A 57671-nucleotide genomic window follows, 5' to 3' on the forward strand; every position below is an offset into this window, starting at 1 on the left:
GTACTTATTCTGGTAACCCACTTGCCTGTGTGGCCGCACTTGCTGTTATGGAAGTGATCGAAGAAGAAAACTTACTTGAGCGTAGTGTGGTGATTGGTGATACCATCGCCGCGTTCTTAAAAGGCTTGAACCTAAGCAGTATCGGTCATATCCGTCATAAGGGCGCGATGTTAGCGTTTGAATTGATTGATAGCGAAGGCAAGCCTGATGCCGCCGCCGCAGCCAATCTAAAAGCAAAATCATTTGAGCAAGGCTTGCTACTAGCGTCTTGTGGTATGTATGGCAATGCCATTCGTGTGATGGTGCCATTGACAGTTGAAGATGAAGTGTTACAAGAAGGCCTTGATATCATCAAAGGTATTCTAACGGCATAAGCAATACTGAGTGTCATTTACTTTAGCGATGGATCGTTTTTAACCAAGTACATCTAGTTCAAGTACCGATATTGGTTAAAAGATTGTATGAAAGATAACGGCAAGGTTGCCCTTATGACACTCGCTTTGAGTGAGTTTTTTAACGGCGCCTTGCAAGTCAAGACGCCGTTTTTGTATTTGCTGTTTGAATACTATACCGACGGCAAATGCAAAATTTTCGGCGACGCGACAGACACAACAAACATGATGGGTATGATCCCATGAAACAAAAATAGTGTAACTGTAACAGGTTCACACGGATGAAACACAGACAAGGAGTAGGTTATGTCTGAATTAAAAAAGTCGCTAGGGGTGTTCGATATCATTGCACTGGCATTCGGTGCAATGGTCGGTTGGGGCTGGGTTGTACTGGCAGGTAGTTGGATCATCTCGGCAGGTATATGGGGCGCAATTAGCGCCTTTTTGATAGGCGGTCTGGTAGTTGTATTGATTGGTGTGACGTATGCTGAACTTGCGGCCTCTATGCCAATTACTGGTGGTGAGCATACTTATACCCACCGAGCACTAGGGGTTAATGTCTCATTTATTTGTTCATGGAGTATTTTGTTCGGTTACTTCTCAGTCGTCGCGTTTGAGGCCGTGGCGCTGCCCACCGTCGTCGAATATATTATTCCCAATTATAGCCAAGGGTATCTTTGGAATGTTGCTGGCTGGGATGTTTACGCCACTTGGGTAGGCGTCGGGATGCTTGGCTCAGTGATTGTTACTTGGCTGAACATACGCGGTATGGAAGTCAGCGCGTGGTTCCAAAAAACAGCAGTCGTCGGTATCTTTCTAGTTGGTATATTACTATTCGTGGGGGCGTTACTGTTCAGTCCTGAAACTTCTAATACCGTACAAGCGCCTAACTTTATTGGTGGTATGGGTGGCATCATGACGGTGATGGTGATGGTACCGTTCTTATTCGTTGGCTTCGATGTCATTCCTCAAGCTGCAGAAGAAATCAATCTATCTCGTCCGAACATCGGTAAGTTTTTGATCGTTTCTATTATTATCGCGGTGCTGTGGTATGTAGCAGTCGCTTGGAGTGTGGGTAAGACTTTACCGCTATTACAAGCACAAGACTCAACATTGGCAACGGCTGATGCGATGACCAATGCTTGGAATGGTAAGTGGGCAGGCACCTTGCTAGTTATTGGCGGCGTGCTAGGTATTTTATCGAGCTGGAACGCGTTTCTTATTGGTGGTAGTCGTCTGCTATATGCTATGGGCAAAACGCACATGTTGCCGCAGTTTTTATGCAAGCTGCATCCGAAATATAATACGCCCGTCAATGCGATTTTATTGATCGGTGGTCTCGCGACACTTGCCCCATTATTTGGTCGCAAAATGCTGGTATGGATTGTAGATGCAGGCGGGTTCGGTATTGTTATTGCTTATACTTGTGTGGCTCTTTCATTCTTAGTGCTGCGCTACCGTGAGCCCGATATGGTACGTCCGTTTAGAGTACCAGCAGGTAAGTTGGTTGGTATCATCACTATTATCTTAAGTCTTGGCATGTTGGCGCTATATCTACCAGGTATGCCATCAGCACTTGTCGCTATTGAGTGGTGGATTTTCCTTGGCTGGATTGTACTTGGTGGGGTATTGTACGGTTATGCTACGATGAAGAATCCTGGTAAGAGTAAAGACATTATGGATCACGAGCTGCGCGAGCTGAAAACGGCTAACCAGCAATGGTTAAAAGAGAATCCATATAAAAAATAGAAGTACTTTAATTAGCTTTCATAAAAAAGCCTAACGTCAAACGTTAGGCTTTTTTATTGTCTTTGTTCTGTTCAAAAATGAGTTGATATATTTAGGACAGTAGAAATTAGCTTGAAGTCATTTTCTATCCCTTATTGATTAGATAAGAGTCTTAGTTTTTTTTGATAAATAATTAACTAGCATAATATTCGTATATTGACATTTAATGATAAAAAAGTAAAATAGCTTACTCTTGTTTACTATTATCGTTGTCGTGGAGGTTAGCTATATGATCAGAAGTGGAGATAAACTAAAATGTATCTGTGGCAACGATTTTTTTGTAGAAGGTTCGATTTACATTGTCGGTAATATTATAAACAATAAGTTTTTCCAAATAAATATTGGCGCAAATGAAGAATATTGGTATGCAACAAAAGATAGTGAAGGGATATATGTTCGTTTTAATGAAGAAGACCACTTAGTCAAAGACGCCTTTTTTGCTTTAGAAAAATAATAGTATTACCATTTCATTGAGAAAGCTGCGAGATTCCAGTGTCAAACGATTGATAGAGGTACTTCTACTAGCCGATACCCTGCTCAATAAGCAGAAAGAGACTTTATGGTTTTTGGCAGTGTACTCGACATCATATCATCTAGCTATGTAGAGACAATTTAGCGTAAAAGTAATAAACCTGAGTTAAATAAAAAAAGCCTAACGTCAAACGTTAGGCTTTTTTTATTTAACTCAGGTTTTAATCTATTAAGACTTATCACGAATCAGTTTATAGTTTAAGAACTCGGTGATGCCAAGAGTGCCAAGCTCACGGCCAAAGCCTGAACGTTTAACACCGCCAAAGGGCGTATTGGCCTCAGAACCAGAAGGCGCATTGATAGTGACCATACCCACTTCTAATTTGTCAGCGATTTCAGCAGCCAGTGCCGCATCTTGCGTTTGGATAGACGCACCCAGACCGAAAGGCACGTCGTTGGCAATCTTGATAGCATGGTCGATATCATTTGCTTTATAGACGACTGCTACAGGACCAAACAGCTCCTCACGATATACATCCATGGATTCAGTCACATCTGTCAGTACCGCAGGCTTAAACCAAGCGCCAGGCTTGTCTTTGTCCATGCCGCCTTCTACCAATACTTTCGCCCCTGCTTGGATAGCGCTGTCTAGCTGCGCTTGCAAGTTGACCGCAGCGGCTTTTGATGACATTGGGCCAATAAACGTATCTTCTTTAAGCGGGTCGGCCAAAGTCATGTTGCTGACCGCATTGGTAAAACCTTCGACGAATTTATCATAGACGGATTCGATGACGATCAAACGCTTGGCTGCGTTACAGGCTTGTCCAGTATTACCAAAACGACCAGAGATAGCGCCTTGTATCGCTTGCTCGATATCGGCATCGGCTGCGACGATAAAGGCATCTGAACCACCCAATTCTAAAACGACTTTTTTGAGTGCGCCGCCAGCTTCTTTTGCCACGGCTTGTCCAGCGCGTTCAGAACCTGTTAGCGAGACACCTTGTACGCGTGTGTCATTGATAATGGTCGCTGATTGCTCATTGGTCGCAAAAATATTGTTATAAACACCTTCAGGTACGCCTGCATCTTTAAAGATATCGACGATAACTTCTGCGGTGTTTGGACACTGCGGTGCGTGTTTTAGAATAATCGTGTTACCCGCCATAAAGTTTGGCGCGACAAAACGGGCTACTTGGTAATGTGGATAGTTCCACGGCATGATACCTAGTAGCGCGCCTACAGGGTGTTTTTCTACCGACGCTGATCCTGAGTCTACATCAATGGTGCTTGGCGCTAGTAGCTGCTCAGCGTTGTCTGCATAGTAGCGGTAGATATCAGCCACCAGACCGATCTCGCCTTTTGCTTGGGCAACAGGTTTGCCCATTTCGTTGGCAACGATACGTGATAGCTCGTCTTGACGCTCAAGATAGATATCAGCGATTTTATGCAGTAATGCACTGCGCTCGTTTAATGGCACTTTACGCCAGTCTTGATAAGCAGTGTCTGCTTGTTCAATGACGTGTTGGATATCTTGTTCAGTGGCGGTAGGGTAAGTGGCTTCTATTTCGCCAGTGGCTGGGTTATTAACTTGATAATCACTCATATTATGTCCTTTATTTTAAAATATTATTGGGTTCAAAATCCATTTGGGTCTATATTTTTATGCTGCTACTTTTAATGAAAACTTTTGATTAATGCTTTTAGTTATTGCCTTTGATCGATGATTTTGGTTGCTGCTGTGTAATACAGTGAATATTACCGCCACCAAAAACAATCTCTCTTGTTCGTACTCCCACTACCTGATGCTGAGGAAAGACTTTTTCAAGCTGCTCAATGGCGAGTGCATCATTTATATCATCATATTGGGGTACGATGACCGCATCATTACAAATCAAAAAATTGGCATATGAGGCGATACAAACATCACCCGTTAGGCGAGGTTTGGCATCGTCAGACTGTACAATGTCATAATCATCAGGCAAGGTCACTGGCTGCTGGGTACAGCACAGCTTATGGACTGTTAGTCGTCTGCCTTTTGCATCAGTCATATTTGAGAGCTGCTTATAGGCTTTTTGCGTTGCTTCATAAAACGGATTCTCAGGATCATCAGTGAATAAGCAAACCACTTCACCAGGTCGCGCAAAGCAGGCGATATCATCGATATGACCTGTAGTTTCATCAGGATCGATACCATCATCGACCCAGAGCACTTTTTGGACATTGAGATAGGCTTTTAGCTTATCCTCGATTTGCTGCTCATTCAGATGTGGATTGCGCCCCGGGCTTAGCAGGCACATACGCGTGGTCAAAACCGTGCCTTCACCATCGACATGAAACGCGCCGCCTTCCATGACAAAGTCATCCGTTCGATAGCGCGGAATATCTAGCTGCTCACACAGTCGTTCTGCGAGTTTATCATCGTCATCCCATGGCGAGTAGAGGCCATCATAGTCTCCGCCCCACGCATTGAATGTCCAATCACAAGAGCGTAGTTCGCCTGCGTCATTGATTAAAAATGTCGGCACGGTATCACGCGCCCACGCATCGTTGCTAGGCATAGAGATAACGTCAATATCATCAGGCAAGCTATCGCGGCACTGCTGATAATCGTCAGGATTGACCAGTACGCCAACGTCACAAAACTTGTTAATTGCCAATGCAACATCAGCATAAGCCTTCTTGGCAGGGACAGCTTGTTGTCGCCAGTTATCAGCACGGTATGGCCAGACCATCCATACCTTTTGTATTGGCTCAAACTCTGCTGGCATATAAAAGCCATCTTGCTGCGGGGTTGAGTCTGTCAGTAATATAGACATAAAATCACCTTATCGTACACGAGCGACCATAAAAATAGTGAGAGTAAACTAAATAGACGGAAATCAGGTTAACCATGAGTGAGCAGTGTGCCATACATCGATGGACGACGGTCACGGAACACACCCCATTGCTGACGATCGATAGCCAGTTGGTCTAAGTCAAAGGTAGTACTAATCACTTCACTAGTATCTGCTGACGCTTCTTTTATGATGTCGCCGCGGCCATCAGTAATGAACGAGCTACCATAAAACTGCATCGTGCTGTCATTGCCATTTTGGCTGATGGTTTCTGTGCCAATGCGATTGGCTGCAATAACTGGCATCAGGTTGGCGGCAGAATGGCCTTGCATACAGCGCTGCCAATGGCCTTTTGAGTCGATACCGAGTGTTGGCTCATCACCAATGGCAGTCGGGTAAAATAGCAACTCGGCACCCATCAATGCCATACTACGGGCGCATTCAGGGAACCACTGATCCCAGCAGATACCGACACCAATCTTAGCGTATTTGGTTTGCCAAACCTTAAATCCTGTATCACCAGGGGTAAAGTAAAACTTTTCGGCATAAGGAATACCGTCTGGTATATGCGTTTTGCGATAAGTGCCTAATATCTCGCCATCTGCATCAATCACAGTGATGCTATTAAAGAATGTATTGCCTGATTTTTCATAAAAACTAATCGGTAGTACCACTTCTAATTCTTTTGCCAGCTTTTTGAAGTGATTGATAGCTGCATTGTCTTCGACTGAAGTTGCCAGTTTAAAATAATCAAAGTCATGAACTTGGCAGAAGTAGGGCGTCTCAAACAGTTCTTGAAGTAAGATAATATTGGCACCATCATTGGCCGCTTTTTTGACCAAGTCAGTCGCGGTCGCAATGTTTTGCTGGATGTCCCAGCCGCATGTCATTTGCGTAGTCGCCACAGTAACGTTTCGCATGATCTCAATCCTTTTATTGATAGATAATTAATACTATAGGTAAGTAATGACTCGTATTTGCTAACGAACAATTTCTCATCATTCGTTAGTGTATAGCGACAATAGCTAAGTCCATATTGGTTAAGTTTTATCGGCTTAAGCCATCATATAGCCCAATCCTAAGAAGGTCACGACGGACAGTCCTGCACCTAACATCGCATACGGGAACTGGGTAAAGGCATGCTGCATGGGTGAGCAGCCAGCACCTTGCGCGGCAAGTAATGATGAATCACTAAAGAAACACGCATGACTACCGAATGATGAGGCTGATAACAATGCGCCAATCATAAGTGGTGTGCTCACGCCAAGAGCGAGCGATATTGGGAACACGATAGGCATCGCCAACACGTATAGACCCCAGCTTGATGAAGTCGCAAAGGTCAAGAATGCCATGACCGCAAAGATAACCGCAGGGAAGATGATAATGGTCATATAAGGCGTGATAGCCTCAATCACATACATGGTCATACCAAGCTCATCGTTGATTGCTTTTAAGAAAAAGCCACCAATAACGGTCGAGAGTGGATAGAGCATGACTTTAAAGCCTTTAAAGATAGCTTCAACTTGTGTCTCAAAGCTCAAGATACCTTGCATCCAGTAGACAACGACAGTCACAAAACAGGTCAATAGGGCCCCGCGTAACAGGTCGATTTCAAAGTAAACGGTTGAGACAATGAGTAAGATCATTGGGAAGGCAAAGTTGGCAATGTTGGCTTTGAATGACAGCTTGCGTTTGGCTTTGACGTTTGAAATCAGTTGTTCTTCGACAAATGCTTCAGGAACAGGGTTACCAGCCTTGGCGCGTTTCTCTGCTTTTTTCATCGGACCCCAATCGCCCAATATGCCATAAGCAACCAAAAATACAATAAGTAAGGCAAACCAAGCATAGGCCATATAAGGGATAGCGCTGATATAAAGCCCAATGCCTTCGCCATCTGCTGCCACGCCATTTTCTTCTAGTAGACCCGCAAAGTAAACGGCCCAAGTAGAGATAGGCACGATGATACACATAGGGGCAGCGGTCGAATCGACTATATAGGCGAGCTTTTCACGAGAGACGTTATAGACGTCAGTGAGTTTTTTGACGGAGGTGGATACGGCCAAGCAGTTTAAATAATCATCGATAAAGACCACAACGCCCAAAGCAAAAGTGGCCAACAATGACTGACGACGCGACTTGATGATTTTCTGTAGCCATTCACTAAAACCATCTAGGCAGCCACTGATTTCAAGAAGCTGGATTAACCCGCCCATCAGACCACAGACGAGGACAATCCAAATGATGGTCTCGTTGCCCAAGACCATCGACATATTGTCTGCAAAGGGGGAAACCAAATCAAAGGGGTTGAGCATTACAAGGCCAGCGACGCAGCCTGCGATCATAGACTCAAACGGTCGCCTAGAGACAATGGCGGTGACTAATACTAATAATGTGGGTAATAAAGATAAAGCACCCCAAGATTCATCTGGACCACGGCTCATGGATAGCCAAGCAAAGGCCAGATAGATGACGACGGCTACTATTACGGTGAGAAAGACTCGCTTGTTATGATAGTGCCCTTCGACAGCATCATTGAGTTTCATGTTCATACTTGCGCTCCCTGTAGAACCTCATTTTTTAAAACAAACTCTATTCGGTGGTTGATGCTCGACAGACAGTAGCGAATCAACTTTCTATCGAGCGTCCTATTACAGCAATCCATTACTGTGATAGGTCAAGGCAACAGTAGTTTTTATTATAAAAGCGTTGTCTATGTCGACCGCTTTTATGCATGGTTGGTCATGTATTTACATGCCAGTGGTGTCTTTTAGTGCATACCACCATGAGCCCATGACCGAGTAGGGCACGCGTAGAGCCCTGCCACCTGGGAACGGAATCCAAGGTATCTGTGCAAAGGTGTCAAATTCTTTGGTTTTGCCATTGATAGCATCAGCCAAGATTTGCCCGAACAGATGAGAGCCTGTTACGCCGTGTCCACTATAGCCGTGGGCGAAATATACGCGCTCATGTAGTTTGCCCATTTGCGGTACACGAGAGAAAGACAGAGCAAAGTTACCACTCCACGCGTAGTCGATTTTCACATCGCGCAGCTCTGGGAAAATCTTATTCATATTGGGTCTGATTTTGGCCGTGATATCAGCAGGATCTTGACCGCCGTAAACCGTACCGCCGCCAAACAACATACGTTTGTCTGCTGAGAGGCGATAGTAATCAAGAATGTAGCGCACATCTTCGACACAGACATCAGTAGGGAGCAGTTGATCGGCCAAATCGCCTAATGGCTCGGTCGCGATAATCTGCGTCGATACTGGCATTACGCGATCAGTCAGTTTAGGAATGACTTTATTGAGATAAGCGTTACCGCATAGAACGGCTTGCTTACAAGTCACCGTGCCAAACTCAGTAATGACTTTGATAGAGTCGTCAGCGTATTCAATATCTACGACTAAGGTGTTTTCATAAATCGTGCCGCCATTTTTTTCGATAGCTGCTGCTTCACCCAATGCAAGGTTCAATGGATGGAAATGTCCACCTGAATGGTCGATGACGCCGCCCACATAAGCATCTGACTTGATATGCTCTTGAATGCCGTTTTTGTCTAGCATCTCTCGGTCATGCATACCGTGGCTTTCCCACAGTGCATGTGTCTCTTGCAAGTCTTTTAGCTGTCCGTTATTCAATGCTGCAAAGATGTTTTTTTCTTTCAGATCGCAGCTGATATCGTAGTCACTGACAAACCGGCGAATAATTTTGCCACCGCGAGTCACTAGCTGACCGACGAAGTCTGCACTTTGTTGACCATAAGATTTTTTAATTTTTTGCAGGCTAGCATTTAGACCATTGACGATTTGACCGCCGTTACGACCTGATGCGCCCCAACCAATCTGTGCGCCTTCAAGCACGACGACCTCATGATCTGTTTCGATAAGATGTAGGGCAGTTGATAAGCCGCTATAACCACCACCGACCACGCAGATTTCTACTTGAATATCGTTTTTAAGCGTTGGTCTGTCAGGCTTAGGGTTGCGACTGGCTGCATAATAGCTATCAGGGTATTGACCCTTATCTGAGTAATGCGGGATATTGCGCGTGTTGTTAGAAGGTGGGTTTTGGTTCGTTGCCATATTGCTACTTTGATTGCTATTTGGGCTACTATTTGACATATCAAACATCCTGTAAATAGGTGAGGTATTCAAGGTTGGTCACTTGCTGAGCAAAACGTTTGGCCTCTTGCTTTTTGACTGCAATCAATAGCTCAATCATCTCGCTTGGGAATAGTGAGTCAACCACATCGCTGCTCTCAAATTGACGAATGGCTGAGAGCCAGTCTAACGGTAAGGTTTTTAGTTCTGCTGCATCATAAGTAATGCTGTTAATCGGCTCAGGTGCTTCAAGCTTGTTTTCGATACCATACAGCATACCCGCCAGTACTGCGCTACAAACTAGATAAGGGTTGGCATCTGCGCCAGACACCCGATGTTCGATACGGCGTGCTCTAGTGTCACCGCCGGGGATACGTACAGCTGCGGTGCGGTTTTCATAACCCCATGACACGTTGTTTGGGGCCAATGTACCGGGGGTAAAGCGGCGGTAAGAGTTGACATGCGGTGCAAACAATAAAGTGCAATCTGACATGGTCTTAAGTAGGCCAGCCACTGCATGACGCAACATATCTGAGCCTTCATCTGACCCATCATCGAATACGTTATTGCCATCTTTATCTAATAAGCTGCAATGTACATGAAAGCCATTGCCAGACTGTAAGCCAAAAGGTTTTGCCATAAAGGTGGCGGTAAGCTTACGACGAGCTGCCACGGCTTTGACCACTTGTTTAAACAAAATAGCGTCATCAGCAGCTTTTAATGGGTCGTCGACGTGTAATAAGTTGATCTCAAACTGACCACAACCATTTTCCGCTAGAGCCGCATCGACAGGAATATCGAGCTTTTCACACTGCTCGTAGACTTCATCTAAAAATTCATCGAATTGTAATAGGTCATTGATACTCAAGATGGATGTTTTATTCAGTCTTAGGCCGCTCTTGGGGCGGATAGGCGGCTTGGGTGTCTCTCCCTCAGTATAGTCAACCAAATAAAACTCTAGTTCGGTTGCCATCACTGGTGTCAATCCCAGTGCTCTGAACTTTTTACTGATGTAGTCCAAAACATGGCGGGCATCACCGTAGTAAGGTTTATTGTCTTCGGTATATAGCCAAATCGGTAGTAGCGATGAAGGGGCACTGGTATTGAGAAGCGGATAAGCAGCACGGCCAGTTGGACGGGCAATGGCATCGATATCACCATTGCACTGCGAAGACTCGATGACATCAGCGCCCCATATATCGACACCTAAGATTGACAGAGGTAATCGGATTGCACCGTTTTCTGCTTTTTCCATTTGATCAAAAGGGATGCGCTTACCACGAAGTAAGCCATTGATATCTCCTGCGGCAACATAGACGTACTCTGTGCTGTTTGCAGATTTGACCATTCCATTGGTTGTCATCATGTCTGTTCTTCCTATGAATTTGTAGAATTACTGGGTTTGTTACTGCTACTACGTTTTGGCTGTGGTGTCTAAATTCTCTGCTAGTGGCATTTATAACGAACACTTAATCAATAAGTATTTGATAAATTATTGGTTAAGTACGAGGTTTTTGTACTACTGCTAAATTTTTATCAATGATATTAGTGACTTATAGATTGTGCCCTCAGGCGTTTTTATCCAGTCTAAAAGTTAAACTATGTTGGTTATCATTGTTGCTGACTTTTAATATATGGATGAAAACTATAATTGTCAATTTTTATTTAAAATTATCCTAAAATAACTCAAATACGGGTTTTTAGTACAAATACCAGTATTAATGAAGTTTATAGTTTACATTTTACGAGGCGTTGTGTTAAATTTTAGCTAAATAAGGGATTAGACAACATAGACAGCCTAGGTCTAGTTGTTATAACGAGGGAAAATGATATGAAAAATTCCAGACCTATTATTGCTATTGTGTCTTGTCATAAGATGGTTGACGGACAGCCAGCACAGGCGGTATATCAAAAATACATCGATGCAGTAAACTTTTATGGTGGCAATCCTATATTGCTGCCAAATACAGCTGCTGACAGCGAAAACTTCGATGCGCTGCTCGAAATAGCAGATGGTATTTTATTGACCGGTAGTTATAGCAATGTCGCCCCAACTCGTTATGGTGCGACGCATACCGAAGCCAAAGAAGATCTAGGCCGTGATGAGCTGAGCTTCAAGTTATTGGCTTATGCAGACGAAAAAAACATTCCGCTGTTCGCAGTTTGCCGAGGCTTGCAAGAGATGAATGTTCATTTTGGTGGCACGCTATATCCTGATTGGCGTGATATCGATGGATTTTATGAGCAGCATTTAGAAGACAATACCCAACCGCTTGAGGTGCAGTATCAGCCCATACATGACGTTATCATTCAACCTCAAGGAAGGCTGGCAGCATTTGGTGAAAAGTGGCACGTCAACTCATTGCACAAACAAGCCATCAATAAAGTAGGCGAGCGTTTATTCGTCGAAGCGTTAGCGCCTGATGGCCTGGTAGAGGCTATCAGCTTGTTACAACATCCATTTATGATTGGTGTACAATGGCATCCTGAGTTAAATTATGCGCAAGATAGCTTGTCCAAATTTCTATTCACGGAATTTATTCACCATGCCAGAGAACCACAAACCGAATAGCACAACTAAAAGTAAGGCAGAAACTGCTGTCACTGATAGTGATAACATTGAAAACGATGTTGATAGTGTCGATGACAAAGATGTAGCTGATGTTGATATTGAAATAGATGATATCGATGATGATGAACTGAATGATTCTGAAGCAGATGAATCGTTGAAGGAAGACATTGGCAAAAAGATTAACCAGCTGCGTCTAGCAAAAGGTTATTCGCAACGTAAATTGGCAAAACTGTCAGGGTTGACGAACACGTCTATCAGCTCGATTGAACGCAATAAGGTCAGTCCAGCGGTAAATACGTTAAAGGCGATTTTGACAGTGTTGGGTTCTGATCTGACTACGTTTTTTAGTGACGAGTGGAAAGAGCCAAAGGCTAGAGTGATTGTAACGCCAAAGGATCTATTAGAGCTTAATGAACCCAATAGCAAAGTGTCACTAAAGCAGGTTTATAACTGTAGCAGGACAAGAAACTTAGGGTTCTTGATAGAGACCTATCAGCCAAATAGCTCAACAGAAGAAAAAATCGCTCACGAAGGTGAGGAGATTGGTACGGTCATCGAGGGTAAGATTATTATTCGTATCGAAGACAGTACCTATTTACTAAATCAAGGTGATAGCTATGTGATTGATACCATTCAGCCGCATACTTTTATTAATCCTACCGATAGCGTTACCCGTATTGTAAGTGCCCATACACCGACGACTTATTAAACCTATAGTCAGCGAACCACTAAACCGCTACGGTGTTACCCTCCCTAGAGGTACTACAAGTACAATCTGCGGTCGGCTGCCTTGTAGCTGTTTTAGATTTCTTTGACTATAAGCAAAATTTTGTCAGTTTTAATATTGCCCAGTGATGATTGAACAACAAAAAAGGCTACTTCCATTTTAGAAGTAGCCTTTTTTTGATTATAAAATTACCTATCGAATAAAATGCTTAGCTTATAGTTGATGATTGTCGTCTGCTGTTTCTGTCGTATCTACCGTATCGACATTATCCGTTGTCTTAGACTTTTCTTTGGTCAGCTTTATTTTTGGATTTTTAGCAACAGGTTCGATATTTTTTACAGCGACATTTAGGGCGGGTTTAGATGCTTTCTTCAGACTGCGTTTGATGCGTCGAACTGCGATAGCATCTGCTTCGGCTTGTTCTTCGGCAAGCGCCGTATCATGTAAGCTTTGATATACTTCAAGCGTTTTTTCAATCATCTCACGCATGGTGAATTTGTTGGTCATTTCAGGACGCGTCACACTCTCTAGCTGATTTCTAACTGCTTTACAAAGCGCATTGGCATTGTACTTTTTTACCAGTCCTTGTGGGTAGAGCGGTTGTAAAATCTCGCTAAAGGCGGCTTGATCCCAACCAATGACTGGCGTACCTAGATGTATGGCTTGTAGGGCATTGATACCGATTGACTCGGGCTCATTGGCAAGTGCCATGACAATATTGGCCGCCGATAGCCATTCTCGCATATCATTACGTTTGCTGCCCACATAGGTAATACGTTCAGCCAATTCCAAGCTGTTAGTACGTTGGCGAAAATCTTCATGAGCGACATCGCCGTCTTTATAGTCTTCATCCATAATAATGACGTGAATATTTGGGAACTGTTCTTGCAAGTTACCCAAGATATCTATCAGCCACTCTTGTCCGTACTCATTACCGATGACGGTTGGGAATACGAGCCATTTTTTGTGCTCAAGCTCAGGGTATTCAGCAAAGGTATGACGTAACCAATAGACCGACGGATTATGACGATAAGGGTAGCGCCGAGTGTCGATACCACGATAGATACGCGTGATGACTTTAGGATCTACGTCTTCGATGCGCAGTCCTTTTTTTAAGTATTGAGTGACGCTATCAGATACGGTGATTATCGTATCAACATTGAGTAGAGCCTGAGAGTACTTATTGATTGGATAAAACCCATACATGGTCGAGACCAGTTTGGGGAAACGCCTGACGCGTGCGCGGCGCAGTGCCAAATGTAATATCCATGCAGGGGTACGCGAGTGCACATGAATGACATCGGGTTCGTACTTTTCTATCAAATGCCGCAGTGCAGAGACTTGCAATAGCGATAGCCAAGACTTTTTATTTACGTGCAGCTGATGGTAAATATTGCCATCACGTTTGAGACGTCTAACTAAATCATTGTCTTCATCGGCACTCGAGACAATGATAGAGGTATGCTCATTTTTGACCAATGCCCGCCCAAGATGAAAAATGCCGCGCTCGGATTCATCATGCTTTAGAGACGACAGTAAGCGCATAACTTTCATAATAGCGTTGGTCACCGGTTAGTAATATCAATTTGCTATTGTCAGTTAAAAGCGATTAAAACTCAACCATCAAGATAAAAAGATGAGGTCAGATAGGCGGTTTTTAGACTATATAAGCGTAAGGCATGGATTAATAAACAACAAAAGCCATTAACGTCGTTTTTGTAAATGTTCAGCATTGGGCAGTACTTGTTTTTCACTCAAGTATTTCCAGTAGCGCTGCGGGAGATATTGCTTATGCAGCTTAGGGTTTTTGCGCTCTTTGATATTAACGTTGGTAAAATAACCTTGCCAAAATTTTTGATAGCGCTGCTCATCAGGACTATGAATGCTAGCAGGATTGCGTAATACCGCATCATCGAGATCAGTAATGGTTTGCAGCTTTGCTGGACGTGATGGCGTGCTATTACTTTTATCATAATAGATACCGTAGCCCCGAGTCAGATCATAGATTGCCCAATGTTGATCCTGATAACGCTGCCGAAAGTGCTCTCCGATGAGTGGTAGTACATTAAAATCAGGATCTACACGTGCAAAATAAATATCATCAGTCGTATGCTCAAAACGTACAAATGCTTCCATACGACGTTTTTCACGGCCAACCGATTTGACTGTTTGGACTAATTCGAGAACGTCTAAATTACCCAAATCCTGCATGATCTGACGGTTAGGGTAGTCGATGGCGTATTTGACCACGCGGAACAATGTCGTACCGATATCATCTTTCTCTGATAAAAATCCCCACAAGATATTTCGCATGCCTGAGCGACCCAATAAGGTATTTAATTTGACCAACACACGCTCGGCTTTGTCCTCATCAGTTGCCACGCTAGTCGCCTGAGCGATGAGTGAGGGCACATAGCAATCTTGCGCGGTTAGTTTCAGTGACATATCGTTTTGTAGACGATTGGCATAGACATAAAACACCGCACTCAGCCAACCTTCAAAGCTAGGCTGATACAGTACAATGCTAGGCGTCAATTGACCGACAGCGTAAGAGTCGTTTTGCATAAGTGCTGACATGTTTTATCCTACATTTCTATCATGAATACAGTAGCGAGATAGCAGGTTTTTTAACACATGGTATCTAGAGCCATTCTAAAATAAAGCTAACTGCCCAGTACGCTGATCGTTAAACTTGGTCTGCGTTTGAGCTAGTACATACTGACGGAAATTATCGCGCGTTAAATGAGCAAGGTGTTCATTCTTGCCAGTGGTTGCGATAAAGTATTTAGCACGGTTGACCGCAGCGCCCATCTTTTTTAGATGGTATAGCGTCAATTGATTGAATTTACGTGCTTTGACGATTTTTTTAGCAGTTTTTGTACCGATACCTGGGATACGCACGATCATCTCATAAGTCGCTGTTTGAATATTGACTGGGAAATGCTCGCGATGGCGTATTGCCCAAGCCAGTTTTGGATCGCAGTCCAAATCTAAAAATGGCGACTCCGGCTCCACAATCTCATGCGCGCCAAAACCATAAAAGCGCATTAACCAATCTGCTTGATACAGACGATTCTCCCGCACCATCGGCACAGGCGTTCCAATCGCAGGCAAGCGATTGTCAGAGAGCATAGGTACATAACCTGAGTAATAGACCCGCTTGAGATCATACGTTTTGTAAAAGTGACTCGATAGCTGAATCACCTGCAAGTCAGTCTCGTTACTCGCACCAACGATCATTTGGCTGGTCTGACCTGCTGGCGTGAACTTAGGCACTTTTTTATGAGTTTTACGGCTCTCACGAATGGTGATGATTTCTTCTTTTACCGTTTCCATCGGTGCTTTTAATTGGTCGTGTGATTTTTCTGGTGCAAGCAAAGCCAATCCTGATTTGGTCGGAATCTCGATATTGACGCTCAAACGATCCGCATATAATCCTGCTTCTAGCAGCAGTTCTTTTGACGCACCTGGGATGGTCTTTAGATGGATATAGCCATTGAACCGCTCGCGGGTACGCAAAAGTTTGGCGACTTCGACCAGTCGTTCCATCGTATAGTCGCCACTTTTAAAGATACCAGAGCTAAGAAATAACCCTTCTATATAGTTACGGCGATAAAACTGCATGGTTAAGTCGACGACTTCTTCGACACTGAACGCAGCACGCGGCGTGTCATTGCTTTTACGTGAGGTGCAATAAGCACAGTCGTAAATGCAGTGATTGGTCAAAAGAATCTTTAATAGGCTGACGCAGCGACCATCTTCGGTATAGCTGTGACAGATACCCGTTGCTGAGGCATCGCCTAGACCACCGCCTTGGTTTTTACGCGTACCAGCGGAGGATGAGCAGGAAACATCATACTTGGCAGCATCAGCCAAAATATTGAGTTTGCCCTGTAATCTTTCATAATTGATGTTTGCCATAAGTCGCGTTTTACCAATTAATTGATGAAAGACTATTTTACCAAAATTATCGCTAAGTCATTGTATTTATAGGTGAAGTTAGAATGATATGCGACAACGGTTGTCGTCACGAAAATCTGAATTTTTGGCTATGATTTGAATTTACACAAAGATTTTTTCAGCTAAGAATCCAACCACCAATCCGCCAACGATACCTGCAATACCAAGCAATAGGAGAGGAATGGCTAGTATCGTGAGTATCTGTGCTTGGCTATTTTCCAAAAAAAAGGTCTTGTGGACTAGATAGCTAGTCCACAAGACCTTTTACATATACCGATAACCGTTAAATAATAATACGCGACAGTTTAATGTTTATTGAACCTTGGCACGTATGATGACGGTTTTGGCCGCATTGGCATCAAAGTTCACCAAGTTCCATTTTAGACCAGAGTAGTTTTCTTGGACAACCACAGTATTGCCAACCTGCTGAATGGTTTGATAGCTGTCTCCGCCAGTGGTAGCAAGCGTCGGCAGAGGACTATTCAACGAGACTAACTGGACGCCACTTGGCAATGAGATCATTGCGTTGATGTCATTAACTGGCTGTGCTGTGGTGTTTGTATAAGTGGTGTGATACTCGATCACATCGCCTGGGGCAATATGATTGGCAGGAACGGCAACTTCACGTCCATCAGCATTTTTTAGAATTTTCATGACTTTGGTGTTGGCATTGACCACGCCAGGCGTACTAAAGGTAGGGGTCAGTTGCAACGTATCCAAAGTTGCCGTCGTTGTCGTTACTTGATTGGTCACTGGCTGCTGCATAATCACTGGCGGGGTGACATTGGTTGCGACAGGTAGTACTTGCGTCACGCTGCTAGCAGGCGTGGTAATCACATCTACTTTAGTGACTTTATTGGTAATAGAGTTAGTCACTGGTACGCTAGTAACGGTCGTCATACCTTGGACAATAGGAGACTGACGCACGACATAGCGTGGCACAGTGGTCACCTGAGTTACCGCGTACGGCATGCCGTCTTGCATGGTGATACCGTTTGGCGTCGCCGTAATAGTAGCAGTTTTGCCATCAGAGTATTGCTCGACCACAGTGGTGCTACCGCTCGCAGATGAGCTAATAGCGATCTCAGGGGCAGCATTGGCCGATGATGCGGCCAACATGATGCCTGCTAGCAATGCAGACATAGCTGCATTTTTTGCCATAGTCGTTTTAGCAGTTGGTGTTTGAAAATCATCGTTCATAATCATAAAAGACTCCTCAAAAATAATAGTAAGTAATACAACAATAGATAATGCTTAGATAAACAAAACCCCCGCTAAATGACACTGAAAAATATGCCAAATAACGAGGGTAGTAGTGCTGATATTAGCCTATGTATGCGATCAGACCATCATTATTTTTAGTAAAAGCGCCGCAATACTAACTTGTATAAAAGCTATTCAATCTTAACTATTTCTTATTGAATAAACTGAATATTGAAGCTGTTGTGCACTCAAACTCAAATAATTATGCGCCAAAACAAATCATGGATAAAAGCAGCATTGTGTAACCGAAATGGTATAAATGCTATCTATGTGTAGTACAGCTTTCATCTATGGAATTGCATAACTAAGTAGTCAGGCGCAATCATTGTCATAAAAACTATTATTTAAAAGTCATTTCTCGAACTGTCTATCTTTGAGAACATCAAATTTATAGACTAGAACGCAGTGTAGCTATTAAGTGTAGCTATTAGTCGTATATAACTTTCATGACTTCATATTCAACCACGCCCTTTGGCGTTTCGATGCGTACTTCGTCGCCTTCGAACTTACCAATCAAACCACGAGCGATTGGTGAGTTAACTGAGATTTTACCAGCTTTAAAATCAGCTTCATCATCGCCAACGATTTTGTACTGTTTTTCTTCTTCGGTGTCCATGTTTTCGATCACGACGCTGACACCAAACACGATACGGCCTTCTTTTGGTAGTGTCGAAGGATCGATGACTTGAGCGCCACCAAGTTTGGCTTCGATATCACGGATACGTGCTTCACAAAAACCTTGTTGCTCGCGGGCAGCATGGTATTCAGCATTTTCTTTCAAATCGCCGTGTTCGCGTGCTTCAGCAATCGATGCTGTGATGCGTGGACGGTCGACACTTTTTAGCTGTTTTAATTCGGCTTCTAGAGCCGCGTGTCCTTGCGGAGTCATTGGGTAACGTTGCATGTTTTTTCCTTAAACCAATAACACCACACCACCTCATAATGAGATGGTGTCAGTGTTGTTGCAATGGATATAAAATATAAAAGAGTGATAATTAAGACGATGTAATGAATAAGTTGGCCATCATTTATGAGTGTATTTCACCTCAGTTCAAGCATAGGCGCACTTAAGCTTACGTAATAAAAAGCATAGTCGCAATTTAGCCACTATGCTTTTTAGGTCTATCACGGTAAAGGTATCGTTCCTCAAGCATGGTTGGCTATATTTAAAGCAAACAACGATACTTGAGTGAGCTTTTAGGCAAGCCTAACGGTTATGCTTAATCTACTGAAATTATTCAGCCACGTCAATAGACTTTGCTTGCTCATGCAAATCTTGTAACTTATAGACATCAAACGGTAAGTCAATCGCGTAAGATTTGCAGACGGCATCAGCGGCACCTAACGTGGTGACGTAGAATACTTTGCCTTGTAGTGCACTACGGCGAATAGAGAACGAATCCTCTTGAGCTTGCTTACCTTCAGTGGTATTGATGATAAGGTCGATTTTGCCGTTTTTCAAGGCATCAACGATATGCGGGCGACCTTCAGTAACTTTGTTGATTTGCTGACTTTCGATACCAGCGTCGCTCAGTACCTTTTGCGTGCCAGTGGTCGAGACAATCTTAAAGCCAAAGTCTGCAAGCTGACGAGCAATCGGAGCGATTTGGGCTTTGTCACTGTCACGAACTGAGATAAAGACCGTTTTTGTCTCGCCTTCAGTCGGTAGACCTGGCAGACGCTCGTTACTACCGATAATGGCCTTGTAGAATGCTTCGCCAAAGGTTTTGCCTACGCCCATAACTTCGCCCGTTGATTTCATCTCAGGACTCAAGATTGGGTCAACACCTGGGAACTTAGCGAATGGGAATACCGCTTCTTTGACCGCATAGAATGCTGGGACAATCTCAGTGGTAAAGCCTTGATCTTTAAGCGAAGTACCAGCCATACAGCGAGCAGCAACCTGTGCTAACGAAGTACCGATACACTTAGAGACGAACGGTACTGTACGTGCAGCACGTGGATTCACTTCTAAGATATATACGGTTTCGCCTTTTACAGCGAACTGTACGTTCATTAGACCGATAACGCCTAGCTCTTTTGCCATAGCGACCGTTTGCGCGCGCATCACATCACATAGCTCTTTAGACAGTGAATATGGTGGTAGTGAGCATGCTGAGTCACCTGAGTGGACACCAGCCTGTTCGATATGTTGCATGATACCGCCGATGACGACATCAGTACCATCACATACACAGTCTACGTCGACTTCGATAGCATCATCTAAGAAACGATCTAGTAGGACAGGCGCTTCGTTCGATGCTTGTACCGCAGTACGTAGGTAATGTCTTAGCTCGTCTTCGTTGTAGACGATTTCCATCGCGCGGCCACCTAATACATAAGATGGACGTACAACCAATGGATAGCCTACGTCTTTTGCTTTAACCAAGCCATCTTCCAAGCTGGTCGCTAAAGCGTTTGATGGCTGTACTAGGTTTAGCTGCTGAATCATATGCTGGAAACGCTCACGGTCTTCGGCACGGTCAATTGCATCTGGGCTAGTACCGATGATTTTAACGCCTGCTGACTCTAGTGCACGAGCAAGTTTCAATGGTGTTTGGCCACCGAACTGTACAATCACGCCATCAGGGTTTTCGATACGAACAATCTCTAGCACGTCTTCTAATGTGATTGGCTCAAAGTATAGACGGTCAGAAGTGTCATAATCGGTTGAAACCGTTTCAGGGTTACAGTTGACCATGATGGTCTCGTAACCATCTTCACGCATAGCAAGCGCTGCGTGTACACAGCAGTAATCAAACTCAATACCTTGGCCGATACGGTTAGGACCGCCACCGATAACCATGATTTTCTTTTTGTCTGTTGGGTTTGCTTCACATTCGCTATCGTACGTCGAGTACATATAAGCCGTGCTAGTAGCAAATTCTGCGGCACAGGTATCGACACGCTTATAGACTGGATAGACGTTTAGATCCCAGCGCTTTTTGCGTAGTTGCTTTTGTGAGATACCAAGCAATTTAGCCAAACGCAAATCTGACAAACCTTTACGTTTAAAGCTACGTAGATTCTTCTCGTTTAATCCGCCAAAACCCAGTGATTTTACGGTAGCTTCTGTTTTAACGATGTCTTCGATCTGTACCAAGAACCATGGGTCAATCTTGGTAAAGTTAAACACTTCATCGACACTCATACCGACGCGGAATGCATCAGCAACGTAGTAGATACGCTCAGGTGTTGGAATGGTTAGGCGGTTGATGATTTCGCTACGCGCTTTTTCGGCGCTTACTTTTGACAAGTCAATTTGCTCGTCAAAACCATCCGCACCTGTTTCCATACCGCGCAATGCTTTTTGCATAGACTCTTGGAAGTTACGACCGATCGCCATCACTTCACCGACCGATTTCATCTGAGTCGATAAGATATTGTCTGCTTGTGGGAATTTTTCGAAGTTAAAACGAGGTATCTTGGTCACAACATAATCAAGCGCAGGCTCAAAGCTGGCTGGCGTTTTGCCACCAGTGATGTCGTTTTGCAATTCGTCTAGCGTGTAACCAATGGCCAGTTTTGCTGCGATTTTTGCAATCGGGAAGCCAGTGGCTTTTGAGGCTAGGGCAGACGAGCGTGATACGCGTGGGTTCATCTCGATGACGACCATGCGACCAGTATCAGGGTTGATACCGAACTGTACGTTTGAGCCGCCTGTTTCAACACCAATCTCACGCAGTACTGCTAATGACGCATTACGCATGATTTGGTATTCTTTGTCGGTCAAAGTCTGTGCTGGTGCGACGGTGATTGAGTCACCGGTATGCACGCCCATTGGGTCAAAGTTTTCGATGGCACAAATGATGATGCAGTTGTCGTTTTTGTCACGAACCACTTCCATCTCGTATTCTTTCCAACCAATCAATGACTCATCGATAAGCAGTTGATGGTTTGGAGACAAGTCAAAACCGCGCTCGCAGATTTCGATGAACTCATCGCGGTTATAAGCGATACCGCCGCCTGAGCCACCCATCGTGAATGATGGACGAATGATACACGGATAGCCCATTTTTTCTTGAGTGGCAAACGCTTCTTCCATGGTTTCAGCCGTTTCAGCGCGAGGGCACTCAAGGCCGATACGCTTCATGGCTTTATCAAATAAGTTGCGGTCTTCTGCCATCTCGATTGAGTCTTTGGTCGCGCCAATCAATTCGCAGTTATACTTGGTCAATACGCCATGCTTGTCTAGCTCTAGCGCACAGTTTAGTGCTGTCTGGCCGCCCATCGTTGGCAAGATTGCATCTGGACGTTCTTTGGCAATGATTTGCTCAACGGTCTGCCAAGTAATCGGCTCGATATAGGTCGCGTCAGCCATGACAGGGTCGGTCATGATGGTCGCAGGGTTTGAGTTGACCAAGATGACGCGGTAGCCTTCTTCTTTTAGTGCTTTACACGCCTGTGCGCCTGAATAGTCAAACTCACATGCTTGGCCGATGACGATAGGGCCTGCGCCAATGATAAGAATGCTTTTTATGTCGGTACGTTTTGGCATAGTTAGAGCTACCTTCGTTTGGGTGATAATTTGAGTAATCTTTATTTTTGGTAACGCTCAAGGCGTTTTATACTTGCAGTGCTTTATTTAGTGCCGCTTGAACCGCTATGGACAATTCAAGCGTTTACTTATTATGTAGTTATAATCAACCGTTTACGCTTGGGCAGTTTTAGACGCTTCCATCATATCCGCAAACTTATCAAATAATGGCGCGCAGTCATGTGGACCAGGGCTGGCTTCTGGGTGACCTTGGAAGCTAAAGACTGGCTTGTTGGTCAGCTCGATACCTTGGTTAGTACCATCGAATAATGAACGATGGGTAGATTTAACGTTGTCAGGTAGCGTGTCTTCATCGACTGCAAAACCATGGTTCTGACTAGTAATCATAACCGTGCCAGTCGCTAGATCTTGTACTGGATGGTTGGCACCATGATGGCCAGTTTTCATCTTGATAGTATTTGCACCGCTAGCCAAACCAATCAGCTGATGGCCTAAGCAGATGCCAAACGTTGGCACGTCAGTTTGCTCAATGATATGACGTACCGCATCGATAGCATAATCACAAGCTGCAGGATCGCCAGGGCCGTTTGATAAGAAGATGCCATCTGGGTTCATTGCTAGCACATCTGCGATAGGGGTCTGTGCTGGTACAACCGTCACGTGACAACCGCGGTCGACGAGCATGCGTAAGATGTTGGTTTTGCTACCGAAGTCATAAGCGACGACGTTGTATTTAGAATCGATGTGAGTGCCGAGTTGCTTAAAGAAGCCGCCAGTACCGCTATCATGACTGCCAGGGATATCACGGTTGAGTAGGGTGTCTGATAAATCCCAGGTACCCGCTGTCCACTCAAAGTTCTCTGTAGTGCAGCATTCTTTTGCCAAGTCCATACCCTTTAGACCTGCAAAGCCTTTCGCTAACTCAATCGCTTTTTGCTCATCGTCGCTGCTGATAGTCTCGCCGTTTGAGGCAGTCATGATACAGCCGTTCTGTGCACCCTTATCACGTAATAGACGTGTTAGCTGACGCGTATCAATTTCAGCGATAGCCACTGTCTCATTACGCTGTAGATAGTCGCTGAGTGACTCTGAGTTACGGAAGTTAGAGGTTGCCATGGTGGCATCACGGATGATAAGACCGTCTGCCCACACTTTGTGGCCGTTGCCAGATTCTGTGTCCTCGCTATTGGTGCCTGTATTACCGATGTGAGGGTAAGTCAAAGTCACCAGCTGGCGGGCATAACTTGGATCGGTTAGGATTTCTTGATACCCTGTCATGGCTGTGTTAAATACCACTTCACCAATACGATGACCTAGGCTGCCGATACTGACACCGCGAAAGATTGTACCGTCTGCTAGTGCCAAAATTGCTTGTATTTCTGCCGATGAATTCAAGGATTGCCTCCGCTGTTATTGGTGAGTGCCATCGTGTTTTGTTGGCCTAAAATTGCTCCGTATCCTTTTATTTACGGCATTTGACTGTTGTCATATAGAAGTAAAAAAAGGGCGATACACAAAAATTTTCCACAAAAAAGCGAGAAGACATTATTGATGAAAACTACAAAACCCACTAGATAGTGAATAGGTAACTTGCATCATGTCCGCTCGCTTAGGCACAGATTTTGCGTATTATATACAAAATAGACGGTTATAGCTAGCCGATTTACTGGATTAATAGTCATTTCATGGCTAATAATGAGGTCTTTATAAAGATATCGACTTTATAAAATAGCCTAAGCAGACACTGACTCCTTTCTCTTTTATCAAAATCAACATCTAGCGTGTATTAATAGCGCTGGATTTTCGCAGTTGGCTTTGCCACAATGGACAGCGAAGCGCTAGACCCAATTTTTATGATCGTTTGTTATAACAATAATGAAGATGACAAGGAGTCGTTATGATTTATCAGTATTTAGACAAAACCCCAGAGTTTGCTGTACCGTTCAACGGTTGGGTAGCAGATTCAGCGCAAGTGATGGGCGATGTATATTTAGGCCATCAAGCCAATATTTGGTTCGGTGCAGTGATACGCGGTGACAACGATCGTATCCATATCGGTGACTATAGTAATGTCCAAGAAAACAGTGTGATTCATACTGATGCAGGTATTGAGGTGAAAATCGGTAATTACGTGACTATCGGCCATTTGGCTATGTTGCACGGCTGTGAAGTCGGTGATAATAGCTTGATTGGCATTGGCGCTGTGGTACTTAACAATGTCAAAATCGGTAAAAACTGTCTGATAGGGGCGAAAGCCTTGATTACTGAAGGTCAGGTTATTCCTGATAACTCGCTAGTGATGGGCGCGCCTGCAAAAGTGGTCAAGACGCTAACAGATGAGCAAGCAGCGATGCTAAAAATGTCAGCGCTACATTATGCTGAGCGTTGTCAGAAATTTAAAACAGGCTTAACAGAAATAGCGATGCCTGACTAAGGGTAAGTAAACGAGCTAAGTTTAAAGAGATAGACGATAGGGTGTGAGCTGTATTTAATTGATGTGCTATTTAAATGATGTAATCATACTTAATACACAACTGTACCCAATTTTATTAAACGATTCATATTTTTTCGCAACCAACGATAAGGTCTCACCATGCAGGCAAATCAAGCACAAACAAAACAAAAACAACTGGCATTATTTGATTTAGATCATACATTACTTGATGTCGATAGCGATTATCTCTGGGGCGAGTATATCGTAAAGCATGACCTTGTCGATGAGGCGCAGTACCGCACTGCCAATCAGAAATTTTATAATGACTATATCGAAGGCACGCTAGACGCGACAGAGTACAATGAGTTTGTCGCGCAGTTTTTGAGTAGTTTGCCGCTTGATAGACTTGATGAGCTAAGAGAAGACTATATCAAAAGCGAAATCGAGCCACATATTCGCCCAAAAGCGATGGAAGCATTATGTCAGCACATTGAGCAAGGACACGATGTGGTGATTATTTCTGCGACCAATGATTTTGTAGTATCGGCTATTGCCAAGCGTTTTGGCGTGGAAGAAGCCAATGTATTGGCGACGCCGCTAGAGATCAAAGACAATCGTTATACAGGTAAGCTAATTGATAGACCAAACTTCCAAGCGGGCAAAATATACCATTTGGATAAATGGCTGAATAAACAGCAAGCCTCTGGCATCACTTTTGAAAAGACGTACGCGTATTCAGATTCCAAAAATGATATTCCGTTACTCGAATGGGCTGATGTGGCCGTTTGCGTATCACCTGATGATGCGCTGCATGCGCATGCCTTGGCCCATCGCTGGGCAGTAGAAGATTGGTCAATTTAGGCTGTCCAATCTAATAATAGTAGCAACATTGGCATCAGCGATAATTAGCGAACCATTTAGTATCAATCTCATTTAAAATAGCGCCACATTCGTTATTTATTTTTATTAGAAAAACAGGAACATTTATGGAAATCAATCCGTATCAAGAGCAAATTAAAGACTTATCAGAGCGTGGGCAGGATTTGCGGAGGTATCTTTGACTTCGATGGTAAGCAAGAACGCTTAGAAGAAGTCAATTTAGAGTTAGAAAACCCTGAGCTATGGAACGATCCAGAGCGCGCGACCAAAATTAATAAAGAAAAAAGTCACCTTGATGGTGTCATCGATGTGGTGGTCTCTCTTGAAACCACACTAGAAGACGCGTCTGCCATGCTAGAGTTGGCAGTCGAAGCAGAAGATGAGTCATTGCTAGCCGATGTGCAGAGCGAGCTAGATAGTGCTGAGAAACGCGTTGCTGATTTAGAATTCCGCCGAATGTTTAGCGGTGAGATGGATCCAAACAATTGCTACTTGGATATTCAATCAGGCAGTGGCGGCACCGAAGCGCAAGATTGGGCCGAAATGCTGCTGCGTATGTATACGCGCTGGGCAGAAGCACATGGTTTCAAAGTAGATGTAATTGAAGTGTCATCAGGCAGTGTGGCTGGTATTAAGTCTGCAACCATTGAGATCAAAGGCGATTATGCGTTTGGCTGGTTACGTACCGAAATTGGTGTCCATCGTCTAGTACGTAAATCACCATTCGATAGTAATAATGGTCGTCATACGTCGTTTGCTGCGGTGTTTGTCTCGCCTGAGATTGACGACAACGTCGAGATTGATATCAATCCAGCGGACTTGCGTATCGATACCTACCGTTCATCTGGCGCGGGTGGTCAGCACGTAAACACGACAGATTCTGCGGTACGTATTACCCATGAGCCGTCGGGCGTGGTAGTGACCTGTCAGAACGAGCGTAGTCAACATGGTAACAAAGCCACCGCGATGAAAATGCTACGTGCTAAGCTCTATGAGCTGGAAATGCAAAAACGTATGGAATCACAGCAAGCAGTCGAAGATGGTAAGTCTGATGTTGGCTGGGGCAGTCAAATTCGTTCGTACGTGCTCGATGACTCACGCATCAAGGATTTGCGTACGGGTGTTGAAACCTTTAACACTGGTGCGGTACTAGATGGTGACCTCGATCAGTTTATTGAAGCGAGTCTAAAAGCAGGACTGTAAAAGGCTGTTTTAAATAAGCAGCCGTTTTAAAATAGCAACCAATATTTAATTAAGGAAAATTATGCCAAGCGTTAATAATTATTTTGATGATAAAGTGACTTCTATTGCCTTTCAAACGGCTACTAAGCCTGCAACTGTCGGAGTTATGGAAATTGGTGAATATGAGTTTGGTACCAGTGAATTCGAAACCATGAGTGTGGTGAGCGGTGCATTGACGGTTAAGCTACCAGAGAGTGATGAGTGGCAAACGTTTAACGCTGGCGAGCAATTTACCGTTGAAGCTAATCAGAAGTTCCAAGTAAAAGTAGATGTCGAAACGGCTTATCTATGTGTATACGGCAAATAACGACTTCTAAGTTATAGCAATATCAAAACGAAAAACGCCAAGTACTTTATGCTTGGCGTTTTTTTGTGTGTCATATTTCAAATAAATTCTAAGCTATTATCCTGAAAACCATATTTTACACAGCATTACACTTTGTCTGTGCCAAATAAACAGCAAAAACTACCGTCATTAATTATGCTAAAACCATGAATTCTCAAAGGTATACAGGTTTATGACAAAGGCAATAGTAAAGGCAAACCAGCAGACAACTACCAAAGACGTGCGTCATGATTACGAGCACCTCGCCCGCCGTGCCAATTTACGTTATGTGAGTGATAATGAGCCAGGCTACGAGCGTAGACGTTGGGGTCGCGGCTTTACTTATCGTGATGCAACGGGCAACACGGTCAAAGACAAAGCATTGCGTCAGCGTTTTGATGCATTGGTGATACCGCCCATGTGGTCAGAGGTGTGGATATGCCAAGACGAAAGAGGCCATTTGCAATCAACAGGGCGAGACGAAAAATCGCGTAAACAGTATCTGTATCATCCCTCATGGAACAACATCCGTGACCAAGCAAAGTTTGATGCGATGATAGGATTTGCAGAGGCACTGCCAAATCTACGCGCACAAGTCGAGGCAGATTTGGAAGCAAGGTCCTTATCACGCACTAACGTACTCGCTGCCGTTGTTAAATTGCTAGAGACCACTTTGATTCGTATCGGTAACAGCCGCTACGCCAAACAAAATAAAAGCTATGGTCTGAGTACGCTACGTAGTAAGCATGTCAGCGAAACCGACAATGGACTGGCATTTGATTTCGTCGGGAAAAGCGCAAAAGAGCATCATATCGAGCTGCAAGATGAGCGATTGATTGATATCGTGCAAGCCTGCTCTGAACTACCAGGCTATCAAATATTCAAATATTTAGATGACAACGGACATAAGCAAGTCGTTGACAGTAGCGATATCAACGACTACTTGCGGATGCATACGTGTGGCATGGACTGTGAAAGTAAGCTGTATAGTGCAAAAGATTTTCGCACATGGATGGCAAGTGTGCTCGCGGCAAGCTACCTATATGACGAGCTACAAACGACGGCAGGTGCTAGCATACTAGCCAGTGCGCCAGAAAGTGCTGAGCGACAGCAATTAGTCACTGATATGGTAAAAAGCGTGGCAGCAGAGCTAGGCAACACGCCGACCGTATGCCGTGCCTCTTATATTCATCCCATTGTCATTGAGCGTTTTTTGGCAGGGCAGTTTTTTGAAACTTACAAACAAGCGCGCCGTGGTCGAACCAAAAAATACCAAAGCTGTGAAGAAAAAGCGTTATTAGGGTTTTTAAGAGCTGATGTTTAGATGTGAGGTTTTAGATAATAATATTGAGGTGTTAATTCTTTAATAGGAAATTGAAAATATGCGGCAGTACTTTGGCTATTGATTGTAGGTGTCTTCGAGGACTTATAGCGAATTAATGATAATTAGTTATAGATTATTTCTATTTCTATAAAATAAAAATGATACGTTATGTATTGAAATAAACGTAAAAATGCGTTACTAATAGAGCATGATAAATACGAACCTATGAAACGGTCTATAGGATGTGACCGTTTTTTCAATCATAAATGCCATTTTACCAGTTACCTGCTATTGCTAAAGGATTAGCTTATGAACACCGCCTCTCAAACTTTGACGAATATTGATACAGATACTATCGTCACACCAAAAAACTATACCGATTATTATAATAATTTTGATATAGATACACTGTTGTCAGAAATCTTTGGCAAGCAGGTGGACGATCGACTAAATGCTTATATGGCTTGCTGTGGTCGCCATGTACGCGATGGCCGCGCTGACAATACTGTGTTAGTACACGAAGACACTGTAGGCAATATAACGCGCATGACTTTTGGTGAGCTTGACAAAGCAAGTGCTCAAATTGCCAATTTGCTACAGTCGTATGGGGTAAAAGCGGGCGATAAGGTAGCGACCATGCTACCGCGCACGCCCGAGCTGCTAACCGTTGTATTGGCGACATGGCGTATCGGGGCGGTATATCAGCCGCTATTTACTGCGTTTGGTTATGACTCAATCAAGTATCGGATGGACAAAGCCGACACCAAAGTCGTTTTTACTAACCTAGAAAATCGCAGCAAGTTTGAAGACTTGGCCGAGCAAACAAAAATGGTATTGGTCGGCAGTACTGAGGATGCTGAGACATGGGGTGACGACCACTATAGTCAGTTTATGGCAGCACAGTCACAAACGTTTGAACCTATGATGCTTGATACGGACGCACCATTTTTGCAAATGTTTACCTCTGGTACGGTTGGTAAATCAAAAGGCGTCAGTGTTCCGTTAGCCGCGTTACCTGCTTTTTACCTATATATGCGTTATGCCATCGACCTACGCGAAGATGATCAGTATTGGAACATGGCCGATCCGGGCTGGGCGTATGGCTTGTACTATGCCATCACAGGGCCTTTGCTACTGGGCATCACCACTTATTTTAATGAAGCAGGATTTGACGCGACTAATACCCGTGAGTTTATGGTGCGTCATAAGATTACCAATTTGGCCTCTTCACCAACCGCATTTCGAATGATGAAATCTAGTGGTGTATTTGATAGTGTTAATGAAGAGACTCATGACGATGCTAAGCTGTCTTTACGCTGTGCCAACTCGGCAGGAGAGACGCTGAATACCGAAGTGGTCAATTGGGTCGAAACCTATCTGGCGTGCCAAGTCAAAGACCAATACGGGCAAACAGAGACTGGCATGACTTGCTGTGCACATCATGCACTGGCGCATGATTGTCCTGTTGGTTCGATGGGTATGGCGCTACCAGGTCATACGCTAGTCGTACTAGATGATGATATGAATGTGCTACCGGATGGCGAACAAGGGCAGCTAGCAGTCGTCGTCAGTCAATCACCTGCGTTTTATTTCCGTGGCTATAGCTGGAATGAAAAACAAGCCTTTGTAGATGATTACTATCTGACAGGCGACGTGGTCGAGCGTCATAGTGACGGCAGTTACTGGTTTTCAGGTCGTGACGATGACATCATTATTACTGCAGGTTACCGCGTAGGGCCTACTGATGTCGAAAACACCGTATTAGAACATGAAGCAGTGGCAGAGTCTGCGGCGGTAGGCGTGCCAGATGAGGTGCGCGGTCATACCATCAAGTCTTATGTGGTGCTAAAAGATGGCATCGAAGGCAGTGAGCAAATAGCCAAAGAAATCCAAGAGCTAGTACGCAAACGTCTATCCACTCATGCTTATCCGCGTGAGGTCGAGTTTGTGACCGAGTTACCAAAAACGCCAAGTGGTAAGATTCAACGCTTTTTGCTGCGTAGTCTGTCTGCTGCATAAATGAGTTGGTAAAGCGTCCATAAATTTAATAGAAAAATATCTAATAAGAAGCAAAAATTTAAAGGAATAATCATGCAAGTTAAAGAAAACAGCTTTTTGGTCACTGGCGGTGCATCAGGTTTGGGAGAGTCAGTGGCTCGGGCGATTGTAGGTCAAGGTGGCAACGTCGTTATCGCTGATTTAAATGAGTCAGCTGGACAAGCTCTGGTCGCTGAGTTAGGTGATAGTGCGCGCTTTGTACGCTGTGATATTACTAACGGTGATGAAGTACAATCAGCGGTCGAAATGGCAGAGTCAGCTTTCGGTGGTCTACAAGGTTCAATCAACTGTGCTGGTATTGTAGTGGTACAAAAACTGCTAGATCGCGATAACAATCCGGCAGACCTTGAGGCATTTAGCCGTGGGGTCAATATTAATCTGGTCGGATCGTTTAACGTGGCGCGATTGGTCGCTGCTAGTATCGCTAAGCGTATAGCTAATGATAGCAATGCAGGCGGCCATGTAGAAAAGAATGCAGATCAAGGTATTATTATTAATACAGCCTCTATCGCAGCCTTTGACGGTCAAGTAGGTCAAGCCAGCTATTCGTCGTCCAAGGCAGGCGTGGTTGGTCTGACCTTGCCACTTGCTCGCGAGCTGGCACGTCATGGTATTCGCGTGATGACCATCGCACCAGGTGTCTTTGCTACGCCGATGATGGACAGTATTCCTGAAAAGGCACGAGAGCAGCTAGAGGCAGGTGTGCCATATCCTAAACGTTTGGGCGCACCCAATGAGTTTGCCAAATTGGTGACTCATATCATCGATAATGCTTACCTAAATGGTGAAGTCATTCGCTTAGATGGTGCGATTCGCATGGTGTAACAGTCTAGCGAGTGATTCATCACTTTTGCACAAAACGTATCTACAGAATCTGGCATAGTGCTTTGATACATATGATTAATGACAAAATTAATTATGGGAATCAGAGTCTATGCCATTTTTTTATAAAAAATCTTATCCATCAAATGAGCAGCGTACGCCTTGGTTGCGCGTTATCATTGGTCTTAGTCTTACTGTTATTGTCAGCACCAGCGCTATTGCTTATGTTAAAAGCACCTCAAAACCCGAAAACCTCATTCCTGCGTCGTCAGTCATTGATAGAGTCTTCGTCGATAAATCAGATCGTGTCTTAAAGCTGATGAGCGATGGTAAAGTCATTAGGTCGTATCGTATTGCGCTAAGGAACAGTCCATCAGGTCACAAGCAACAAGAAGGCGACCAGCGTACGCCCGTTGGGGTTTATACATTAGATTATAAAAATGCGGACTCTATTGCGCATCGCTCGATTCATATTAGCTATCCCAATGATGAAGACAAGGCGCGAGCGCAGTCATTAGGGGTCAATCCGGGTGGCGATATCATGATTCATGGGCAAATGAATGGCTTTGGGTATTTGGCATTATTTAATCAACGACGCGATTGGACAGATGGTTGTATCGCTGTTGCCAATGATGAGATGGATGAAATTATGGATGCGGTGACACTTGGTATTCCTATTGAAATCGTGGAGTAGAATAGTCGGGTTATTATCTAATTTATACTAAGTAGATGCATTATTTATTGGCGTATTTAGTGGAGATTTATCTTTCATTTGCACTAATAAAATGGCGTAACTGATTACTAACTATCTTTAAATGATATTAATAGCTACTTTAAATATCATTAATAATAAATATCATTGCTTTAAGTAAGGTTTTATTTGGTAATCGTCTTGAAATAGGTGTGTATATACCTTATATAAGTGACAGATAACAGTGGGCACTGGAATAAGATAATCCTTAGAGGTGCTATTGAGAATACCAATTATAAAAGGATATAGACATGAGATTTGAGAAGTTTACTCAAAAACTGCAGTCCGCCATTCAAGAAGCACAGAGCTTAGCGTTAGGTCGCGATCATACAGGTATCGATCCTGTACATTTGCTTGCCGTGTTGCTACAAGATGAGTCTAATTTATCGATCTGCCAACAAGCAGGTGCTTCTATTCCAGCGCTAAAAAATGGCGTTGCCAAAGCATTGGACAATCAAGCGACCATTTCGGAGCCGACAGGCGACGTTAACCTAAACCCAAACTCGGTCAAAATATTGAACTTGGCCGATCGTCAGGCGCAAAAAGAAGGCGATGATTTTATCGCGACGGAATGGGTGATGTTGGCACTTGCTGAACAGGGCGAAACCAAAAAAATATTTGAAAGTGCTGGCGTGACGGCAGGCAAGTTAAAAGTGGTGATTGAGCAATTACGCGGCGATGATACGGTGAATAACCAAAACGCAGAAGATCAACGTGATGCACTCAATAAGTACACGATCAATCTGACTGAACAAGCAGAGCTTGGCAAGCTAGATCCAGTCATTGGTCGTGACGAAGAGATCCGCCGTACTATTCAGGTACTATCGCGCCGTACCAAAAACAACCCTGTGCTGATTGGTGAGCCGGGCGTTGGTAAGACAGCTATCGTAGAAGGCTTGGCGCAAAAAATCATCAATGGTGACGTGCCAGAAGGTCTGCGCCGCAAAGAAGTGCTGTCGTTAGACTTGGGCGCTTTGATTGCTGGGGCAAAATTTCGCGGTGAGTTTGAAGAGCGCCTCAAAAGCGTATTGAGCGACTTGGCCAAGCAAGAAGGCAATGTCATCCTATTCATTGATGAGCTGCATACGATGGTTGGTGCGGGTAAATCTGAAGGTGCAATGGATGCTGGTAATATGCTAAAACCTGCATTGGCACGCGGTGAACTGCATTGTGTCGGAGCGACGACGCTGGATGAGTACCGTAAGTACATTGAAAAAGATGCCGCACTTGAGCGTCGTTTCCAAAAAGTACTGGTCGATGAGCCAACGGTCGAAGACACCATCGCGATATTACGTGGCCTAAAAGAGCGTTACGAGTTGCATCATGGCGTCGATATTCAAGACAGTGCCATCATCGCTGCTGCGCGTATGAGTCATCGCTACATCACTGACCGTAAGCTACCAGATAAGGCGATTGATTTAATTGATGAGGCGGCCAGTCGTTTGCGAATGGAGATGGATAGCAAGCCTGAATCATTAGGTAAGCTCGATAGTCGCTTGATTCAGCTGAAAATGCAGCGTGAAGTGCTCAAAAATGAAGAGGATGCTGGCGCGCAAGCCGAGCGTAAAGTGCTCGATGCACAAATAGCTGAATTGGAAAAAGAGTATGCTGATCTTAACGAGGTTTGGCAGGCAGAGAAAGCACTGGTCAAAGGCAGTCAGCAGCTAAAAGACGAGCTAGATAAAGCCCGTATCGCCTATGACAAGGCTAGCCGCGAAGGCGACTACGAGACCATGAGTAAATTGCAATACGAAACCATTCCGCAGTTAGAACGTCGTATTCATGAGTCTGACTTGGCTGAGCAAAAAGAGCAGACAGGTGAAGGTAGCGGTGTGAAATTGCTGCGTAATAAGGTGACAGACAACGAAATCGCCGAAGTGGTGGCTGCTGCGACTGGTATTCCAGTCAGTAAAATGATGCAAGGCGAGCGTGATAAGATGATCGCAATGGAAGAAAAGCTCCATGAGCGTGTCATCGGTCAAAACGAAGCGGTCGAATCGGTGGCCAATGCGGTACGTCGTAGCCGTGCAGGCTTATCTGATCCCAACCGTCCTTCTGGTTCGTTCTTATTCTTAGGACCTACTGGTGTTGGTAAGACCGAGCTGACCAAATCACTAGCAAACTTCTTGTTTGACTCTGAAGATGCGATTATACGTATCGACATGAGTGAGTATATGGAAAAACACAGTGTCAGCCGTTTGGTAGGCGCACCTCCAGGTTATGTCGGTTACGAAGAAGGCGGTACGTTGACTGAAGCGGTACGCCGTAAGCCATATAGCGTCATATTGTTCGATGAAGTAGAGAAGGCGCATCCTGATGTGTTTAACATCTTGCTGCAAGTATTGGACGATGGTCGCTTAACCGATTCGCAAGGTCGTGTAGTAGATTTCAAGAACACTGTTATCATCATGACCAGTAACTTGGGTTCACATAAGATCCAAGAGATGGTTGGTGAAAGTTACGAGGATATCAAAGCAGAAGTAATGGATTCTGTTGGGCAGCATTTCCGTCCAGAGTTCGTCAACCGTATTGATGAAATCGTAGTCTTCCATCCGCTTGGTATGTCGCAGATGGCAGGTATTGCGGATATTCAACTGGATCGATTACGTCAGCGTATCCAAGAGCGTGAGATGGATATTGAACTGTCAGCAGATGCGATGAATAAATTGGTTGCCGTGGGTTATGACCCTGTTTATGGTGCTCGTCCTTTAAAGCGCGCCATTCAACAAGAGATCGAAAACCCATTGTCATTGAAACTATTAGCAGGTGATTTTGTCGCTGGTGATATTATCAAAGTCGATGTAGGTGCCGATGACAAGCTAACTTTTGATAAGCTTAGAATGAGCTAATCAATTTATCCTTGACGTCTTTATAACCCAACTGTACGCTTAAAACAAACCCCTTATCTACAATCGTAGGTAAGGGGTTTTTATTTATAAGACACGTTTTACGTTACTGTTTTTTTACCATTTCGATATCTCTTAAGTCTCAGGACTATGCTATAACTAAATCAAAGACTAATAGCATAAGTATCAACTGAATGGAGAAACAGAACGATGACAACCCATATTGAACGTATAAATATGCCTTTAACTTCGCCACTAATCATTGCAGCATTGCTGTTTAGCACTGCCGCGTGCTCCAATCCTTCTACAGTAAGTCCTAGCAATAACAAAAGCACTGCAACAGAGTCTAAAGAAGTTTCCACTTCAGATAGCGACACTCAAACCGCCACAAAAAGCACTACACAAACAAAGACTAGCAAGCCTGACTTTACCACCAAAACAATCGCTACCTTTGATGAGCCTTGGGCCATGACAGCGTTACCCATTGCAGATAGCAAAGCGCCAAAATTACTAGTAACACAAAAAACAGGTGAGCTATTTATCGTAGATACCGCGACGGGTAATAAGACCAAAATCGAAGGCGTTCCTACAGTCGCTTACGGTGGTCAAGGCGGCTTAGGAGACATTATCGTGGCTCCGGATTTTGCTACGTCTAATACCGTCTATCTTAGCTACGCGGAAGCAGGAACAGGAAGTGATAGCAATAAATTTGGTGCCAAAGTGATCAAGGCGACACTCTCAGGATTAGAGACAGCCACACCTACGTTGCAAGATATCATGCCTATCTGGCAACAGTCTCCGAAAGTTACAGGGCAAGGACATTATAGTCATCGCCTGCTGTTTTCTCCCGATAGCCGCTATCTATATATCAGCTCAGGCGAGCGTCAAGACAAAGACCCAGCACAAGACATGAATGGCAATTTGGGTAAGATAATACGATTGAGTCCTGATGGTAACACCCCGCCAGACAATCCGTTTATTGATAATGAGTTGGCCAAACAGTTTTGGACCATCGGACATCGCAATGTGCTTGGTATGGCATTTGACGATAGTGGACAGCTTTGGGCGCACGAGATGGGACCAAAAGGCGGCGATGAATTTAATATTATTGAGAAGGGTAACAACTATGGCTGGCCAGTGGTATCCAATGGACGAAACTATTCAGGTTTAGACATTCCTGACCATGAAACAAAGCCAGAGTTTGCGGCACCCAAAATTACTTGGACACCTGTCATATCACCATCTGCTATGAGCATTTATGCGACTGGTACTCATAATGACTTTCCTAGCTGGCAGGGCAATGCGCTTATCAGTGGCTTATCGTCTAAAGCGCTTATCGTAGTAGGGATAAACGACGACAATACCGCTGCTGAGCGTTATCGTTATGACATGGGTGAGCGTGTACGCAGTGTGCTAGCAGTAGACGGGCAAGTGTTGACACTTGAAGATGGTGATGATGCACAATTACTTAGATTATTGCCCAAATAACATCGAAACAATATTGAAAAAACATCGAATTAAGGACGTATTTACCTGTCTGTATATTTAATTATTTTAATAAAACTATTCAATTCTTTTAGAGTGGATTAATAGTTTTATCAAGTTTTATTTTGTAATAGATTGATAGTTAAGACCTATTTTGTTAAGGTAACGTTCCTTGAAATTTGAGACTTGCACATGGAAGAAGTAAAAGTAGGCAGATTAGGACCTTTTCCGCGGGTAAGTAAACCTGTGTTTATTACATCATCACTGCTGATTGTTGGCTTTATTATTTTCGGTGCGTTTTTCACCGAAACAGCAGGGGCTGTTTTTAGTTTTTTACAAAATTTTATTACCGATAAGTTTGGTTGGCTATTCATTATTCTGGTCAATACCGCGCTTGCGCTTTGTATATACTTGGCAATGAGTCGCTATGGTGACATTCGACTAGGTAACCAAACAGAACGACCGCAGTACAATCTGTTCTCTTGGATTGGTATGCTATTTTCTGCAGGTATTGGTATTGGTTTGGTTTATTGGGGTACAGCAGAGCCGTTGTATCACTTTATGGCACCACCAATGGGCGATGCAGAGACAGTAGAAGCCGCTAAGCAAGCAATGAATATCTCATTTATGCATTGGGGTCTACACGCTTGGGCGATTTATACGATTGTAGCGCTATCCTTAGCGTACTTCCATTTCCGTCGCGGCCTGCCATTATCGATTCGATCTACTTTGTATCCTTTACTTGGTAAAAAGATCTATGGTCGTTGGGGACACACGGTCGATATCTTAGCTGTGTTTGGTACGATGTTTGGTGTGGTTACCTCGCTCGGACTTGGGGTTATGCAGATCAACTCTGGACTCGAAAAGCTGTTTGGTACGCCTAACAGTCTTACCGTACAGTTTGGTTTGATCGCTTTCATCACAGCGCTAGCGGCAGCTTCAGTCTTGATGGGTTTGGATAAAGGTATTAAGCGTTTAAGTGATATCAATATTGGTTTCACTATCGTCTTATTAGCGTTTATGGTCATCCTAGGACCAACGCTATTTATCTTTGATAGCTTTATCGAAAACATCGGCAACTATCTGACTGTGATTGTACCTCTAGGTACATGGGGTGAGTCTTATAGCGGTACAGATTGGCAAAGTAGTTGGACGATATTTTATTGGGCATGGTGGGTAAGCTGGGCACCATTCGTTGGTATCTTTATTGCTCGTATCTCTCGTGGCCGTACTATCCGTGAATTTACGCTTGGTGTACTACTGATTCCAATGCTGATTTTGTTCTTCTGGTTTACCACCTTTGGCGGCGTTGCTGTTCATATGGAGCTTGCTTCTGCTCTGTCAGGTGTTAGCCCAGGATTGGTTGAAGCAGTACAAGCGGATTCTGGTAGTGCCATCTTTAAGTTGGTCGAGTACTATCCATTGGCAAAACCGATTACGCTACTGATTGTCGTCATGATTATGCTATGGTTTGTGACCTCGTCAGATTCTGCTAGCTTTGTCATCGATATGTTGACTGCTGGTGGCGATACCAACCCACCTAAAATCCAGCGCTTATTTTGGGCGACGACAGAAGGCGTTATCGCCGCTATCTTGCTAGCGGCTGGTGGATTGTCTGCGCTACAGGCGGCGGCTATCGTAGCGGGACTACCGTTTGCCTTAGTGGTCTTTGTCATGATGTATGCGCTACTGCGTGGTTTGAGTCGCGATCGTCTGATTCTATACAGAGCGCAACAAGGCTTTATTACGGATGAATCAGCAGACCATAACTCAGCGAATGAATTCGTTGATGAGCATCTGCTAAAAGGGCCACCTAAGATTGTTAAAGGTGACTAAGAAGTAGATAGGATTAAGACAGCTACTTAAGCTTTTAATAGAAGAAGCCCCAATTTAAAAGTAAATTGGGGCTTCTTTATTGGGTAAAGGTATTTAAATTTGTTCAGAACAAATTCAGTTTGTCGAAATATTATTGCTGCAATGTTACTACGATTTCTATACATTCGGCAGTATTTACATGGTGTTATATTTAGTGATTCGTTCATACCTTGCTATGGTTACGCTCTTTTTTGGGGATATACCTATGGATCATGTAAAAGTTGGCAGGTTAGGCCCTTTCCCGCGGGTAAGTAAACCTGTTTTTTTAACTTCAGCATTACTTATTATTATATTTATTGTTCTTGGCGTTTTTTTTACTGAATCTGCCGGTACGTTGTTCAGTTTTTTACAAGGCTTTATTACCGATAAATTTGGTTGGTTTTTCATTATTCTCGTTAATGTGGCCTTAGGACTTTGTGTTTATTTGTCTATGAGCCGTTATGGCGATATTCGTCTTGGTGCTCAAACTGAGACACCACAGTACAGTCTATTTTCGTGGATCGGTATGCTGTTCTCTGCTGGCATCGGTATTGGACTTGTCTACTGGGGTACAGCAGAGCCCTTATATCACTTTATGGCACCGCCACTCGGTGAAAAGGAAACGATAGAAGCCGCCAAACAGGCGATGAATATTACCTTTTTACATTGGGGCTTACATGCTTGGGCATTGTACGCGATTGTAGCGCTATCTTTAGCCTATTTCCATTTTCGCCGTGGCTTACCACTATCGATTCGCTCAACCCTTTATCCTATATTGGGTAAAAAGATATATGGCTCGTGGGGTCATGCCGTTGATATCTTAGCCGTATTCGGTACGATGTTTGGTGTGGTGACGTCACTCGGTCTTGGCGTTATGCAAATTAACTCAGGGCTTGAGAAGTTATTTGGTATTCCTAATACTCTCATAATACAAATCGCTCTGATTGCTTTTATTACTGCTTTAGCCGCCTGTTCTGTCATGATGGGCTTGGATAAGGGTATCAAGCGTCTAAGTGATGTGAACATCGGTTTAACGGCTATTCTACTTGGTTTTATGGTCGTCTTAGGACCGACGCTTTTCATTTTTGATAGCTTCCTAGAAAATATCGGCAACTATCTTTCAGTGGTTGTGCCATTAGGTCTGTGGGGTGAGTCCTATGAAGGTGAGGCAAACTGGCAGTCAGCATGGACGATATTTTATTGGGCATGGTGGGTGAGTTGGGCACCGTTTGTCGGCGTGTTTATTGCTCGTATCAGCCGTGGTCGTACGATTAGAGAGTTTGTACTTGGGGTATTACTTATCCCTATGACCATATTGTTCTTTTGGTTTTCAACTTTCGGCGGCGTTGCTATTCATATGGAGCTGCTCGCTGCTATTGATCCGGCGTTGGTTAGTCCTGGACTGGTCGAGGCAGTACAAACAGATTTTGGTAGTGCCATTTTTAAATTGGTTGAGTACTATCCATTGGCGCAACCCATCACATTTATGATTGTGATTATGATTGTATTGTGGTTCGTGACCTCATCAGATTCAGCAAGTTTTGTCATCGATATGCTGACGGCTGGTGGTGATACCAATCCGCCAAAGATTCAACGTTTATTTTGGGCAAGCACTGAAGGCGTCATTGCTGCTGTTTTGTTGGCTGCTGGTGGATTGAGCGCGTTACAAGCAGCCGCTATCGTAGCAGGATTGCCATTTGCTTTGGTTATATTTGCCATGATGTATGCGCTACTGCGTGGTTTGAGTCGCGATCGATTGATATTATATAGAGCGCAGCAGCATTATATTACTGAAGAATCAGCAGATCACAACTCGGCAGATGAATTTGCTGATGAGCACCTACTAAAAGGGCCACCTAAGATTGTTAAAGGTGACTAAAAGTAGGTAAAAGTAAGACAGCTACTCAAGCTTTTAACAGAAGAAGCCCCAATTTATTTTTAAATTGGGGCTTCTTTATTGGGTAAAGATACTTAAATTTATTCAGGACAAATTCGGATTGTTGAAAATTATTACCGAAATGTTACTACCATTTCTATACATTCGGCAGTATTTACAAGGTGTTATATTTGATAATTCGTTCATACCTTGGTATGGTTACGCACTTTTTTGGGGATATACCTATGGATCATGTAAAAGTTGGCCGATTAGGCCCTTTTCCGCGGGTAAGTAAACCTGTATTTTTGACTTCAGCAATCTTGATACTGGCGTTCATTATTTTTGGCGCTTTATTCAATGAACAAGCAGAAGTAGTATTTAACCAAGCAAAAGCATTTGTCTCTTTACGCTTCGGTTGGTTCTTTATTGTCGTGGTCAATTTAACATTGGTCATGAGTATTTATATGATATTTAGCCGCTACGGCGATATCAGACTCGGTCATCAGAATGAAAGACCAGAGTACAATATGGTTTCTTGGATTGGCATGTTGTTTTCAGCAGGTATTGGTATCGGGCTGCTCTATTGGGGCACCGCTGAGCCGTTGTATCACTTCATGGCACCACCATTAGGCGAGGCAGAGACAGTTGCCGCTGCCAAGCAAGCGATGAATATCTCGTTCCTACATTATGGTCTACATGTATGGGCGCTATATGGCATGGTCGCGCTATCGCTCGCATATTTTCATTATAGAGTAGGTTTACCACTGGCTATCCGTTCAACACTTTATCCAATATTGGGTAAAAAGATCTACGGCGGTTGGGGACATACGGTAGATACGCTTGCCGTATTTGGTACGATGTTTGGGGTAGTGACCACGTTAGGTCTTGGCGTCTTGCAGATTAACTCAGGCCTTGAGACGTTATTTGGTATACCCAATAATATTACGGTGCAGATTATTTTGATTGGCCTTATCACCATGCTAGCAGGGTTATCTCTGTTTATGGGATTGGATAAAGGCATCAAGCGTCTAAGTGATACCAATATATTGTTCACTGTGATATTGCTAAGTTTTGTGATTATCTTTGGGCCTACGCAGTTTATTTTTAATAGCTTTGTAGAAAACATCGGCAACTATTTGCATCAAATCGTGCCGTTAGGTTTGTGGACAGAGTCTTATAGAGGCGAAGAAAATTGGCAAGCTTCTTGGACGATTTTCTATTGGGCATGGTGGATTAGCTGGTCACCATTCGTTGGGGTATTCGTTGCACGTATCTCTCGTGGCCGTACCATCCGTGAGTTTATATTAGGCGTACTGTTAATTCCTATCACGATATTGTTCCTGTGGTTTACTGCTTTTGGTGGTTCTGCAGTAAATATGGAGTTGGTAGCAGCAGCAGACCCTAACATAGTTAGTCCAGGTCTGATCGAAGCGGTCAAAGCCGATACAGGTAGCGCTATCTTTAAATTGATGGAATCTTATCCATTAACAGGTGCGGTCAACTTGCTCATCGTGGTGATGATTGTATTATGGTTTGTTACCTCGTCAGATTCAGCCAGTTTTGTCATTGATATGCTGACATCAGGTGGTGATACCAATCCGCCAAAGATCCAGCGCTTATTTTGGGCAGGTTCTGAAGGCGTTATCGCCGCTGTATTATTGGCAGCAGGCGGCTTGAGTGCATTACAAGCGGCATCGATTGTCTCAGGCTTTCCTTTTGCTATTGTGATCGTCGTGATGATGTACTCTCTATTGCGTGGTCTCAGTCGAGATCGTTTGATACTCTATCGTAATCAGCAATGGTTCACCACAGAAGAGTCAGCAGAGCACAACTCGGCTAATGAGTTCCGTGATGAAGAGTTGCTAAAAGGCCCACCAGCACTTGAGAAAGATGCTTAAGCTTTAGAGTTTATTTCTTAGCTACAAAAATACCCAGCTTGTCATAGGCTGGGTATTTTTATAAATTTTCAATATTTTTAATAAAAAACCTTTCAATACAGCAGCTTTCAGTACAGCAGATCTCGATACAACCACTTTATAGATTAGCTACATTCGCCTTTTGTATAACCGATAGCTTCAGGAATATTACAGGCTGAGCAGGCATTACTAGCCGTTCGGTAGCTGATCACTGATCCAACTTTCGTCTTTACACAGACTGGTTCATATTGTGCCGTACAGATATTGTTGGCAGGGTTAGCAGGCGGGCATTGAGTAAGAGCACCTTCAAATTGCTGACTGATATCAGGACTGGATGGGGTAGGCGTTTGACCAGACGTGCCTACATCAGACATAGAGCTACAGCCAGTTAAGGCTAGAACTAATATCAATATAAGTGATGATGATTTGAACGAAGCTTGATTAATTGTGGAAAATCGACGATTGGATAGAGCTTGTTTCATAAGAAATGTCCTTATTAATAATATTCGATAGCATCCTGTTATCGCTGATTGATTTACCTACTGATTATAAATACTTATTCATTTATGGTAGCTCATTTGTCGGTAGCTATCTACTTAAACATCATACAAAAACCCCCAAGCTCAAGTAAGCTTGGGGGTTTATTTTCTGCCATCAAATACTGATTTTATGACAGCATGTCTAAATCAAAGACATCTAGACTGACGAGATTCGCTTATTCAGCTGGTTTGTCATCTTGATTTAGCTGAACGTACTTGTCAAAGTTTTGAGCATAATCAGTTAAATTGTCGCTCAGCATTTGACGATACTGTTTGACATAAAACTCGACGATATCATCTTTTTCTTTGGCGAAATCATCGCCTTTGACGAATCCGATAGAGGCAACTGACGCGCTATAGCGTGCTGCAGCATACAATAAAGAAGCACCTACTTGACCTGAATGTGCTTCAGGACCTAGCTGGCTGTTGGCGATACCGATGATAGCGTCAGCACGTTGATAGAATGCCTGCATTTCAGGGGTGATTTCGATGTTAGCATCAGCGTTTTGGTCTTGAATATTGTCTTGAGACATAAGCAACTCCTAATAATAAGTGTCAGTAGTTTTTAGTATAAAAATGGTTGGTAAACGTTTTAAAATAGTGACTCTTATAAACCAGCGTCTGCTTTTAAGATATCAGCTTTGTCTGTTTTTTCCCACGTAAAGGCAGTCTCTGAACCTGGACGACCAAAGTGTCCAAAGGTAGCAGTCTGCTGATACATTGGCTGTAGTAAGTTCAACATACGGGTAATGCCGTAAGGACGTAGGTCAAAGTGAGTACGAATCAAGCGAATAATCTCATCGTTACTGATTTTGCTAGTACCAAAAGTATTAACAGAGATAGAAGTAGGCTCAGCGACACCAATTGCATAGCTGACCTGTACTTCACAGCGCTCAGCAAGACCTGCTGCTACGATGTTTTTGGCAACATAACGTACCGCGTAAGCAGCACTGCGATCCACTTTTGAAGGATCTTTACCACTGAACGCACCGCCACCATGACGTGCCATGCCGCCGTAAGTATCAACAATAATTTTACGACCAGTCAGACCAGCGTCACCGACAGGACCACCAATCACAAACTTACCAGTTGGGTTGATATGATAGCGTGTGCCAGCGTGCAATAAGTCAGCTGGTAGCACTTGCTTGATGATAGATTCCATCACCGCTTCTTGTAGATCTGACTGCGAGATGCTTGGATCATGCTGTGTTGATAATACAACAGCATCGATGGCGACAGGACGATTGCCGTCATACTTCAAAGTCACCTGCGCTTTGGCATCTGGACGCAACCATGGCAACTCACCTGCGCGGCGCAGCTCCGACTGACGCTCCATCAAACGATGAGCATACTCGATAGGCGCTGGCATCAGTACTTCGGTTTCATTACTTGCATAACCAAACATCAAACCTTGGTCGCCTGCACCTTGCTCTTCAGGGTCGCTACGATCGACGCCTTGCGCGATTTCAGGAGATTGCTTGCCTAGCATGTTGATGACTGCACAAGTTTCGCCATCAAAGCCTAGGTCTGAATGGTGATAGCCAATGCCATTTACGGTGTCACGAACCAGACGCTCTAAATCAATATTTGCCGTTGTAGTGATTTCACCTGCAAGTATGACTGCGCCTGTTTTTACTAAGGTTTCGCATGCCACACGTGCGTGCAGATCTTCACGTAAGATAGCGTCAAGGATAGCGTCTGATATTTGGTCAGCCATTTTGTCAGGATGGCCTTCGCTCACAGATTCTGAGGTAAATAAGTTGTATTCACGCATAATGGGATCGCTTAATTGAATCAATAAGGGTAGGAAAAGCAGCACATCTGGGTGCTGCTCTAATTAATTTTGACCACGCATTCACGCGGCAGATAATTGGTATTTCTTAATTTAAAATCGGTTTTGACTAAAATCTTTGCTAATAAATATGACCAAAGGGTGAGCGGACTATCATTCAATCAATATATAAAATGATACTGCCTCGCTCTAATATGGTCTTGGCGGTAACGAGTTGGGTCAGTACTTGCCCTAATAGACAACGCTAATGTGCAGATTGCCTTATCAGAAGCAGGGTAATGGCCAAAATCTCTTAACGCAAAATAGGGTTATTCTACCTTGAAACGTTATAAAACTCTAGTGAGCAACACTTGCTCTACTATAAGAAATGCTCAACAAGCAGTTCATTGCAATCAAAGCTGGTTACTGGATAGCGGTTTATTTAGCTGAGTGATTAGCTAGCAGTAGCGTCTGCTTGGAATGAACAATACGTTACAACTCTAAAAATGCAGCTTTATCTTTAAACATACATTCTTCATAGACAGGGCAAGCGCCGCATTTGGGTGTACGAGCCTGGCAAGTATAGCGGCCGTGTAAGATAAGATAATGATGGGCGTCTACGATGAAGTCTTCTGGAATGCGCTCGACCAGCTTTTTTTCGACGATGAGTACGGTTTTGCCAGTAGCAAGCCCAGTACGATTACCCACACGAAAGATATGCGTGTCAACGGCCATGGTCGGCTGGCCAAAGGCCGTATTTAGCACGACATTGGCAGTTTTACGGCCGACACCTGCCAGTGACTCTAAGTCTTTGCGGTTATCAGGAACGGTGCTATCAAATTTCTCAATCAAATCACGGCAGGTTTTGATGACGTTTTTTGCTTTGGCATTATATAAACCAATGTTTTTGATATAGGATTTTAGACCGTCTTCGCCTAGTGCCAGTATGGCTTCAGGTGTATTGGCCACAGGGTACAATTGCTTGGTAGCAATATTGACACTGACATCAGTCGCTTGTGCGGACAAAATTACCGCGATAAGTAATTCAAAATTACTGTCATAATTGAGTTCGGTGACAGGCTCATCAATAGTCGCTGCCAGCTTTTCAAAGAATGGACGCACGTCACGATTGGGCATTCGTCTAGAGGGCGGCGTGTCAGCTGTTTTATGTTTGACCGTTTTACTCATGGCATTTTGGCTATTATTTTGATGAATGGTGGTGCCAAATTATATGCTAGCGCTAGCATTCATGTTAATGATTAAAGTATCAATTTATTAATGAACTAACTGCGTAATCAGTTATTACCGTTATAGCGCTACTTGCAATGACTCAAGCTCGGCTTGTAAAGATTCGAGCTCTGCTTGTTTCTTATCGTTTGCACGCACACTCAGTTGCTTTTCTAGTTTTTTGATTTTGGTACGGAGCTTGGCAGCAGCAATGGTGTTTTTTGCTTGTGACTCACTGATGTTTAGAGACTGGCTTGCTGCATTATTGAGCTTAGCCTCTACCATACTAACGACAGGTCTACTATTGCTCGTATCAGCAAGCTGTTCTGTGACGCGTTTTAAATGGGTATGGTAGCGTTGTCTCAAATCCTCTTGCTCTGCTATTCGCTCAGGCTCAGATATTTCTCGCTCAATCGTAACTAAGTCAATGCAATCAACAGGGCAGGGCGCGATACATAGCTCACAGCCCGTGCACAAATCTGTAAAAATCGTATGCATATGCTTGCCAGTACCAACGATAGCATCGACTGGGCAAGCAGGGATGCATTTGGTGCAGCCGATACAGTCATCTTCACGGATAACCGCACGAACCTCGGTCGGACGTTCAGAGGTGGCATCTATTGGCCACTGTGAAGGCACCGCCGTCAGCGTAGTGTCAAGAGTATCTATATCGAGAGTCTGAGCAATCGCATTGGTGACTGGCTGACCACCAGGCACACATTTATTATACGGCTCGCCATCTAATACAATCGCAGCGGCATATGGCAGGCAACCATCTGGATGCTCACATAGCCCGCACTGCGTCTGTGGCAAACAAGCATCCACACGTGCAATTTTTGCCTGTATGTCAGCGGGCAAGGTATCAATGTGTAATGCATCGAATAAGATAGGTAGATTAACTAAGCGTATATTGGTGCTACTTTGCATTTAATTAAGGACCTTAATACCAGTCGTTAGAATTGGTATTAGTATAAATAGAGATAAAAGGTTGAGAAAGCGGTCTTTGTAAAACAGTATCTATAAGAGCATCTGCTCTGTCAGCGTCTTACTGCTCAGGTTAGCGTGTTACTTATTAAAAAATAAGATTTAAAGTAAAACGCTTATCACAGGAGCAGCGATTTTAAAGAGATGAGATTGAAAATACAATACTATAGCGTAATGTGGTATTTGTAGATAAGTACTGATTATAAATCTATATTTTGTTCTTTAGCCACTTGATCAATCAAATCGCGAGCGATACTACCCTTTGGTGGAATTCTGGGTAGGTTTGAGAGATCAAAGAAATCAGCATGTGCTAGCTCATCTTCTTGCAAGATAATATCGCCATTGGCATACGATGCACGAAAACCAAGCATCAAATTAGAGGGGAATGGCCATGGCTGACTGCTCACATAGCGGATATCTGATACTCTGATATTGACCTCTTCTGCGACTTCACGTACTACGGCATGCTCCAGACTCTCTCCAACTTCTACAAACCCTGCGATCAAACCATACATTGGCGGCAGGTTTTGCTGTCCATGACGGTGATGGTGAGCCAGTAAGATTTGCATCTCACCCGTCACTGGATTCGGACGAGTAATAGCAGTAATGACGCACGGTTGTACGCGAGGGTATTGGCGCAATCGACATATTGGACAAACCATGGCACGTTCGCCTTGGTCAGCATGTACAGTAGGACTAGCACAGCGACTACAAAACTGTGTATCTGCTTGCCAGCTTAGTAGTTGTATTGCCTGGCTAATCTGATCTGACAAGGCGACTGGTAGATGAGTCATCAGTTTTCGATAAGGAACAAAAGTGTTACCACTGCTTTCAGCAATAATTGGTAGCGTCACGTTATGAGCAACTGCATAGTCATAAGTCATGGCGCTCGTCGATTGGGCAGTAAAGCTATGAGCCATATTGGCATCAACCGTATCATCTGCATCGTTACCAGTGCTGTCGTCTGATAACCAATGATTTGGTGCTAGGCTCTCGTGCAGCGTTACGTGACCAACCTGATAAGCTTGCTCGCTTAAGTCATTACTATCGGGCGATAGCTGAACTTGCAAAGGCCACCAACCATCTGGCATTTGACGGCATAAGATACTGTCATCACTTAATACAAAAGCATGGGCCATATAAAATTCCAAACATTATAAAGTAAGTCCGCATCGACGTAGACACAGACTGTTTTAGAGTAAAATATCATCAATTCTATGTAAACCAGATACCCAGATATCCATATATGTTGCCAGGCTAGTTCAACCTAATGACTGTAGCGCTTTCACGTGCCTGACTCGTACCTACATTATCTTGAATTATCTATACGTAAATGAGATGTCATGGCTAAGAGATAATAACCATGCCATGACAATAAGAAAAGTTAAGCAGCAAGTAGGTGGCTTAAGCTTTGCTGCCCCACATCAAGCGCTTGTTTGCTGACAGGGCGATTATTCTCAAAACCATCTAAGTGATGATCGACCGCCATGATAACATCAGCGATGCAGGCTAACGTACTGTCTTCGATACGTCGTCCGCCTTCGATACGCTTTTCAATGTAGTTGGCTAGCTGACTCAGCATGCTGGAAGGTGTGGGCAGTTGTAAGAAGCGTACTGCGCCTGCTACTTGACGCATCATCCCAGGAATATTTTGGATATTGAGCATATCGCGCTCAGGCTCCGCCAAATAATCATTGATGGCTTGCTCGGCACTAGCAATAGCAGTTCGGCTTTCTTGTATCAAGGTATCATTAGCCGTATTAAGCTGATGCAATGAGATATGCGGGTTATTCAGTGGCAGATAGATTGCCCCTGGTGTATGCATCTCTGCCATGGCAATGGCGGCGTTCTCTGCATGCATTAACGCTAGTAGCAAATGATCAAAATCGTCAGGGGAAGGAGCTTGCCAATGGCTCACAGCTTCTGCTGCTTCGCTAAGACTATTGGCTGCGTTGGACAGACCTAATAAACGTAATGCTGAACTAAGCTCAGTCAGCTCTTCGATAATTTGCGCGGTCTGCATATCAATAGGGTTGATTGAATCGCCACGTGCATAACTATCGACGTGTTCTTTAATATTATTGATCTGATTTTGAATAATTGTGTTTAACGTATCGGTAAGTTCGCGGTTAGGACCGAATAAAAAGCGTTTCATTTGTTCTAGCTGAGCACCTTCTAAATGGTTACTGGCATACTGTTCACGTAGTTGATGCGCTTGCTCGTTATCACGTTGACAGGCAAAGCTCACTAAATCTGCAAAGCGGGTATCCATGACTGGTAAATAGCTTTGAAATTGCTGCTCTAAATAGATAAGTGTGTGTTTTTGACTCAAGTTTAATGGTAATACTGCTGCGATATCAGTCACAGCAGCAGTCGCCGCTTGCCAAAATAAGCTATCAGTATTTGAGGCAATTAATGCACAAGCTGCACTCATAGCATCCAGCTTTTGCTGATCTGCTGAGTCAATTTTGCCATCTTGATTGAGTAGTGCAATGCTAAGGCCACTACGATACGCGTTGGTCAGCAGCTCTGTGTCTAGATTAAGCGTGCTTAGAGATTCAAAGTTTTGTTCAGGGTTGGCGATGATGACACTACTGCTACCAAATGCAGAGAAATAGTCTGCCGTAATAGGAGCTTCTTGACTATGTGCATTAAGCTTGTTGATTACAGGTATGAGTAGAGTAGGCTCTACCGATTCAGTCAAGAGGACAAACTCAACATAACGATCCAAGGTCATGATGGCTTCTGATAGATCCATGATCAAATCAGTATCGTTATTATCACCATTGTCATAAAGTCTCTGTAAACCACCAACAATGGCATCATTCAATGCTTCTGCACCGACCAAAGAAATGAGTTTGAAAATACAAGACAGCTGCTTTAATACTTCGATAGAATCTGACAACAAAGGCGCCTGACTACTATCATCATTGAACTCACCTAAATGAATCTCGGTATCTTTAAGCGTTGCTATAACCTCATCATGCAGTAAATGGAGTGATGGTAGGTTAAAATCAGTAACACTAAGCGTTGGGGCGGTTAGCTTCATTTGCGCAGACTGGTCCATAAGTATTTTTCCATAATGTACTGATGAGAATAGCAATATAAATTTGATTCAGAAAGTATTGGCTAGTGATGTTTTAACGCTTTCTATCATAATAATCAAGACTAAATTATACAAATGTCGGTTCAATAAAAATTCGAACGACAATTACATGCTAGCTTTTAGGGCAGGATAATCTTCTGCCAAAGCCGCATACCAGCTTTGGTCAGCAGTTTCATCCGCCGTTGATGCCAGCAATAAATTCGCTAAATTGGCGAAACTTGCATGAGCGGTTTGTCCGCCATCGGTATCTGTATCCTCTTCGATGGCAAGCGTGACCTGTCCACCAGTCATCGCCAGATAAACTTCGGCTAAAATCTCTGAGTCAAGTAATGCCCCGTGAAAAGTACGGTCTTGCTTACCAACATTTAGGCGACGCACGAGGGCATCTAGCGTGTTTTTTTGCCCAGGATACTGCTGCTTGGCCATCGCCAGTGAATCGGTTACTTGCACTCGATTAGCAAAATCATTCAGACCAACTTTTGCAAACTCCATATTTAAGAAGTTCATATCAAAAGTAGCGTTATGAGCGATAATCTCAGCGCCGTCCATAAAGTCATACAAAGACTGAGCAACTTGATCAAAGGTCGGCTTGTCAGTCAAAAATGCTTCAGAGATACCATGAATACGAATGACTTCATCATCCATACCGCGCTGCGGATTGATATAAACGTGCAGCTTTTCACCAGTAAACTTACGTCCGACCAGCTCCACAATACCGACCTCGATAATACGGTCGCCTTTTAGTGCATCAAGCCCTGTAGTTTCTGTATCCATGATAAGCTGGCGATCTGCTTCATGGCGGTGTATCGGCTTTGGTAGTAGCGGCTTAAAATATGGGTTGGCACGGCTAGTATCCCCATCGAACTTAGGGGCATCAGATTCTACACTTGGCAACATATCGTTGTCGACGGTATCATCTAGGTGCGTTTGAATATCTGGCATAGCTTTGGTACTCGTCGGGTTGTATGTATTGTCTTGATGGTTGCTAAATTCTACAGCAATGTTTTCATTCATATTACGATTGTCAGCAGCACTCTGACTATCTTCTTTTAGCGGCTCAGGTTCTAATAGCGCTTCATCAAACTCATCGTCCATCATATCTAAACCCAATGGATCGAAACTTAGCCAGTCAGCGCTAGACGATTTTTGCAAGGTATCCGTGTTAGCGTCAGTATTAGTATCAATATCAGTCGCTATGTGGTCTTTTTTTTTAGTCGTATCTGCTTCACTGACTATAGCTGAATGCCCGCTGTTTGAGGTGACACCTAAGTTTGCCAGCTCGTCTGCTTTTTCATTACCAGCATGTCCAGCGTGACCTTTGACCCAATGCCAGCTAACATCACGCTGTTGGCAGAGTTTATCCAATTGTTGCCATAGGTCTTGATTGGCGACTGGCTTTTTACTGGCAGTTTTCCAACCCTTTTTCTTCCAGCCTTCAATCCATTCAGTGATGCCTTTTTTGACATAACTGGAGTCGGTCCAAATCTCAAGAGTATGCTCATGCGGGCTATGGGTCAGGGCTTGTATCGCACCCATTAGCTCCATACGGTTGTTGGTGGTTTCTTTGTCACCGCCGTACAAATCTTGCGTGCTGCCATCACTAAATATAAGATGTGCGCCCCAGCCGCCAGCGCCAGGATTGCCTTTGCAAGCACCATCAGTATAGGCCACAGTGGTATTTGTTTTAGCCGCCAATGGATCAATCGCGTTGTCTTTATGAGTGTTTGGCATTGAATTACGGTTGTCTGACATAAAAGAGTATGGACCTGATAAGTGGTAAGCATAGGGTAGTACTAGAGCATCTCGTTTACGTTATTCGAACGATGATGATGACGTTGTGAGTATAGCAAATCTATCATAAATATGGGCAGTCGTGACGCACAAAGTCATAAAACCCTTACGGTAACTTATAACATAATAGTAACGTCCTAGTTTTCTGTTAAAATAGCGAAGCTCGCTGAAAGCCACTGGTTTTTTAATTGTAGAGATGTCTTTGCTACCAAGATGCCTAAGCGCATTTTTCTTATACAGCTATCTAGTGACATTTTGACAATAGTACACTTAATTAAAGTTTTTAATGCATGATTGCAGGATAACCCCATTATGTCCTTACGCTCGAATTTATTTAATAAGAGACTGACCTATTTGATGCTCAGTGTGACTACCAGCAGCGCGATTTTTCTGAGCGCTTGTAATGATACTAGCCCTCAAGCAGATACCGAAGTCGCGTCCGACCTGTCTGTCTTTGAGGGTTGTTATACGGTGAGTCAAGATGAGCCTGCTCAGATAAAAGTCAGCCAGCAAGACGACACTTGGGTAATGCAGATGAAAGAACCCGTCACTGCTAAGCGCGTCTGGGATACTCCAGAGCCGTTAGAAGTGATTGAAAATAGCGACATACCGCAGTTCTTCTCTATCGATCCAGACAATGTCGATGCGGTTATTGGTCGTCCTGATCGAGTGCTTGTACTGGCTCATGTCAAACCAGCTTACGCAAACATTGATCCGCTCTTAGACAGTGAGTACTTGTCGTATATTTACCGAGGTGCGAATACGATCTACCGCGTGGAATGTGATGAGGTGAATACTGATATTTTAGCCAACCCACATGCTAATCTTGTTATCGATAATGTTGATGAAAGTATTTAAGTAAGCGTTGATAATAGCCTTTAGATAAATATCATTGTTAGTCGATGATATTTGCATAGACAGTATTTTGTTATAAACAGTCATACCATTAGAGTTAAGCGATATGAATTTTTTCAGTTACGTGGTGTTAGGCGGGTTTTCTTATGCAGCTGGTTGGGCGGTAAGGACATATGTATTAGACAAACAACCAACGCCTGAGCAGCCTTATAATTTAAAACACCCTGCGATTTTGGCATATTTGGGTGCATTTTTTATTATCATGTTGATCGTCTCTTGGCTGCTTGGTCGCTATGCGCTTGGTCATGCTGCGATTGATTTGCCTTTCATTATTGTCAATAGCCTCGTTGCGACCTTCGTTTACTCGTTTGGTCTTAATCCAGAAAAAGCTAATTATGAAGTGCCTGATTAAAATACAGTATTGAATGAATTGTGAATAACAAAAGCCACGACCGAAATATTAATTCGCGGTCGTGGCTTTTTTAATACTGTGATTATGAATCACTTTTTTTAATAGCTGAAAGTATTAATCTTCACGAGGCTTTCTTCAGATTCGTACCAGTCTCGTCGCTGTCTTTCTCATCAGTACTAATCTTGTCGTTACCAGTCTTATCCATGTCGTTCTTATCTTCTAATTTATCCTTAGTAGCTGATTGTTCCTGCTTCCACTCTTTGTATTTTTGCAGATCTTTTCTGGCTTGCTTTAGACAGAACTTAAGTACTAGCGCATCATCGATATGGCCGATAAACGGAATAGAGTCAGGAATGAGGTCAATTGGATTTAGCACATAGAGCGCACCAATAACGCCAGCTGAGATTGTCTTAAAAGGAATCTTACGGTAGTCACCTTTGTAATAGTCTTTGACAAGACTCATAAATAGCATTAAATCATCACTAAACGGCTCAAGATAGCCGCTGTCCTCTAACTTTTGTTTAAGCTTATCTTCTTTGCCTAGCAAGTATTCCAAATTAGAGTCAAGTGACTTGTTTTTATCTGTTTTTTTATTAAACATAATTATTACCTTTTGTTTTTTGCGATGAATTTGTATTTACAGTAACAAATCTAGTCGACCTATATTGTGTGTCTCAGTAGCGAAAAAGTAAATATCGGTAAAGATTAGGCAACCATCAGTGTCAGAAAAGCGTCTACAATATGCTGCCATAAGGTCTAAAAACACAAGTCATAAAAATAAAAGCGATAAGGTAACAGTAAGGTATGGGGATTAAGCGTCAGGCATGGACAGATAATAAAAATAGTCGTGCAACTGAAACAACAACTGGGCTAAACCGTCGGCAGTTTCTACGTCGAATCGGTGTGAGTGCAGGCACAGCAGTACTAGCGAGCCAAGGTATTTCTCAAGCGCTTGCAGCCAGTCCTATCGAGTCTGGTCATAGTACGCAGCTGACCAAGGATGATCTGCCAACTTCGTTATTGGGTAATCGCTCATTAGCACAAACATCACAGGAATCACTGACGCAGACCGGTTGTATCACGCCTACGATTGAGACGCGACTTTTTGCCAGCTCCAATGTCGGTGGTAGTGATGAGCGTAATCAGTTGGCATTAGATCGCGTGGCTTGTGCTGGGTTTAAAGTAGAGAATCCTGCTATTACCAATCGTCAGTACTTACGCTTTGCGGGAACGGACTCACAGCGTGCTAGCGATTTCCAAAACCTTGCCACTGGGGCAATAGCCGCGCCAAAGCTGCTGCTAGGTGTGCGCGGTGGTTACGGTGCCATGCGCATATTGCCTATGGTGGATTGGTCGACACTAGGACGAATTATGAAGGAGCGCGGCACGATACTCGCAGGCTTTAGCGATGTGACGGCTATCCAATGTGCGCTATTGGCAAAAGGGTCAATGAGCTCACTTGCAGCACCGATGCTCTATAGTGAGTTTGGCAAAACTGCGCCTGATAAGGTCAGCTGTCAGCAGTTTGTTGAAGCACTGACCAACCCCAATCTGGTTATTAATATATCAGACGCATCTTTAACCAGTCAGCAGCTACCTGCCATACTGACAAAGGGTGAGCCGAAACCATTAACTGGTACGATTTGGGGTGGTAACTTAAGTGTCGTATCGGCGCTGGCAGGTAGTGAGTATTTACCGCGTATCGATGGCGGCATTGTGTTTTTAGAAGATGTCGGCGAGCAGGCGTATCGTATTGAGCGCATGTTATATGACTTATATCTCGCAGGCGTCTTTAAAAATCAGCAAGCGATTGTATTTGGGGCATTGTCTGGTACGGGCGAGGACAGCTATGACAAACGTTATGATGTCGCCACAGTCATTCGTCAGTTGCATGAATTGACAGGGTTGCCGATATATAGTGGTATGCCTTTTGGTCATATCGGCAAAAAATACAGTTTTCCGCTAGGAGCAACTTGCCAGCTGAGTCCTAATGTAAATGGCGGCTATCAGTTGGCATTTAACGATTACCCAACTATAAAAGCTGATGCTATCCAAGTAGAAGGCTTGTGGCAGACTGCTTAAACGCTAATCACTGTCCTTTTTAAATAGCCAATCGCGAAAACTTATCTTGATACTCTTTAGGCGTCAGCTCTGTCGCACGTTTAAATAGACGCGTGAATGAAGAGATATCATCATAACCTACTTGATCGGCAAGCGACTTGATCGATACATCGCCCAACTCAAGTAAGCGTTTGGCTTGTTCAATTCTAACAGCCTGAATATACTCAATCGGTCGCATCGCCACGCAGGACTGGAAGCGCCTGTTTAAAGTGCGCGGGGTAATATTTACCATGGCAGCCAGACTGCTGACCTGCAAAGAATGTTGAAAGTTCTCTTCGATATATTCTTGGACTTGTTTAATCAAATGATCCGAATGTGGCTTGTGCAAGGTCACATTGGTATAGCTATTCTGACTACCTCTTTTGCTATCAATAATTTGGGTTTTTGCCACTTGTGTAGAGATCTCACGTCCGCAGTAACGCTCAATCAATAATAACCCCAAATCATAAAAGGCGCTGCCACCAGCTGCACAAAATATATTGCCCGACTGGTTTGTTGGCTCGCTTCTTGAATGGGTCACAAACTGATTCTCTTGTAGGTCCACCAATGGAAAATCTGCCTTAAACTTATTGGCATAGCCCCAGTGTGTGGTGGCTATCTTATGATCTAACAATCCTGCCTTTGCCAAAAAAAATGCTCCGCTACAATTGCTTGCTATATCGGCCTTGGTATTTGCAAGCCGTACTAGGTGCGGCAGTAGCTCACTGTTCTGCTTCAACACCTTATCAATAGAGTCGCCAATGGTTGGCACAAGCAATAAATCGCACTCTGTCACGTCTCGGATATCACAGTGGGCTTGCATGATTAACCGATTGCTGCACCTAATATCACCGCCACCTAAGCTTGCGATCTGCACATTAAATCGTGGCTCTACAGACTCATTTGAAAAGCGCTGCCAGCTGACCCCCGTGAATGAAAACAAATCCAATGCGCCAGATAGTACACTACCGAGCACACCATCGAAGCCAAGAATAATCATTTTAAAAGGTTTGAAATAGGGCATAAGTCACTCGTTTCCTTTGCTGTGCTTACCAAAATAGCCATTATTTGGTTGATTTTAACCAGTTAGATACTCTGTTTATGTCTTGTTTGACCATAATTATGTCATAAATGACAATACGGACAGGTATCAAATTAGACTAATATCAATTGATAACCAAATTTAATCAGTTAATGAGAATACTATGGCCGCAGATACCCTCCTAAACGATTTTGAATTACCTTTCCAGTTGTATGATGTACTAGGCACAGAATCACTCACCGAGCACGCAAAGTTCTCAGAACATAGCCGTGAGACATTTGATGCTGTATTAGAGACGGCAAATAAGATTGCGACAGATTTATTTTTACCGCACAACCATATCGCAGATAAGAACGAGCCGCAGTTCGATGGCAAAAAAGTCAGCATGATAAACGATGTGAAAGTCGCTTTTGATGCGTTTCGCGAGTCTGGGTTTATTGCTGGTCGTTATAGTTTTGAAGACGGCGGCATGCAGTTACCTGAGACGGTTATGACTGCTGTGGCAGGCTACTTTATGGCAGCCAATCCATCAACGACTGCCTATCCATTTCTGACCACTGCGGCAATCAACGTCATCTCGCATTTTGCTAGTGATGATATCAAAGCGGCCTTTATGCCGCGTATGCTGACAGGTGAGTTCACCGGCACCATGGCACTGACTGAACCACATGCAGGCTCATCACTTGCCGATATCAAAACCATCGCGGTAAAACAAGATGACGGCTCGTACCGTGTCAAAGGCAGTAAAATTTATATCTCAGCAGGTGATCACGAGCTGTCTGACAATATCGTGCATTTGGTATTGGCCAAAGTGCCAGGTGGCCCAGGTGGCGTAAAAGGTATCTCTTTATTTGCCGTGCCTAAGTATCGCTTGAACGCTGACTTGTCTGTTGGCGAGCGTAACGATGTACATCTGACTGGACTGATTCATAAACTTGGTTATAGAGGTGCGACTTCTACGGCATTGAGCTTCGGCGATGAAGGCGATTGTCATGGTTATTTGATCGGCGAAGAGCATTTTGGCTTGCGCTATATGTTCAAGATGATGAATGAGGCACGTATCGCTGTCGGTTTTGGTGCTTCTATGATTGGTTATCGCGGCTATCAGTATTCGCTAGATTATGCCAAAGACCGTACACAAGGTCGCATTGCGCCAAACAATAAGCCTGAAGATGATGCAACGGCCATTATTCAGCATGGTGACGTAAAGCGCATGCTATTGGCACAAAAAGCCTATTCTGAAGGCGGCATCTCATTATGTCTATATGGTTCAAACCTAATTGACCGTATCAATACCTGTGAAGACGAAACGCTAAAAAATGAGCTAACAGAGTTGTTGGATTTGCTAACGCCAGTGCTGAAAGCATGGCCATCTGAGTATGGCCCAAAAGCCAATGACTTAGGTATTCAGGTATTGGGCGGCG

At 43.8% G+C, this 57671-nt stretch carries 46 protein-coding genes (2 of these 46 only partly in view); 23 read left to right on the forward strand and 23 right to left on the reverse strand.

The window, feature by feature from the left end; genetic code table 11:
- The 4 genes from gabT to QL886_RS03485 all read left to right on the forward strand — a co-directional run.
- Positions 1–374: the 3' end of a 4-aminobutyrate--2-oxoglutarate transaminase gene (gabT, locus tag QL886_RS03470; protein WP_290177648.1), read on the forward strand. Its footprint begins 886 nt before the window's first position; 374 of the gene's 1260 nt are visible here — the last part of the coding sequence; the start codon falls outside the window, past its left edge; its stop codon occupies positions 372–374.
- 87 nt (positions 375–461) lie between these two features.
- Positions 462–638, forward strand: a complete 177-nt coding sequence (locus tag QL886_RS03475; protein ID WP_290177649.1) for a hypothetical protein — start codon at positions 462–464, stop codon at positions 636–638.
- 60 nt (positions 639–698) lie between these two features.
- Positions 699–2141: an APC family permease gene (locus tag QL886_RS03480; protein WP_101205684.1), complete on the forward strand. Its 1443-nt coding sequence runs from the start codon at positions 699–701 to the stop codon at positions 2139–2141.
- A 268-nt stretch (positions 2142–2409) separates the two neighbouring features.
- Positions 2410–2634 carry a hypothetical protein gene (locus QL886_RS03485; RefSeq protein WP_290177650.1) on the forward strand — a complete coding sequence of 75 codons (225 nt, stop codon included), beginning with the start codon at positions 2410–2412 and terminating at the stop codon, positions 2632–2634.
- 246 nt (positions 2635–2880) lie between these two features.
- Here QL886_RS03485 and QL886_RS03490 read toward each other — a convergent pair whose 3' ends face one another.
- The 6 genes from QL886_RS03490 to QL886_RS03515 form a co-directional block, all read right to left on the reverse strand.
- Complete coding sequence (locus tag QL886_RS03490; protein WP_290177651.1) at positions 2881–4254, reverse strand: NAD-dependent succinate-semialdehyde dehydrogenase; 1374 nt, start codon at positions 4252–4254, stop codon at positions 2881–2883.
- 97 nt (positions 4255–4351) lie between these two features.
- Positions 4352–5467, reverse strand: coding sequence for an agmatine deiminase (gene aguA, locus QL886_RS03495; protein ID WP_290177652.1), 1116 nt, complete (start codon positions 5465–5467; stop codon positions 4352–4354).
- Positions 5468–5535: 68 nt separating this feature from the next.
- Complete coding sequence (gene aguB, locus QL886_RS03500; protein ID WP_356625717.1) at positions 5536–6408, reverse strand: N-carbamoylputrescine amidase; 873 nt, start codon at positions 6406–6408, stop codon at positions 5536–5538.
- Positions 6409–6540: 132 nt separating this feature from the next.
- Positions 6541–8034, reverse strand: a complete 1494-nt coding sequence (locus tag QL886_RS03505) for a Na+/H+ antiporter NhaC family protein (RefSeq protein ID WP_101205679.1) — start codon at positions 8032–8034, stop codon at positions 6541–6543.
- A 198-nt stretch (positions 8035–8232) separates the two neighbouring features.
- Positions 8233–9609, reverse strand: coding sequence for an FAD-binding oxidoreductase (locus tag QL886_RS03510; protein ID WP_227676907.1), 1377 nt, complete (start codon positions 9607–9609; stop codon positions 8233–8235).
- Position 9610: 1 nt separating this feature from the next.
- Positions 9611–10954, reverse strand: coding sequence for a glutamine synthetase family protein (locus QL886_RS03515; RefSeq protein WP_290177654.1), 1344 nt, complete (start codon positions 10952–10954; stop codon positions 9611–9613).
- A 465-nt stretch (positions 10955–11419) separates the two neighbouring features.
- Between QL886_RS03515 and QL886_RS03520 the strand changes: the two genes are divergently transcribed.
- The gene (locus tag QL886_RS03520; RefSeq protein WP_290177655.1) at positions 11420–12160 is read left to right on the forward strand and encodes a gamma-glutamyl-gamma-aminobutyrate hydrolase family protein; all 741 of its coding nucleotides are present in this window, start codon (positions 11420–11422) and stop codon (positions 12158–12160) included.
- Entirely contained in the window at positions 12135–12869 is a 735-nt protein-coding gene (locus tag QL886_RS03525; RefSeq protein WP_290177656.1) for a cupin domain-containing protein, read from the forward strand. The genes QL886_RS03520 and QL886_RS03525 overlap by 26 nt, the downstream gene beginning before the upstream one ends.
- A gap of 231 nt (positions 12870–13100) precedes the next feature.
- On the opposite strand, the gene QL886_RS03530 is transcribed toward QL886_RS03525, so the two are convergent.
- From QL886_RS03530 to carA, 7 genes are all read right to left on the reverse strand, one after another.
- Positions 13101–14441, reverse strand: coding sequence for a glycosyltransferase family 4 protein (locus QL886_RS03530; protein WP_290177657.1), 1341 nt, complete (start codon positions 14439–14441; stop codon positions 13101–13103).
- A 150-nt stretch (positions 14442–14591) separates the two neighbouring features.
- Positions 14592–15464: a TIGR03915 family putative DNA repair protein gene (locus tag QL886_RS03535; RefSeq protein ID WP_290177658.1), complete on the reverse strand. Its 873-nt coding sequence runs from the start codon at positions 15462–15464 to the stop codon at positions 14592–14594.
- Between the two features lie 75 nt (positions 15465–15539).
- Complete coding sequence (locus QL886_RS03540; protein WP_290177659.1) at positions 15540–16808, reverse strand: putative DNA modification/repair radical SAM protein; 1269 nt, start codon at positions 16806–16808, stop codon at positions 15540–15542.
- A gap of 351 nt (positions 16809–17159) precedes the next feature.
- The gene (locus QL886_RS03545) at positions 17160–18053 is read right to left on the reverse strand and encodes a hypothetical protein (protein ID WP_290177660.1); all 894 of its coding nucleotides are present in this window, start codon (positions 18051–18053) and stop codon (positions 17160–17162) included.
- A 484-nt stretch (positions 18054–18537) separates the two neighbouring features.
- On the reverse strand, positions 18538–19014 hold the full coding sequence (gene greA, locus QL886_RS03550) for a transcription elongation factor GreA (protein WP_057760725.1): 477 nt from the start codon (positions 19012–19014) through the stop codon (positions 18538–18540).
- A 330-nt stretch (positions 19015–19344) separates the two neighbouring features.
- Positions 19345–22608: a carbamoyl-phosphate synthase large subunit gene (gene carB, locus QL886_RS03555; protein WP_102091162.1), complete on the reverse strand. Its 3264-nt coding sequence runs from the start codon at positions 22606–22608 to the stop codon at positions 19345–19347.
- Positions 22609–22761: 153 nt separating this feature from the next.
- A complete protein-coding gene (gene carA / locus QL886_RS03560) occupies positions 22762–24003 on the reverse strand; it encodes a glutamine-hydrolyzing carbamoyl-phosphate synthase small subunit (RefSeq protein WP_290177661.1) in 1242 nt (413 codons plus the stop codon).
- Positions 24004–24505: 502 nt separating this feature from the next.
- Here carA and QL886_RS03565 point away from each other — a divergent pair.
- From QL886_RS03565 to QL886_RS03625, 13 genes are all read left to right on the forward strand, one after another.
- A complete protein-coding gene (locus QL886_RS03565; RefSeq protein ID WP_290177662.1) occupies positions 24506–25042 on the forward strand; it encodes a gamma carbonic anhydrase family protein in 537 nt (178 codons plus the stop codon).
- 159 nt (positions 25043–25201) lie between these two features.
- Positions 25202–25903, forward strand: a complete 702-nt coding sequence (locus tag QL886_RS03570; RefSeq protein WP_290177663.1) for an HAD family hydrolase — start codon at positions 25202–25204, stop codon at positions 25901–25903.
- 125 nt (positions 25904–26028) lie between these two features.
- Positions 26029–27124, forward strand: a protein-coding gene (gene prfB, locus QL886_RS03575; RefSeq protein ID WP_102078362.1) for a peptide chain release factor 2 whose coding sequence is annotated in 2 segments (ribosomal slippage) — positions 26029–26100 and positions 26102–27124 — 1095 coding nt in all. Because the reading frame shifts where the segments join, the coding sequence is not laid out codon by codon here.
- A 61-nt stretch (positions 27125–27185) separates the two neighbouring features.
- Complete coding sequence (locus QL886_RS03580) at positions 27186–27470, forward strand: pyrimidine/purine nucleoside phosphorylase (RefSeq protein WP_057760713.1); 285 nt, start codon at positions 27186–27188, stop codon at positions 27468–27470.
- A gap of 211 nt (positions 27471–27681) precedes the next feature.
- Positions 27682–28812 (forward strand): DNA topoisomerase IB, encoded by a 1131-nt coding sequence (locus tag QL886_RS03585; protein WP_290177664.1) that lies wholly within the window; start codon positions 27682–27684, stop codon positions 28810–28812.
- Between the two features lie 309 nt (positions 28813–29121).
- Complete coding sequence (locus QL886_RS03590) at positions 29122–30831, forward strand: AMP-binding protein (protein ID WP_290177665.1); 1710 nt, start codon at positions 29122–29124, stop codon at positions 30829–30831.
- Positions 30832–30903: 72 nt separating this feature from the next.
- Positions 30904–31695: an SDR family NAD(P)-dependent oxidoreductase gene (locus tag QL886_RS03595; protein WP_290177666.1), complete on the forward strand. Its 792-nt coding sequence runs from the start codon at positions 30904–30906 to the stop codon at positions 31693–31695.
- Positions 31696–31804: 109 nt separating this feature from the next.
- Entirely contained in the window at positions 31805–32386 is a 582-nt protein-coding gene (locus QL886_RS03600; protein ID WP_290177667.1) for a L,D-transpeptidase family protein, read from the forward strand.
- A 308-nt stretch (positions 32387–32694) separates the two neighbouring features.
- The gene (clpB, locus tag QL886_RS03605) at positions 32695–35292 is read left to right on the forward strand and encodes an ATP-dependent chaperone ClpB (protein WP_290177668.1); all 2598 of its coding nucleotides are present in this window, start codon (positions 32695–32697) and stop codon (positions 35290–35292) included.
- A gap of 207 nt (positions 35293–35499) precedes the next feature.
- Complete coding sequence (locus QL886_RS03610; protein WP_290177669.1) at positions 35500–36777, forward strand: PQQ-dependent sugar dehydrogenase; 1278 nt, start codon at positions 35500–35502, stop codon at positions 36775–36777.
- 189 nt (positions 36778–36966) lie between these two features.
- The gene (locus tag QL886_RS03615; protein ID WP_102078353.1) at positions 36967–38610 is read left to right on the forward strand and encodes a BCCT family transporter; all 1644 of its coding nucleotides are present in this window, start codon (positions 36967–36969) and stop codon (positions 38608–38610) included.
- 244 nt (positions 38611–38854) lie between these two features.
- Positions 38855–40507 (forward strand): BCCT family transporter, encoded by a 1653-nt coding sequence (locus QL886_RS03620; RefSeq protein ID WP_290177670.1) that lies wholly within the window; start codon positions 38855–38857, stop codon positions 40505–40507.
- A gap of 242 nt (positions 40508–40749) precedes the next feature.
- The gene (locus QL886_RS03625; RefSeq protein WP_057760694.1) at positions 40750–42402 is read left to right on the forward strand and encodes a BCCT family transporter; all 1653 of its coding nucleotides are present in this window, start codon (positions 40750–40752) and stop codon (positions 42400–42402) included.
- Between the two features lie 143 nt (positions 42403–42545).
- Here the strand turns inward: QL886_RS03625 and QL886_RS03630 are convergent, their stop codons facing one another.
- The 8 genes from QL886_RS03630 to dnaQ form a co-directional block, all read right to left on the reverse strand.
- Positions 42546–42794, reverse strand: a complete 249-nt coding sequence (locus tag QL886_RS03630) for a hypothetical protein (protein WP_290177671.1) — start codon at positions 42792–42794, stop codon at positions 42546–42548.
- Between the two features lie 341 nt (positions 42795–43135).
- On the reverse strand, positions 43136–43492 hold the full coding sequence (locus QL886_RS03635; RefSeq protein WP_102078350.1) for a DUF3144 domain-containing protein: 357 nt from the start codon (positions 43490–43492) through the stop codon (positions 43136–43138).
- A gap of 74 nt (positions 43493–43566) precedes the next feature.
- Positions 43567–44733 (reverse strand): methionine adenosyltransferase, encoded by a 1167-nt coding sequence (gene metK / locus QL886_RS03640; protein ID WP_057760687.1) that lies wholly within the window; start codon positions 44731–44733, stop codon positions 43567–43569.
- A gap of 489 nt (positions 44734–45222) precedes the next feature.
- Positions 45223–45918 (reverse strand): endonuclease III, encoded by a 696-nt coding sequence (gene nth, locus QL886_RS03645; RefSeq protein ID WP_057760685.1) that lies wholly within the window; start codon positions 45916–45918, stop codon positions 45223–45225.
- A 120-nt stretch (positions 45919–46038) separates the two neighbouring features.
- Entirely contained in the window at positions 46039–46884 is an 846-nt protein-coding gene (locus tag QL886_RS03650; protein WP_290177672.1) for an RnfABCDGE type electron transport complex subunit B, read from the reverse strand.
- A 257-nt stretch (positions 46885–47141) separates the two neighbouring features.
- The gene (gene nudC, locus QL886_RS03655; protein ID WP_290177673.1) at positions 47142–48080 is read right to left on the reverse strand and encodes an NAD(+) diphosphatase; all 939 of its coding nucleotides are present in this window, start codon (positions 48078–48080) and stop codon (positions 47142–47144) included.
- A gap of 245 nt (positions 48081–48325) precedes the next feature.
- Positions 48326–50008: a hypothetical protein gene (locus QL886_RS03660; protein WP_201570143.1), complete on the reverse strand. Its 1683-nt coding sequence runs from the start codon at positions 50006–50008 to the stop codon at positions 48326–48328.
- Between the two features lie 144 nt (positions 50009–50152).
- Positions 50153–51799: a DNA polymerase III subunit epsilon gene (gene dnaQ, locus QL886_RS03665; protein ID WP_290177674.1), complete on the reverse strand. Its 1647-nt coding sequence runs from the start codon at positions 51797–51799 to the stop codon at positions 50153–50155.
- Positions 51800–52150: 351 nt separating this feature from the next.
- Here dnaQ and QL886_RS03670 point away from each other — a divergent pair, with 351 nt between their 5' ends.
- Positions 52151–52696 (forward strand): hypothetical protein, encoded by a 546-nt coding sequence (locus QL886_RS03670; RefSeq protein ID WP_290177675.1) that lies wholly within the window; start codon positions 52151–52153, stop codon positions 52694–52696.
- A 103-nt stretch (positions 52697–52799) separates the two neighbouring features.
- Positions 52800–53105: a hypothetical protein gene (locus QL886_RS03675; RefSeq protein ID WP_102078823.1), complete on the forward strand. Its 306-nt coding sequence runs from the start codon at positions 52800–52802 to the stop codon at positions 53103–53105.
- A 121-nt stretch (positions 53106–53226) separates the two neighbouring features.
- On the opposite strand, the gene QL886_RS03680 is transcribed toward QL886_RS03675, so the two are convergent.
- Positions 53227–53706, reverse strand: a complete 480-nt coding sequence (locus QL886_RS03680) for a YkvA family protein (protein WP_290177676.1) — start codon at positions 53704–53706, stop codon at positions 53227–53229.
- 203 nt (positions 53707–53909) lie between these two features.
- Here QL886_RS03680 and QL886_RS03685 point away from each other — a divergent pair, with 203 nt between their 5' ends.
- The gene (locus QL886_RS03685) at positions 53910–55187 is read left to right on the forward strand and encodes an LD-carboxypeptidase (protein ID WP_290177677.1); all 1278 of its coding nucleotides are present in this window, start codon (positions 53910–53912) and stop codon (positions 55185–55187) included.
- A 19-nt stretch (positions 55188–55206) separates the two neighbouring features.
- Here QL886_RS03685 and QL886_RS03690 read toward each other — a convergent pair whose 3' ends face one another.
- Positions 55207–56229, reverse strand: coding sequence for a helix-turn-helix domain-containing protein (locus QL886_RS03690; protein WP_290177678.1), 1023 nt, complete (start codon positions 56227–56229; stop codon positions 55207–55209).
- Between the two features lie 181 nt (positions 56230–56410).
- On the opposite strand from QL886_RS03690, the gene QL886_RS03695 reads away from it, so the two are divergent.
- A protein-coding gene (locus tag QL886_RS03695; protein WP_179799280.1) for an acyl-CoA dehydrogenase crosses the window boundary here: on the forward strand, positions 56411–57671 show its 5' portion. It continues 545 nt past the right edge of the window; the window shows 1261 of its 1806 coding nt (coding positions 1–1261); it begins with the start codon at positions 56411–56413; the stop codon falls past the right edge of the window.

The sequence above is a fragment of the Psychrobacter sp. APC 3281 genome, assembly GCF_030407815.1.
Lineage (GTDB): Bacteria > Pseudomonadota > Gammaproteobacteria > Pseudomonadales > Moraxellaceae > Psychrobacter.

Bases quoted from the DNA above. Each gene is read 5' to 3' on its own strand.
- QL886_RS03530 (WP_290177657.1), bottom strand. From the start codon at position 14,441: ATGAAAGTTATGCGCTTACTGTCGTCTCTAAAGCATGATGAATCCGAG.
- nudC (WP_290177673.1), bottom strand. From the start codon at position 48,080: ATGGCCCATGCTTTTGTATTAAGTGATGACAGTATCTTATGCCGTCAA.
- QL886_RS03505 (WP_101205679.1), bottom strand. From the start codon at position 8,034: ATGAACATGAAACTCAATGATGCTGTCGAAGGGCACTATCATAACAAG.
- QL886_RS03565 (WP_290177662.1), top strand. From the start codon at position 24,506: ATGATTTATCAGTATTTAGACAAAACCCCAGAGTTTGCTGTACCGTTC.
- QL886_RS03650 (WP_290177672.1), bottom strand. From the start codon at position 46,884: ATGCAAAGTAGCACCAATATACGCTTAGTTAATCTACCTATCTTATTC.
- QL886_RS03545 (WP_290177660.1), bottom strand. From the start codon at position 18,053: ATGATTATGAACGATGATTTTCAAACACCAACTGCTAAAACGACTATG.
- QL886_RS03630 (WP_290177671.1), bottom strand. From the start codon at position 42,794: ATGTCTGATGTAGGCACGTCTGGTCAAACGCCTACCCCATCCAGTCCT.
- QL886_RS03535 (WP_290177658.1), bottom strand. From the start codon at position 15,464: ATGTCAGCACTTATGCAAAACGACTCTTACGCTGTCGGTCAATTGACG.
- QL886_RS03485 (WP_290177650.1), top strand. From the start codon at position 2,410: ATGATCAGAAGTGGAGATAAACTAAAATGTATCTGTGGCAACGATTTT.
- QL886_RS03515 (WP_290177654.1), bottom strand. From the start codon at position 10,954: ATGATGACAACCAATGGAATGGTCAAATCTGCAAACAGCACAGAGTAC.
- QL886_RS03475 (WP_290177649.1), top strand. From the start codon at position 462: ATGAAAGATAACGGCAAGGTTGCCCTTATGACACTCGCTTTGAGTGAG.
- QL886_RS03660 (WP_201570143.1), bottom strand. From the start codon at position 50,008: ATGGACCAGTCTGCGCAAATGAAGCTAACCGCCCCAACGCTTAGTGTT.
- aguA (WP_290177652.1), bottom strand. From the start codon at position 5,467: ATGTCTATATTACTGACAGACTCAACCCCGCAGCAAGATGGCTTTTAT.
- QL886_RS03615 (WP_102078353.1), top strand. From the start codon at position 36,967: ATGGAAGAAGTAAAAGTAGGCAGATTAGGACCTTTTCCGCGGGTAAGT.
- QL886_RS03600 (WP_290177667.1), top strand. From the start codon at position 31,805: ATGCCATTTTTTTATAAAAAATCTTATCCATCAAATGAGCAGCGTACG.
- QL886_RS03680 (WP_290177676.1), bottom strand. From the start codon at position 53,706: ATGTTTAATAAAAAAACAGATAAAAACAAGTCACTTGACTCTAATTTG.
- nth (WP_057760685.1), bottom strand. From the start codon at position 45,918: ATGAGTAAAACGGTCAAACATAAAACAGCTGACACGCCGCCCTCTAGA.
- clpB (WP_290177668.1), top strand. From the start codon at position 32,695: ATGAGATTTGAGAAGTTTACTCAAAAACTGCAGTCCGCCATTCAAGAA.
- greA (WP_057760725.1), bottom strand. From the start codon at position 19,014: ATGCAACGTTACCCAATGACTCCGCAAGGACACGCGGCTCTAGAAGCC.
- QL886_RS03610 (WP_290177669.1), top strand. From the start codon at position 35,500: ATGACAACCCATATTGAACGTATAAATATGCCTTTAACTTCGCCACTA.
- QL886_RS03525 (WP_290177656.1), top strand. From the start codon at position 12,135: ATGCCAGAGAACCACAAACCGAATAGCACAACTAAAAGTAAGGCAGAA.
- carB (WP_102091162.1), bottom strand. From the start codon at position 22,608: ATGCCAAAACGTACCGACATAAAAAGCATTCTTATCATTGGCGCAGGC.
- QL886_RS03670 (WP_290177675.1), top strand. From the start codon at position 52,151: ATGTCCTTACGCTCGAATTTATTTAATAAGAGACTGACCTATTTGATG.
- QL886_RS03635 (WP_102078350.1), bottom strand. From the start codon at position 43,492: ATGTCTCAAGACAATATTCAAGACCAAAACGCTGATGCTAACATCGAA.
- QL886_RS03690 (WP_290177678.1), bottom strand. From the start codon at position 56,229: ATGCCCTATTTCAAACCTTTTAAAATGATTATTCTTGGCTTCGATGGT.
- metK (WP_057760687.1), bottom strand. From the start codon at position 44,733: ATGCGTGAATACAACTTATTTACCTCAGAATCTGTGAGCGAAGGCCAT.
- QL886_RS03490 (WP_290177651.1), bottom strand. From the start codon at position 4,254: ATGAGTGATTATCAAGTTAATAACCCAGCCACTGGCGAAATAGAAGCC.
- QL886_RS03595 (WP_290177666.1), top strand. From the start codon at position 30,904: ATGCAAGTTAAAGAAAACAGCTTTTTGGTCACTGGCGGTGCATCAGGT.
- QL886_RS03580 (WP_057760713.1), top strand. From the start codon at position 27,186: ATGCCAAGCGTTAATAATTATTTTGATGATAAAGTGACTTCTATTGCC.
- QL886_RS03590 (WP_290177665.1), top strand. From the start codon at position 29,122: ATGAACACCGCCTCTCAAACTTTGACGAATATTGATACAGATACTATC.
- QL886_RS03585 (WP_290177664.1), top strand. From the start codon at position 27,682: ATGACAAAGGCAATAGTAAAGGCAAACCAGCAGACAACTACCAAAGAC.
- QL886_RS03620 (WP_290177670.1), top strand. From the start codon at position 38,855: ATGGATCATGTAAAAGTTGGCAGGTTAGGCCCTTTCCCGCGGGTAAGT.
- QL886_RS03480 (WP_101205684.1), top strand. From the start codon at position 699: ATGTCTGAATTAAAAAAGTCGCTAGGGGTGTTCGATATCATTGCACTG.
- QL886_RS03540 (WP_290177659.1), bottom strand. From the start codon at position 16,808: ATGGCAAACATCAATTATGAAAGATTACAGGGCAAACTCAATATTTTG.
- QL886_RS03570 (WP_290177663.1), top strand. From the start codon at position 25,202: ATGCAGGCAAATCAAGCACAAACAAAACAAAAACAACTGGCATTATTT.
- QL886_RS03675 (WP_102078823.1), top strand. From the start codon at position 52,800: ATGAATTTTTTCAGTTACGTGGTGTTAGGCGGGTTTTCTTATGCAGCT.
- dnaQ (WP_290177674.1), bottom strand. From the start codon at position 51,799: ATGTCAGACAACCGTAATTCAATGCCAAACACTCATAAAGACAACGCG.
- QL886_RS03510 (WP_227676907.1), bottom strand. From the start codon at position 9,609: ATGTCAAATAGTAGCCCAAATAGCAATCAAAGTAGCAATATGGCAACG.
- QL886_RS03520 (WP_290177655.1), top strand. From the start codon at position 11,420: ATGAAAAATTCCAGACCTATTATTGCTATTGTGTCTTGTCATAAGATG.
- QL886_RS03625 (WP_057760694.1), top strand. From the start codon at position 40,750: ATGGATCATGTAAAAGTTGGCCGATTAGGCCCTTTTCCGCGGGTAAGT.
- QL886_RS03685 (WP_290177677.1), top strand. From the start codon at position 53,910: ATGGGGATTAAGCGTCAGGCATGGACAGATAATAAAAATAGTCGTGCA.